Source organism: Luteibacter sp. NPDC104163 (assembly GCF_055584245.1).
The window spans coordinates 17,916-72,526 of record NZ_JBVJMK010000006.1 but is presented as its reverse complement, the minus strand read 5'-3'; the positions used below and the strand labels follow the sequence as shown (position 1 = coordinate 72,526).

54 protein-coding genes, 1 tRNA gene and 1 riboswitch (1 of these 56 only partly in view) are annotated in these 54,611 nt (G+C 66.1%); of the genes, 34 read left to right on the top strand and 21 right to left on the bottom strand.

Features of this window, described 5'->3' with window-relative positions; genetic code table 11:
• The 3 genes from zapE to ACZ6YI_RS09285 form a co-directional block, all read left to right on the top strand.
• Positions 1 to 277, top strand: partial view of a cell division protein ZapE gene (gene zapE / locus ACZ6YI_RS09295; protein ID WP_465778396.1) — the 3' end only. Its footprint begins 842 nt before the window's first position; only the last 277 of its 1,119 coding nucleotides appear in the window; its start codon lies off the left edge, out of view; its stop codon occupies positions 275 to 277.
• 92 nt (positions 278 to 369) lie between these two features.
• Positions 370 to 840, top strand: coding sequence for a hypothetical protein (locus tag ACZ6YI_RS09290; protein ID WP_465778395.1), 471 nt, complete (start codon positions 370 to 372; stop codon positions 838 to 840).
• Positions 840 to 1,610, top strand: coding sequence for an N-acetylmuramoyl-L-alanine amidase (locus ACZ6YI_RS09285; RefSeq protein WP_465778394.1), 771 nt, complete (start codon positions 840 to 842; stop codon positions 1,608 to 1,610). The genes ACZ6YI_RS09290 and ACZ6YI_RS09285 overlap by 1 nt, the downstream gene beginning before the upstream one ends.
• Here the strand turns inward: ACZ6YI_RS09285 and ltaE are convergent.
• Positions 1,604 to 2,617 (bottom strand): low-specificity L-threonine aldolase, encoded by a 1,014-nt coding sequence (ltaE, locus tag ACZ6YI_RS09280; protein WP_465778393.1) that lies wholly within the window; start codon positions 2,615 to 2,617, stop codon positions 1,604 to 1,606. The genes ACZ6YI_RS09285 and ltaE overlap by 7 nt on opposite strands.
• A gap of 75 nt (positions 2,618 to 2,692) precedes the next feature.
• On the opposite strand from ltaE, the gene ACZ6YI_RS09275 reads away from it, so the two are divergent.
• Positions 2,693 to 3,217: a gluconokinase gene (locus ACZ6YI_RS09275; protein ID WP_465778392.1), complete on the top strand. Its 525-nt coding sequence runs from the start codon at positions 2,693 to 2,695 to the stop codon at positions 3,215 to 3,217.
• Here the strand turns inward: ACZ6YI_RS09275 and ACZ6YI_RS09270 are convergent.
• Positions 3,202 to 3,969, bottom strand: coding sequence for an AraC family transcriptional regulator (locus ACZ6YI_RS09270; protein WP_465778391.1), 768 nt, complete (start codon positions 3,967 to 3,969; stop codon positions 3,202 to 3,204). The two genes, ACZ6YI_RS09275 and ACZ6YI_RS09270, sit on opposite strands and share 16 nt — an antisense overlap.
• 97 nt (positions 3,970 to 4,066) lie before the next feature.
• Between ACZ6YI_RS09270 and ACZ6YI_RS09265 the strand changes: the two genes are divergently transcribed.
• Positions 4,067 to 5,272: an MFS transporter gene (locus tag ACZ6YI_RS09265; protein ID WP_440328060.1), complete on the top strand. Its 1,206-nt coding sequence runs from the start codon at positions 4,067 to 4,069 to the stop codon at positions 5,270 to 5,272.
• 131 nt (positions 5,273 to 5,403) lie between these two features.
• Here ACZ6YI_RS09265 and ACZ6YI_RS09260 read toward each other — a convergent pair whose 3' ends face one another.
• The 3 genes from ACZ6YI_RS09260 to ACZ6YI_RS09250 all read right to left on the bottom strand — a co-directional run bounded on the left by ACZ6YI_RS09260 (position 5,404) and on the right by ACZ6YI_RS09250 (position 10,675).
• A complete protein-coding gene (locus tag ACZ6YI_RS09260) occupies positions 5,404 to 6,246 on the bottom strand; it encodes an NAD(P)H-binding protein (RefSeq protein WP_465778390.1) in 843 nt (280 codons plus the stop codon).
• A gap of 110 nt (positions 6,247 to 6,356) precedes the next feature.
• Positions 6,357 to 8,024 carry a methyl-accepting chemotaxis protein gene (locus tag ACZ6YI_RS09255; RefSeq protein WP_465778389.1) on the bottom strand — a complete coding sequence of 556 codons (1,668 nt, stop codon included), beginning with the start codon at positions 8,022 to 8,024 and terminating at the stop codon, positions 6,357 to 6,359.
• 98 nt (positions 8,025 to 8,122) lie between these two features.
• A complete protein-coding gene (locus tag ACZ6YI_RS09250; RefSeq protein ID WP_465778388.1) occupies positions 8,123 to 10,675 on the bottom strand; it encodes a family 78 glycoside hydrolase catalytic domain in 2,553 nt (850 codons plus the stop codon).
• 108 nt (positions 10,676 to 10,783) lie between these two features.
• Here ACZ6YI_RS09250 and ACZ6YI_RS09245 point away from each other — a divergent pair, with 108 nt between their 5' ends.
• Entirely contained in the window at positions 10,784 to 11,296 is a 513-nt protein-coding gene (locus ACZ6YI_RS09245; protein ID WP_465778387.1) for a DUF2501 domain-containing protein, read from the top strand.
• Between the two features lie 6 nt (positions 11,297 to 11,302).
• On the opposite strand, the gene ACZ6YI_RS09240 is transcribed toward ACZ6YI_RS09245, so the two are convergent.
• Positions 11,303 to 12,883, bottom strand: coding sequence for a response regulator (locus ACZ6YI_RS09240; RefSeq protein WP_465778386.1), 1,581 nt, complete (start codon positions 12,881 to 12,883; stop codon positions 11,303 to 11,305).
• Between the two features lie 210 nt (positions 12,884 to 13,093).
• Positions 13,094 to 13,309: riboswitch (cobalamin riboswitch) on the top strand.
• Between the two features lie 153 nt (positions 13,310 to 13,462).
• Here ACZ6YI_RS09240 and ACZ6YI_RS09235 point away from each other — a divergent pair.
• From ACZ6YI_RS09235 to ACZ6YI_RS09200, 8 genes are all read left to right on the top strand, one after another.
• Complete coding sequence (locus tag ACZ6YI_RS09235) at positions 13,463 to 15,982, top strand: ribonucleoside-diphosphate reductase subunit alpha (RefSeq protein WP_465778385.1); 2,520 nt, start codon at positions 13,463 to 13,465, stop codon at positions 15,980 to 15,982.
• 112 nt (positions 15,983 to 16,094) lie between these two features.
• Positions 16,095 to 17,123, top strand: coding sequence for a ribonucleotide-diphosphate reductase subunit beta (locus ACZ6YI_RS09230; protein WP_465778384.1), 1,029 nt, complete (start codon positions 16,095 to 16,097; stop codon positions 17,121 to 17,123).
• Between the two features lie 119 nt (positions 17,124 to 17,242).
• Positions 17,243 to 17,656, top strand: coding sequence for an acyl-CoA thioesterase (locus tag ACZ6YI_RS09225; RefSeq protein WP_440326700.1), 414 nt, complete (start codon positions 17,243 to 17,245; stop codon positions 17,654 to 17,656).
• Between the two features lie 42 nt (positions 17,657 to 17,698).
• Positions 17,699 to 18,433: a 4'-phosphopantetheinyl transferase family protein gene (locus ACZ6YI_RS09220; protein WP_465778383.1), complete on the top strand. Its 735-nt coding sequence runs from the start codon at positions 17,699 to 17,701 to the stop codon at positions 18,431 to 18,433.
• A 63-nt stretch (positions 18,434 to 18,496) separates the two neighbouring features.
• Positions 18,497 to 18,949, top strand: a complete 453-nt coding sequence (locus ACZ6YI_RS09215) for a MerR family transcriptional regulator (RefSeq protein ID WP_465778382.1) — start codon at positions 18,497 to 18,499, stop codon at positions 18,947 to 18,949.
• A complete protein-coding gene (locus tag ACZ6YI_RS09210; RefSeq protein ID WP_465778381.1) occupies positions 18,946 to 19,938 on the top strand; it encodes an aldo/keto reductase in 993 nt (330 codons plus the stop codon). The genes ACZ6YI_RS09215 and ACZ6YI_RS09210 overlap by 4 nt, the downstream gene beginning before the upstream one ends.
• Positions 19,939 to 19,982: 44 nt before the next feature.
• Entirely contained in the window at positions 19,983 to 20,810 is an 828-nt protein-coding gene (gene queF / locus ACZ6YI_RS09205) for an NADPH-dependent 7-cyano-7-deazaguanine reductase QueF (protein ID WP_465778380.1), read from the top strand.
• A gap of 126 nt (positions 20,811 to 20,936) precedes the next feature.
• The gene (locus tag ACZ6YI_RS09200) at positions 20,937 to 21,530 is read left to right on the top strand and encodes a hypothetical protein (protein WP_465778379.1); all 594 of its coding nucleotides are present in this window, start codon (positions 20,937 to 20,939) and stop codon (positions 21,528 to 21,530) included.
• A gap of 136 nt (positions 21,531 to 21,666) precedes the next feature.
• Here ACZ6YI_RS09200 and ACZ6YI_RS09195 read toward each other — a convergent pair whose 3' ends face one another.
• Positions 21,667 to 22,455 (bottom strand): isocitrate lyase/PEP mutase family protein, encoded by a 789-nt coding sequence (locus tag ACZ6YI_RS09195; protein WP_465778378.1) that lies wholly within the window; start codon positions 22,453 to 22,455, stop codon positions 21,667 to 21,669.
• Positions 22,456 to 22,586: 131 nt separating this feature from the next.
• On the opposite strand from ACZ6YI_RS09195, the gene ACZ6YI_RS09190 reads away from it, so the two are divergent.
• The 4 genes from ACZ6YI_RS09190 to ACZ6YI_RS09175 all read left to right on the top strand — a co-directional run bounded on the left by ACZ6YI_RS09190 (position 22,587) and on the right by ACZ6YI_RS09175 (position 25,508).
• The gene (locus tag ACZ6YI_RS09190; RefSeq protein ID WP_465778377.1) at positions 22,587 to 23,381 is read left to right on the top strand and encodes a helix-turn-helix domain-containing protein; all 795 of its coding nucleotides are present in this window, start codon (positions 22,587 to 22,589) and stop codon (positions 23,379 to 23,381) included.
• A 205-nt stretch (positions 23,382 to 23,586) separates the two neighbouring features.
• Positions 23,587 to 23,760 carry a DUF1328 family protein gene (locus ACZ6YI_RS09185; RefSeq protein WP_045831119.1) on the top strand — a complete coding sequence of 58 codons (174 nt, stop codon included), beginning with the start codon at positions 23,587 to 23,589 and terminating at the stop codon, positions 23,758 to 23,760.
• Positions 23,761 to 23,833: 73 nt separating this feature from the next.
• Positions 23,834 to 24,337 carry a DUF4142 domain-containing protein gene (locus tag ACZ6YI_RS09180; RefSeq protein WP_465778376.1) on the top strand — a complete coding sequence of 168 codons (504 nt, stop codon included), beginning with the start codon at positions 23,834 to 23,836 and terminating at the stop codon, positions 24,335 to 24,337.
• A 142-nt stretch (positions 24,338 to 24,479) separates the two neighbouring features.
• Complete coding sequence (locus tag ACZ6YI_RS09175) at positions 24,480 to 25,508, top strand: D-cysteine desulfhydrase family protein (RefSeq protein ID WP_465778375.1); 1,029 nt, start codon at positions 24,480 to 24,482, stop codon at positions 25,506 to 25,508.
• Positions 25,509 to 25,719: 211 nt separating this feature from the next.
• Here ACZ6YI_RS09175 and ACZ6YI_RS09170 read toward each other — a convergent pair whose 3' ends face one another.
• The 3 genes from ACZ6YI_RS09170 to ACZ6YI_RS09160 are packed head-to-tail and all read right to left on the bottom strand — an operon-like array spanning position 25,720 to position 28,352.
• Entirely contained in the window at positions 25,720 to 27,027 is a 1,308-nt protein-coding gene (locus ACZ6YI_RS09170; RefSeq protein ID WP_465778374.1) for an ATP-binding protein, read from the bottom strand.
• Positions 27,024 to 27,764: a response regulator gene (locus ACZ6YI_RS09165; RefSeq protein WP_440324039.1), complete on the bottom strand. Its 741-nt coding sequence runs from the start codon at positions 27,762 to 27,764 to the stop codon at positions 27,024 to 27,026. The genes ACZ6YI_RS09170 and ACZ6YI_RS09165 overlap by 4 nt, the downstream gene beginning before the upstream one ends.
• Before the next feature lie 42 nt (positions 27,765 to 27,806).
• Positions 27,807 to 28,352, bottom strand: coding sequence for a redoxin family protein (locus ACZ6YI_RS09160; RefSeq protein ID WP_465778373.1), 546 nt, complete (start codon positions 28,350 to 28,352; stop codon positions 27,807 to 27,809).
• A gap of 248 nt (positions 28,353 to 28,600) precedes the next feature.
• Here ACZ6YI_RS09160 and ACZ6YI_RS09155 point away from each other — a divergent pair, with 248 nt between their 5' ends.
• The 7 genes from ACZ6YI_RS09155 (at position 28,601) to ACZ6YI_RS09125 (ending at position 32,561) form a co-directional block, all read left to right on the top strand.
• Positions 28,601 to 29,017 (top strand): organic hydroperoxide resistance protein, encoded by a 417-nt coding sequence (locus ACZ6YI_RS09155; protein WP_465778372.1) that lies wholly within the window; start codon positions 28,601 to 28,603, stop codon positions 29,015 to 29,017.
• A gap of 16 nt (positions 29,018 to 29,033) precedes the next feature.
• Positions 29,034 to 29,309 carry a BufA1 family periplasmic bufferin-type metallophore gene (locus ACZ6YI_RS09150; protein ID WP_440324034.1) on the top strand — a complete coding sequence of 92 codons (276 nt, stop codon included), beginning with the start codon at positions 29,034 to 29,036 and terminating at the stop codon, positions 29,307 to 29,309.
• Positions 29,306 to 29,761, top strand: a complete 456-nt coding sequence (locus tag ACZ6YI_RS09145) for a DoxX family protein (RefSeq protein WP_465778371.1) — start codon at positions 29,306 to 29,308, stop codon at positions 29,759 to 29,761. The genes ACZ6YI_RS09150 and ACZ6YI_RS09145 overlap by 4 nt, the downstream gene beginning before the upstream one ends.
• Positions 29,762 to 29,791: 30 nt before the next feature.
• Positions 29,792 to 30,556: an alpha/beta fold hydrolase gene (locus ACZ6YI_RS09140; protein WP_465778370.1), complete on the top strand. Its 765-nt coding sequence runs from the start codon at positions 29,792 to 29,794 to the stop codon at positions 30,554 to 30,556.
• A gap of 27 nt (positions 30,557 to 30,583) precedes the next feature.
• Positions 30,584 to 30,874: a BufA2 family periplasmic bufferin-type metallophore gene (bufA2, locus tag ACZ6YI_RS09135; protein ID WP_440324028.1), complete on the top strand. Its 291-nt coding sequence runs from the start codon at positions 30,584 to 30,586 to the stop codon at positions 30,872 to 30,874.
• Positions 30,875 to 30,966: 92 nt separating this feature from the next.
• Entirely contained in the window at positions 30,967 to 31,812 is an 846-nt protein-coding gene (gene bufB / locus ACZ6YI_RS09130) for an MNIO family bufferin maturase (protein WP_465778369.1), read from the top strand.
• Complete coding sequence (locus ACZ6YI_RS09125) at positions 31,809 to 32,561, top strand: HvfC/BufC family peptide modification chaperone (protein WP_465778368.1); 753 nt, start codon at positions 31,809 to 31,811, stop codon at positions 32,559 to 32,561. The genes bufB and ACZ6YI_RS09125 overlap by 4 nt, the downstream gene beginning before the upstream one ends.
• 21 nt (positions 32,562 to 32,582) lie before the next feature.
• Here the strand turns inward: ACZ6YI_RS09125 and ACZ6YI_RS09120 are convergent, their stop codons facing one another.
• On the bottom strand, positions 32,583 to 32,888 hold the full coding sequence (locus ACZ6YI_RS09120) for a hypothetical protein (protein ID WP_465778367.1): 306 nt from the start codon (positions 32,886 to 32,888) through the stop codon (positions 32,583 to 32,585).
• 119 nt (positions 32,889 to 33,007) lie between these two features.
• On the opposite strand from ACZ6YI_RS09120, the gene ACZ6YI_RS09115 reads away from it, so the two are divergent.
• The gene (locus tag ACZ6YI_RS09115; protein WP_440324021.1) at positions 33,008 to 33,697 is read left to right on the top strand and encodes a response regulator transcription factor; all 690 of its coding nucleotides are present in this window, start codon (positions 33,008 to 33,010) and stop codon (positions 33,695 to 33,697) included.
• Positions 33,681 to 35,021 (top strand): sensor histidine kinase, encoded by a 1,341-nt coding sequence (locus ACZ6YI_RS09110; RefSeq protein ID WP_465778366.1) that lies wholly within the window; start codon positions 33,681 to 33,683, stop codon positions 35,019 to 35,021. The genes ACZ6YI_RS09115 and ACZ6YI_RS09110 overlap by 17 nt, the downstream gene beginning before the upstream one ends.
• Positions 35,022 to 35,026: 5 nt before the next feature.
• On the opposite strand, the gene ACZ6YI_RS09105 is transcribed toward ACZ6YI_RS09110, so the two are convergent.
• From ACZ6YI_RS09105 to ACZ6YI_RS09080, 6 genes are all read right to left on the bottom strand, one after another.
• The gene (locus ACZ6YI_RS09105; RefSeq protein ID WP_465778365.1) at positions 35,027 to 35,812 is read right to left on the bottom strand and encodes a hypothetical protein; all 786 of its coding nucleotides are present in this window, start codon (positions 35,810 to 35,812) and stop codon (positions 35,027 to 35,029) included.
• Between the two features lie 19 nt (positions 35,813 to 35,831).
• Complete coding sequence (locus ACZ6YI_RS09100) at positions 35,832 to 36,317, bottom strand: discoidin domain-containing protein (RefSeq protein WP_465778364.1); 486 nt, start codon at positions 36,315 to 36,317, stop codon at positions 35,832 to 35,834.
• Positions 36,314 to 37,342, bottom strand: coding sequence for a sterol desaturase family protein (locus tag ACZ6YI_RS09095; protein ID WP_465778363.1), 1,029 nt, complete (start codon positions 37,340 to 37,342; stop codon positions 36,314 to 36,316). Before ACZ6YI_RS09095 ends, ACZ6YI_RS09100 begins: the two co-directional genes overlap by 4 nt.
• Positions 37,343 to 37,500: 158 nt before the next feature.
• Positions 37,501 to 37,577 (bottom strand) — tRNA-Arg (locus ACZ6YI_RS09090).
• A 57-nt stretch (positions 37,578 to 37,634) separates the two neighbouring features.
• Entirely contained in the window at positions 37,635 to 38,543 is a 909-nt protein-coding gene (locus ACZ6YI_RS09085) for a LytTR family DNA-binding domain-containing protein (protein WP_465778362.1), read from the bottom strand.
• 142 nt (positions 38,544 to 38,685) lie between these two features.
• Positions 38,686 to 40,584: a M61 family metallopeptidase gene (locus tag ACZ6YI_RS09080; RefSeq protein WP_465778361.1), complete on the bottom strand. Its 1,899-nt coding sequence runs from the start codon at positions 40,582 to 40,584 to the stop codon at positions 38,686 to 38,688.
• A gap of 253 nt (positions 40,585 to 40,837) precedes the next feature.
• Between ACZ6YI_RS09080 and ACZ6YI_RS09075 the strand changes: the two genes are divergently transcribed.
• The 4 genes from ACZ6YI_RS09075 to ACZ6YI_RS09060 all read left to right on the top strand — a co-directional run bounded on the left by ACZ6YI_RS09075 (position 40,838) and on the right by ACZ6YI_RS09060 (position 43,705).
• A complete protein-coding gene (locus tag ACZ6YI_RS09075; protein WP_465778360.1) occupies positions 40,838 to 41,488 on the top strand; it encodes an outer membrane protein in 651 nt (216 codons plus the stop codon).
• Between the two features lie 149 nt (positions 41,489 to 41,637).
• On the top strand, positions 41,638 to 42,279 hold the full coding sequence (locus ACZ6YI_RS09070) for an outer membrane protein (RefSeq protein ID WP_465778359.1): 642 nt from the start codon (positions 41,638 to 41,640) through the stop codon (positions 42,277 to 42,279).
• An 89-nt stretch (positions 42,280 to 42,368) separates the two neighbouring features.
• The gene (locus ACZ6YI_RS09065) at positions 42,369 to 43,013 is read left to right on the top strand and encodes an outer membrane protein (protein ID WP_465778358.1); all 645 of its coding nucleotides are present in this window, start codon (positions 42,369 to 42,371) and stop codon (positions 43,011 to 43,013) included.
• A gap of 11 nt (positions 43,014 to 43,024) precedes the next feature.
• Positions 43,025 to 43,705 carry an outer membrane protein gene (locus ACZ6YI_RS09060; RefSeq protein ID WP_465778357.1) on the top strand — a complete coding sequence of 227 codons (681 nt, stop codon included), beginning with the start codon at positions 43,025 to 43,027 and terminating at the stop codon, positions 43,703 to 43,705.
• Positions 43,706 to 43,779: 74 nt separating this feature from the next.
• Here ACZ6YI_RS09060 and ACZ6YI_RS09055 read toward each other — a convergent pair whose 3' ends face one another.
• Complete coding sequence (locus tag ACZ6YI_RS09055; protein ID WP_465778356.1) at positions 43,780 to 44,484, bottom strand: glutathione binding-like protein; 705 nt, start codon at positions 44,482 to 44,484, stop codon at positions 43,780 to 43,782.
• Between the two features lie 129 nt (positions 44,485 to 44,613).
• On the opposite strand from ACZ6YI_RS09055, the gene ACZ6YI_RS09050 reads away from it, so the two are divergent.
• Positions 44,614 to 45,126 (top strand): DUF1697 domain-containing protein, encoded by a 513-nt coding sequence (locus tag ACZ6YI_RS09050; RefSeq protein WP_465778355.1) that lies wholly within the window; start codon positions 44,614 to 44,616, stop codon positions 45,124 to 45,126.
• 31 nt (positions 45,127 to 45,157) lie between these two features.
• Here the strand turns inward: ACZ6YI_RS09050 and ACZ6YI_RS09045 are convergent, their stop codons facing one another.
• The 3 genes from ACZ6YI_RS09045 to ACZ6YI_RS09035 form a co-directional block, all read right to left on the bottom strand.
• Positions 45,158 to 46,663: an amino acid permease gene (locus tag ACZ6YI_RS09045; RefSeq protein ID WP_465778354.1), complete on the bottom strand. Its 1,506-nt coding sequence runs from the start codon at positions 46,661 to 46,663 to the stop codon at positions 45,158 to 45,160.
• Between the two features lie 176 nt (positions 46,664 to 46,839).
• The gene (locus ACZ6YI_RS09040; RefSeq protein ID WP_465778353.1) at positions 46,840 to 47,880 is read right to left on the bottom strand and encodes a glycerophosphodiester phosphodiesterase; all 1,041 of its coding nucleotides are present in this window, start codon (positions 47,878 to 47,880) and stop codon (positions 46,840 to 46,842) included.
• Between the two features lie 56 nt (positions 47,881 to 47,936).
• Positions 47,937 to 50,228, bottom strand: coding sequence for a TonB-dependent receptor (locus ACZ6YI_RS09035; protein ID WP_465778352.1), 2,292 nt, complete (start codon positions 50,226 to 50,228; stop codon positions 47,937 to 47,939).
• Positions 50,229 to 50,393: 165 nt separating this feature from the next.
• On the opposite strand from ACZ6YI_RS09035, the gene ACZ6YI_RS09030 reads away from it, so the two are divergent.
• Positions 50,394 to 52,322, top strand: a complete 1,929-nt coding sequence (locus ACZ6YI_RS09030; RefSeq protein WP_465778351.1) for an alkaline phosphatase family protein — start codon at positions 50,394 to 50,396, stop codon at positions 52,320 to 52,322.
• Between the two features lie 161 nt (positions 52,323 to 52,483).
• Entirely contained in the window at positions 52,484 to 54,484 is a 2,001-nt protein-coding gene (locus ACZ6YI_RS09025; protein ID WP_465778350.1) for a bifunctional 2',3'-cyclic-nucleotide 2'-phosphodiesterase/3'-nucleotidase, read from the top strand.
• Positions 54,485 to 54,611 lie beyond the last annotated feature (127 nt).

Below are 54,611 nucleotides of genomic sequence, written 5' to 3'. Positions count from 1 at the left end.
CGCGGTCACGGACTACATCGAGCTGGCGAAGACGTATCCGACGGTGATCCTCTCCGGCGTGCCGCAGTTCACCGATTTCACCGAGAACGAGGCCAAGCGCTTTGTCCTGCTGGTGGACGAGTTCTACGATCGCCACGTAAAGTTGGCGTTGTCGGCGGCGGCGCCGATTACCGAGCTCTACGATGGCAAACGCGTGCGCGCCGAATTTGGCCGCACCGAGTCACGCCTGATCGAGATGCAGAGCGAAGACTACCTGGGACGCGACCACAAGCCATGAGTTGACGTGGGCAAGATCGCCTGTTTGCAACCATGCCGTGCGAACGATGCTATCAGGGCGGGAATGCCGCGAACTAATGACGAGAGACGCTCATGGAACATTGTGAACTGGTCCCCGGCCGCGGCATCCGCCACGGCAAAACCGAGATCTTCTTCAACGAGAAGCGCGCCACCCTTCGCGCCGCGCTGGGCGAGCCGATCCCGCCCTCGAACCCCATGTGGGATGACGAAGACGAGTTCGTCCGGGGCGGCGAGGAATGGCTGCGCCTGCGCTTCGTCGACAACAAGCTTGCCGACATCGAAGTGCTGGGCGGCACCCTCTCCTACAAGGACATCGAGCTCAAGGACACCGACGTCCGCACGCTCAAGGATGGGCTGAACAACCACGGCCTCGTCCTCACCGATGTCACCGAGTGGCTCAGCGAGGGCCGCGACTGCATCGACCTGCAGATCGTCGTGGCCACGGCAGGCGATGTCGAGGTCGTCGACGACCTGGAAGAAGGCAAGCAGGATCGCATCGCCTGGGTCATCACGAGCAGGGACTTCGAGATCGAGGACGCATGATGCCGCGCGCCACCACCTGGCTCCGCCTCGTGGTGGCGGCCAGCTTCCTTGCCGCATTGGCTGGCTGTGCAAGCGCTCCCCGCGTCGCGCCCCAGCGCAGCGCGCTCGCGCACTGGTCGCCGTCGCCGAACTTCAACGCGCGGAAGGCGCAGGTCATCGTGCTCCACCACACGTCGATCGGCGATGCGGAGGCTTCCCTTCGCGTCCTGAAGACGCGCAACAGCCAGGGCGAGGTCAGCGCGCACTACCTCATCGAGATGGACGGCCGCATCGACCAGCTCGTCGATGACGGTGAGCGCGCTTGGCACGCCGGCGCGTCGCGCTGGGGCGACATGACCGACCTGAATTCCTCGTCCATCGGCATCGAGATCGACAACGACGGGCACTCCCCGTTTACCCAGCCACAGATCGATGCGCTGGTCCGCCTTCTGGCCGACCTCACCACGCGCCTGGGCATTCCGCGCACGGCCGTCGTAGGCCACGGTGATATCGCACCGGGGCGCAAGGACGATCCCAGCGTGCTTTTCCCGTGGGGAACGCTGGCGCGGTATGGCTTCGGCCTGTGGTTCGATACACCGCTCACGCCCGCGCCGCCGGGGTTCGACAGCCTCGCGGCGATGCGCCTGGTCGGTTACGACGTCTCGAATCCACGCGCGGCCATCATCGCCTTCCATCGCCACTACCGGGCGATGGAGACGGATACGCTGGATGAGACGGATGCGGCGATTCTTTATTCGCTGCAGCGGAAGTTGATGGCGCCGCGTCAGTAAGCGAAGGTCTGGAACGCATCGATCGTGCGGTCTACGCCTTCGTCGTCGATGTCGAGGTGCGTGACCAGGCGGATTGACGGAAGGTAGCCGATGCTCAGGCGAATGCCTTTCGCGGCGGTGTGCTTCGCGAGGTCCTGCAGGCGCTGCGGTGGGACGTCCACGAACACCATGTTGGTGTGGCAACCCTGCACGGTGAGGCCCTCGATCTTGCCGAGCGCCTCGGCCAGGCGCTTCGCCCGCGCGTGGTCATCGGCGAGGCGCTCGACGTGGTGATCCAGCGCATGCATGGCCGCGGCGGCGAGCAAGCCGGCCTGGCGCCAGCCACCGCCGGTGACCTTGCGCCAGCGGCGGGCGCGGTCGATGAGCTTCACATCGCCCAGCAGCACCGAACCCACGGGCGCACCCAGCCCCTTCGACAGGCAGACGGAGACGCTGTCGAAGCCCGCCGCTACGTCGCGGGGCTTCCGGCCGTAGGCGATCGCCGCGTTATATAGCCGCGCGCCGTCGAGATGCAGCCCCAGACCGCGGCGCGTGGCCACCTCGCGCGCCGCTGCCATGTATTCGAAGGGCAGCGCGCGGCCATGCCATGTGTTTTCCAGCGCCAGCAGCTTCGACCGGGCGAAGTGCGGGTCGACCGGCTTGATCGCCGCCTCGACCTTGTCGAGCGGCAGCGTGCCGTCGGCGGCCTGCGGGATCGGCTGCGGCTGGATCGAGCCGAGCACGGCGGCACCGCCACCCTCGAAGCGATACGTGTGCGCATCGGCGCCCACGATGTATTCATCGCCACGCTCGCAATGGCTCATCAGCGCCAGCAGGTTGCTCTGCGTACCGGTGGGCACGAACAAGGCGGCGGCGAACCCGAGGTCGGCGGCGAGCCGGTCCTGCAGCGCGTCTATCGTGGGGTCTTCGCCGTACACGTCATCGCCGACCGGCGCGCGCAGCATCGCTTCGCGCATGGCATCGGTGGGCTGGGTGACGGTATCGCTGCGCAGGTCGATGGTTCGCATGGGTGCCGGGTCGTCGAGGGGCCAGCCGCTGATGGTACGCCAGCCCGTTCACGATTCCGTAGCCTGGATCACGCCATGCTCTGCCGCATGATCACGATCGTCATGGGTGTATCCGGCAGCGGCAAGAGCACCGTGGGTGGCGACCTCGCCAGCCACCTGGGCCTGCCGTTCGTCGACGGCGACAGCCTCCATCCCCAGGCCAACAAGGACAAGATGGCGCACGGCGTGCCACTCGACGATGCCGACCGCCAGCCGTGGCTCGCGGCCATCGTCGCGGTGATGGACGAGCATCGCGCACGCCGCCAGTCGCTGGTCATCGCTTGTTCCGCGCTGAAGCGGCGCTATCGCGATTTCCTGCGGGGCGAGCACCGCGATGTCCGCTTCGTCTACCTGCACGGTACGCGGGATGTGCTGGCCGAACGCCTGCGCGAGCGGGGCAGCCACTTCTTCGATCCCGCCCTGCTCGACAGCCAGCTCGCCACGCTCGAGGAGCCATCGCGGACAGAGGCGGCCTGGGTGGAGATCACCGACCCGCCCGCGCGCATCGTCGAGAAGGTGATTCGCGCCGGGTGCGCCGAGGCGCGTCAGGCCGCGCGGTAGTCCGACGGCGGCTTGCCCAGCGCGCGGCGGAACATCGTCGAAAAGCTGGTGGCGCTTTCATAACCCAGGTCGAGCGCGACATCGGTCACCGCATCGCCGGCGGCCAGCCGCGGCAAGGCGGCGAGCAGGCAGGCCTGCTGGCGCCAGCGTGCGAAGCTCATGCCGGTTTCGCGGCGGAACAGCCGGGTGAAAGTGCGCCGGTGCATGCCGAGGCCAGCCGCCCAGGCATCGATGCCCTCGGCGACGTTCGGGTGCTCGAGGAAGTGCGCCGATAGCGAGGCCAGTGCCGGATCGGTCGGCAACGGAAGATCCAGCGGCACGCGCGGCGCGCGATTGATCTCTTCCACGAGCAATGCCATCAGCAGGCCGTCGCGCCCGGCAGGATCGTATTCGCGGGGGACCTGGACCGCTTCGACCAGCAGGGCGCGCAGGAGGGGCGACACCGCGATGACGCGGCAAGCCTCCCCCGCCGGGCCAGTCACCTCGGGCTCGATGTAGACGCTGCGCGTCTTCACCGCCCCGATCATCCGGACCGCATGCGGCGTACCCGAGGGAATCCACACGGCGCGTTCCGGCGGCGCGATCCATGCGCCATACGGCGTCGTGATCGCGATCGTGCCCTCGGAGGCATACAGGAGCTGGCCGCGCCGGTGCTGGTGGGTCGGCAGCTCGAAGGCGGCGGGATACGTATTGCCACGGGAGACGATCGGTCGTGGCGTCGCCTCGAAGGCGTCGGCATCGCTGAGAGGCATGATCGCTGGCCCAAACTCAAAGGGTTTTGACCCGCATTCTAGCGCGGGACACGGCCGGGCGTGGTTTCATATGTCATCCCTACCCCAGGACCGCCCCATGCAAGCCCCAGCCGACGCGGCGGCGCAGGCCACCCGCGCTGCCGCCCCCACCGTTTACAGCGTCATCTTCGCGATCAGCTTCTGCCACCTGCTCAATGACATGATGCAGTCGCTGCTGCCGGCCATCTATCCCGGCCTGAAGAGCGATTTCCAGCTCGACTTCGGCCAGATCGGCCTGATCACGCTGACCTACCAGATCACTGCGTCGATCCTGCAACCGCTGATCGGCCTGTACGCGGACCGTCGTCCGACGCCGCTCGCGCTGCCTGGCGGCACGCTGTTCTCGCTGGCCGGCCTGCTGGTCCTGTCGCAGGCGCATGCGTATCCGGTCCTGCTGGCGGGCGCCGCCCTGCTCGGCATGGGCTCGTCGGTGTTCCACCCGGAATCGTCGCGCGTGGCGCGCATGGCCTCGGGTGGCAAGCACGGCCTGGCCCAGTCGCTGTTCCAGGTCGGTGGCAATGCGGGTCAGGCCCTTGGCCCGCTCGCCGCGGCGATCGTCGTGGTGCGCTGGGGCCAGTCGAGCCTTGGATTCTTCGCGCTGCTCGCGCTGCTCTCCTGCGCGATCCTGTGGAACGTCAGCCAGTGGTATCGGCACCATGGCCTGACCCGGCTGACCGCCTCGCACGCGGCACACAAGGAAAGCGCGCCGCCCGCACGCGAAGCCACGCGCGGCATCGCGGTGCTGCTGGCGCTGATCTTCTCGAAGTACGTGTACCTGTCGAGCCTGACGAGTTACTTCACGTTCTACCTGATCCACAAGTTCAACGCGTCGGTCGAAACGGCACAGCTGCACCTGTTCGTCTTCCTCGGCGCCGTGGCGGTCGGCACGATCGTCGGTGGCCCGCTGGGTGATCGCTTCGGCCGCAAGCACGTCATCTGGTTCTCGATCTTGGGCACGCTGCCGTTCACGCTGCTGCTGCCGCACGCCAGCCTGTTCTGGACGGCGCCGCTTACGATCGCCATCGGCCTGATCCTGGCCTCGGCCTTCCCGGCGATCGTCGTATTCGCGCAGGAGCTGGTCCCGGGCAAGGTCGGGATGATCTCCGGGCTGTTCTTCGGTTTCTCGTTCGGCATGGGCGGCATTGGTGCCGCAGTGCTGGGCGAACTGGCCGACCATTACGGCATCGAGGCCGTGTACCAGATCTGTGCGTTCCTGCCGTTGATCGGGTTGCTGGCGGCGTTCTTGCCTAATCCGAAGCGCTGAGGGGATCGCGCGCAAGCGCGCTTCCACGAGAAGCACCGGGAATCCATCGCGCGCAAGCGCGCTCCCACAAACGCCATCGCGCGCTCCCACAGCTGCCTTCTTGTGGGAGCGCGCTTGCGCGCGATGGGCCTTTAGCCTCGTGCCACAAGCCCGCGCATGACCTCATCCAGCGTCGTCACGCCCTTGCGCGCGCTGGAACCGAAATCGATCCAGCCTTCGTTGAAGCCATCGATCATGCGCATCCTGGGCCCAGGGTTTCGCATACCCTGCGAGCGGAACCTCTCCTCCCACGTATTGCGAGGAACCACGCGCGCCACCACGTCACGACCCAGCGCGTTCGCAAGCGATGCCGCGATATCGTCCGGGCTCACCCGCACCGGCCCTTCGAGCTCGACGACACGCACGCCTTCCCACGTTTCCCCCAGCAGCTTCGCGGCGAGCTCGCCGATATCCTTCGTCGCGACCATCGCGATGCGCCGGTCGAGTGGCATGAGGTAGCTATCAAAGCTGCCGTGGTCACGCGCCGGGGCGATGTCCCGCTGCGTGTTCTCCATGAACCAGGCGGCGCGCAGGAACGTAACTGGCATGGGCAGCGCACCGAGCACCTGCTCCATCCGGCCGAGCTGGGAGAGCAGGTTCTCGTGCGGTGCGTCGGCGCCGATGGTCGACAGGGCGACGACGCGCCCGGGCCGCGCCGCGAGCAGTGCATCCCTGATCGAATCAATCGTACGCTTCGACTCGGGGAACCCCGGCGACGGATCGAACAGCGGCGGTAGCAGGATGAAGACCGCCTCCGCGCCTTCGAAGGCACTGGCCAGCGCAGGCGTGTCATCGAGCCCGGCGATCGCGACCTGTTCGAAGCGCGTGGCCTTGGCCGCATCGCGCACGACGGCGCGGAAAGGTTGGCGGGCGGCGCGCAGGGCCTCGGCTAGCGAGGCCCCGACCTGGCCGGTGATACCGGTGATGGCGTACATGGTTGGCTCCGTCTGTCTGGAAAGGACGGAGCACAGGCTAGATGCCGGCAAGCCATGACTGAAGCGACATTATCGCAGCACATTGATGACCAAAGGTCACCGGTCCCGCGTCAGGCGAACTCCGCCCACGCGTCCGCATCCTGCGCGACCTTCCGCTCACCGAAACGCAGGTCCTGCGCCGCGGGTGCGGGCGCCTCGGCAGGCGCGCCACCGTCCACGGTGAAGAACGCCACCTGCTCGCGCAACGACTGCGCCTGGTCCTGCATGGATTTCGCCGCCGCGGCCGCCTCTTCCACCAGTGCCGCGTTCTCCTGGGTCACCTGGTCGATCTGGGCGATGGCAATGTTGACCTGATCGACACCAGCCGACTGCTCGGCGCTCGCGGCCGCGATCTCGGCGACGATATCGGTCACCTTGTTCACGCTGCCGACGATGTCGCGCAGCGCGTCCGCGGAACGCTCGACCAACCCCGCGCCGGTTTCGACGCGTTCGCCACTTTCGACGATCAGCGCCTTGATCTCCTTCGACGCCGCCGCGCTGGACTGGGCAAGGCGGCGCACTTCGCCAGCGACCACCGCGAAGCCACGGCCCTGCTCACCCGCACGCGCGGCTTCGACCGCCGCGTTCAGCGCGAGCAGGTTGGTCTGGAAAGCGATCTCGTCGATCATGCCGACGATATCGGCGATGCGCCGGCTGGAGTCGCCGATGTCACGCATCGCGTCCATCGCCTGCGCTACTACTTCGCCGCCGCGCTCGGCTTCGCTGCGCGCGTGACGCGAGAGACGGTCGGCGGCGGTCGCGTTTTCAGCGTTCTGCTTCACGGTCGCGGTCATCTCTTCCATCGACGCCGCGGTCTCTTCGAGGCTGGAAGCCTGTTCCTGCGTGCGATGCGAAAGATCATCGTTACCGCGCGAAATCTCGGCTGACGTCGTGGAGACGACGTGCGCGCCCTGCTGCACTTCCGCCACGATCGAGGCCAGCGTGCCGCGCATGCGCTCGAGCGCGCCCAGCAGGCTTTCCGGAGCGACGCCGGCCATGTCTTCGTTGCGCAGGTCACCGCCGGCGATGCGGCTGGCGATGCGCTGCGCTTCATTCGGCTCGCCACCGATCGTGGCGCGGATGCTGCGCATGGAGAACCACACGACGAACAGCGCGAGCACGGCGATCAGGCCGGACTTCAGCAGGTCACCCTGCAGCTGCTGGCGGAACGCCGCATCGATGTCGGTGAAGTACGCACCCGAGATGAAATGCAGGTCCCACGGCTGGTACAGCGCCGAGTAGCTGATCTTGTCGCGCAGCTCCTTCGTCTTCGGCATCACCTGGGTGTAGCGGGTGAAGCCGTGGCCTTCCTTCGTGTCCGCATCGAGCATCGCGACATAGTGGTGGAAGCCATTACCATCGACGTCATCGCGGATGTTCTTCCCGAGCTCGTCGTGGCGCAGCGGATGCATGCGCAGCGCCAGCCCGGAATCGAACGCGAACACGTAGCCGTTCTTGCCATCCCAGCGCATCGTCTCGATCACGCGCAGCGCGTCCGTTCGGGCCTGCGCATCGCTCATTTCGCCCTTGGTGGCACGCGCGTGGTACGCGTCGGCCACGGCCGTGGCGGCCATCACATGTTGTGCAAGCGCCTGCTCCAGCGAACGCATCTGCGCGTCGCGGCTTTCCATGGCGGACATCACCACCTGGCCGACCAGGCCCAGGACCACGATCGACATCACCATCCACACCCGCGTATTCAGCGTGGTGCGACCAAACCACTTCATTACAGCCGACATGCCACTTCACCCTCAGGACGATCCCCCGTGAGCGCTTTATCGGCAAAACCTTGCGACCCTTTATGTCGCTTGTGTGACGTGGGTCACGGCCGGATGACTCACGGCAGCGTGAGACGATGCGTGCCGCTGCCCAGCGTGACGGTCTTTGCGCCGGGCAATCCAACCTCCGCCTCCGCCCCGACCGGGACGTGGATGTCCAGTTCGACACGCCCACCCGCCTTGTGCCACGCCACCGACGCCTCGCCATAGGGGGTCATGACCGCGGCGGAGGCATGATCCAGCCCTGCGGTGAGCGCCGGGCGGATGCCGATCCGCCGCCAGCCGGGGGCGAGCGGGCGCAGGCCCGCGACATCCTCGAACAACCAGTCGTCGACCGTGCCCAGGAAGTAGTGGCCGCGCGAGCGCGAGGCGAGCTTCCAGTGCTCCCATAGGCTCGTGGCGCCGTTCGCGCGCCAGAAGCCCCAGCTGGGGAAGGTCACCTGGGTGGCGATGGCCCAGGCTTCGTCGGCGTGCCCCGTCGCGGTCAGCACCGGGAGGATGAGCTTGGTCGCGAGTGCGCCCGTGTCGAGGTGATCGCCGCGCGCATGGGCATCGGCCGCGACACTGGCGGCCACGCGCTCACGTAGCGCCTCGGGCACCAGGCCAAACCCCAGCGCGAGCAGGTTGTGCGCCTGCCGGTAGCCCTGGTCGCCTTCGCCACGGTAAACGCCCTTCCCGCGGTCGAGGAAACGGGCGTTGAAGGCATCGCGAACCCGGTCCGCCATGCCATCGAAACGCCTGGCTCCGGCCTCGTCATCGGCAAGCCGCTGCATGTCGGCGACCACGCGCTCCATGCGATACAGATAAGCCGTGCCCGCGACCCGCTTGTCCTCCGGTGCATTTTCGCCGGACGGATCCGTTTCCGGACTCACCCAGTCGCCGAGTTCCGTGTTCGCGATGCCACCCGGCGAGCGTGCGTCTTCCATCGCGACGTAACGCGCCATGCCCGCGAGGTGCTCATCGATCGGCGCGCGATCGCCCGTCGCCATATAGACCGACCAGGGCACCAGCACATAGGCCGAGTGCCAGGTGGGCGCATGCACGTCCAGGGCCCAGCCCGCGTTCGGTGCGGTCACCAGCGGCGCGCCATCCGCGCCGCGCGTATCGGCGATATCGCGCACCCACTTCGTGAGCAGCGCGCCGGCATCGACGTTGCGCAGGAACATGTCCGCACCGAGCATGCCATCGCCGGTCCAGCCATTCTTCTCGTACATGGGTGTATCGGTCGGGATCCCATGCAGGTTGTTGAGCAGGGTGTCCACGGTGGCGCGATGGATCCAGTTGAGCAGGTCGTTGGCGCTATCGAAACGCCCCGTCACCTCGACATCGGTGTGCACCAGCTGCGCCTTCACCGCATCCAGCGACGGGCGCCCGGGCCCCGGCCAGCCATCGACCTGCACGTAGCGAAAGCCCTTATAGGAAAAGCGCGGATGCCAGTGCGTGCGCCCATCGCCCAGGGTCAGGTGATCGGTCTGGAAACCGTGCTTGAAGTAGTGGTGTTCGTCGCGCGCATCCACCGTGCCATCGGGCAGCAGCTTCTCGCCATAGCGTGCGGTTACCACCGTCCCCGCCGGGCCCTCCACGGTGAAGTCGGCCCAGCCGGCGATCACGCGGGGGAAGGCGAAGACATACGTGCCCGGCTTCAGTTCGGTGATTTCCGTGGCGCCAAGCGTTCCCGTGATGCGTATGGGCTGCTCGATCTGCGCGACCAGGCGCCCGGTAGGCGCCGGCAGCACGGTGGCCGGCGCCCATTGCGCAGGTATCGCCGCGCGGGCGTCGTAGTCTTCCCCGCCATACAGGTCATCCAGCCGCGTCGGGCCATCCGCCAGCTCCCAGCGGGTATCGGTGGGGATGCGCTCGACCCGGCCATCCGCGTAACGGATGACCAGCACCGCACGCAGGCGCGGCTGGCCGTGCCAGGGCGCGCGCTCCCAGTGCCAGACGTTCGGATTGGTCATGCCGTAGAAACCACGGCCAAGCTCTGCGCCCAGCGTGTGCTCGCCGGGCGTCAGCGCGACATCCGTGGCAACGACTTCCACCCGCTTCGCGTAATCGGTGAAGCCCGGTGAAAGCACCGCATCACTGACCGGACGGCCATCCAGGCTCATGTCGGCATAGCCGCCTGCGGCGACGTAGAGCGTGGCACCCGTGACATTCGTGCCCACGCGGAAGCGGCGACGCAGCAGGGGTGCCGGCAGGCTTGCGGCATCGGCCTTGCCGATCCATTGCGCGCCCGCCCATCCGGCTTCGTCCACGATCGTGCCGAAGTGGCCTTGCGCGCTCGCCGGGCCTTCGGTCGTGCGTACATCGACCTGCCATTCGTAGCGCTCGCCCGGCGCCAGCGCGGGGCCATCGTAGGGCACGTCGAACGACTGGCCTCCGCGGACATCGCCGCTATCCCACAGGCGCTTGCCGGCGTGGCTCACCTGGACTCGATAGCCCTGCTGCACCGTGGCGTTCTTTTCGGCATGGATCACCCATGAGAACCGCGGCTTTGCCACATCGACATTGAGCGGCGCTTCGGTCCGCTCGACGCGGAGCCGCTCCAGGGTGGCGGCAATACCGCAGGCGGGCACGAGGCCAAGGAGGAGGAACAGGGTGCGAAGGGGCACGGCGTGGCATCCGGGAACAAGGCACGAACCCTCGAGCATACCCGCACACATCCGTCTAACGCGTGCGGGTCTACACAGTACGCACCCATGCCAACCGGAGCCACCGTCATGAAGACCCGCCTCGTCGGCCTCGCCCTGGGCCTCGCCATCGCAAGCACCGCCGCATCCGCCATGCAGCTCGACAAGCTGGGCGGACTCATGGGCGGCGGCTCGGGGGGCAGCCTGACCTCCGGCAGCGCCAGCAATGCCGCGGGCATCATCCAGTACTGCATCAACAACAACTACCTCGGCGGCGGGTCCGGTGCCGCAGGGGTCAAGGACAAGCTGCTCGGCAGCCTCTCCGGCGACCAGAATGCGGCGAATACCGATGCTGGCGGTTCGTCGGGCAGCAACCTGCTGGGCTCGATGACGGGCAAGTCGAAGAAGGGCACCAGCGCCGCCGAGCCGACGCAGGACAAGGGCTACCTCGATGGCGCTAAGGGCCTGCTGACGACCGGCGATGGCAAGAAAGTCGACCTCACCGGCGGCAACAGCAACGATTCCACCGACATCAAGGGAAAGATCGTGCACAAGGCGTGCGATGCGGTGTTGAAGCAGGGGAAGAAGATGGCGGGGATGTAGAGGGGGCTATCGCGTAATACGCCCGATCGCTTCGGTCAGGTCGGCCACGCCATAGGGCTTCACGATCACCGCCGTGCGCGCATCACGCACCACGCCGTTGGCGGTCTGGTCGCCCGTGGCGAACAACACCGGAAGGTCGGGACGCGTCTCGCGCATGCGCTCCGCCACTTCCACGCCATTCATCCCAGGCAGGCCCACGTCGGCCAGCAGGACGTCGATGGTCTCGTTCGTATGCACGCGGATGGCCTCGTTGCCATCGCCTGCCTCGAACACGGTATGCCCACGCGTTTCCAGCATCTCCGCGATGCTCATGCGGATCAGCGCATCGTCTTCCACCACCAGCACGCGCAGCGGCTGCCACGGTCGCGGAGCGGGAGCCGAGGGTGCCGGCGAAGGCATCGTCGATGGTTCCACCGGTGAGCGCTGGGCGAGCACATGGCGCACGCGGCGCGCCAGGGCCTCGCGGGTGTACGGCTTGCTCAGCAGTTCGACGCCTTCGTCGAGGCGCCCGCCATGCACGATGGCGTTCTCGGTGTAGCCCGAGGTAAACAGCACGGCCATGCCCGGCTGGCGTTCCACCGCCTTGCGGGCGAGCTCCGTGCTGCGCAGCGGGCCTGGCATGACTACGTCGGTGAACAGCAGGTCGATCGCCATGCCACTCTCGATGATCGAAAGCGCGCTCTCCGCATCGCGCGCCTTCAGCACGCGATATCCCAGGTCGGCCAGCATGCCCACCACGATCTCGCGGACCTCGTCGTCATCCTCGGCCACCAGGATGGTTTCGTCGCCGCGGTGCAGGCCGCCTTCTTCGAGCGCGACGAGGCGATCCTCGCTCTGCGTGGAGCGCGGCAGGTAGATCTTGACCGTCGTGCCGTGGTCCAGCTCGCTGTAGATCTTCACGTGGCCGCCGGACTGCTTCACGAACCCGTACACCATGGACAGGCCGAGGCCCGTGCCCTTGCCCTCCGGCTTGGTGGTGAAGAACGGCTCGAACACCTGGGGCAGGACCTCCGGGGCGATGCCGCAACCGGTGTCGCTCACCGCCAGCATCACGTACTGGCCGGCCTTCAGGTCGCCGTGGGCGTTGGCGTACGACTCATCGAGCAATGCATTGCCCGCCTCGATCGTGAGCTTGCCCTGCCCGCCCATCGCGTCGCGGGCGTTGATCGCCAGGTTCAGCAGGGCGTTCTCGACGTTGCCGATATCGACCAGGGTGTTCCACAGGCCGCCGGCGATCACGGTTTCCACCTCGATCGCCTCGCCCAGCGAGCGCCGCAGCAGGTCGTCCATGCCACGGATGAACCGGCCGACGTTCACGACCTTGGGCGCCAGCGGCTGCCGGCGGCCAAAGGCGAGCAACTGGGCCGCGAGGCGTGAGCCCCGCTCGACGCCGGCCATGGCGTTGGCCACGCGGCGTTCGGCCCTCGGATTCCCCGCTACATCAGCGGCCAGCAGCTGCAGGTTGCCGCTGATGACCTGGAGCAGGTTGTTGAAATCATGTGCCACGCCGCCGGTGAGCTTCCCGATGGCATCCATCTTCTGGGCCTGCCGCAGCTGGTCCTCGGTCATGTCGAACGTTGATGGCATCTATCCGGACGGTCCCTTGGCATGGGTGAAGCGGGTCGGAATCTTAGCGTCGGGTCTCACGGCGGATGTGTAGGCGGTCTTCACATACGTGTAACGCCGCTGATCACTCCGTTACCAGTGTGGCGGAGAGGTAGATCGGCCAACCCATTGAGTCATCAGCGCATTGGAAAAAATCCCCTATATCTTGTGTTGACCTGCCCTGGACTCGCCTATATCGTGTGTCCCGTTGGTGTCCGAGGCGGCGCGAGTGCCCGTCGGACTTAATAGGGAATCCGGTGTGAATCCGGAACTGCCCCGCAGCGGTAAGTGGAAACGACCCCGTTCAATGCACTGGCTCCACGGGGAGCTGGGAAGCGACGGGTAGGCCGGTGGCGAAAGCCGCCATGTCCACGAAGTCCGAAGACCTGCCAACAGCCGTGGCCGAACAGGCCCGGTTCGTGGTGACGGCTTCCGCGGGGGAGCACGTCGCGGATCGAAGCCCCTCCGTGCGGCTTCATCCCCGGCTTTCCCGTTGGCCCACCCACGCCTAGCCCCGTCCGAGGGAACGGGAGTTTGGACCAGGCCCTGGGGCACGCCAGCATGACGACGATGGATTCCGCAGCGCGCGAGCGCACCGAGACGGCCGACGCGGCCGCCGCTACCACCCACGAAAACAACAACGAGAAGGCCCCCGCAGCGGGCTACCGACAGGACGCCCCGCCGGCGTTCGCCCTGACCCCTCCGCACAACCCCGGCCAGATGCGCGTCAAGAAGCGCAACGGCGGCCAGGAAACCGTGGACGTGAACAAGATCGTGCGCGCGGTGACGCGCAGCGCCGATGGCCTGTTCGCCGTGGATCCGATGCGCGTCGCGCTGAAGACCATCGGCGGCCTGTATGACGGCGCCAGCACGCAGGAGCTCGACCAGCTCTCGATCCGCACCGCCGCGGCGCTGACCGCCGAAGAGCCGGAGTACGGCCAGCTTGCCGCGCGCCTGCTCTCTGCGTTCATCGACAAGGAAGTGAGCGGCCAGGAGATCCAGTCGTTCTCCCAGTCGATCACCATCGGTGGCGAGCTCGGCATCCTCAACGAGCGCCTGCGCGCGTTCGTGCAGGCCAACGCCCGCAAGCTCAACGACGCCATCGACCTCAACGCCTCGCGCCGTTTCGAGTACTTCGGCCTGCGCACGGTGTACGACCGTTACCTGCTGCGCCACCCGACCAAGCGCCACGTCATCGAGACGCCGCAGTACTTCTTCATGCGCATCGCCTGCGCGCTTGGCGGCAACGACGTCGCCGAGACGCTCGAGCTGTACCGCATGCTGTCGTCGCTGGAGTACCTGGCCAGCTCGCCGACCCTGTTCAACGCCGGCACGGCGCACGAGCAGCTCTCGTCGTGCTTCCTGCTCGATTCGCCGGAAGATGACCTCGCGTCGATCTACGCGAAGTACGGCGACGTGGCGCAGCTGTCGAAGTTCGCCGGCGGCATCGGCCTCGCTTACTCGCGCATCCGTTCGCGCGGCTCGCTCATCCGTGGCACCAACGGCCACTCGAACGGCCTGGTGCCGTGGCTGAAGACGCTCGATGCGTCGGTCGCCGCGGTGAACCAGGGCGGCAAGCGCAAGGGCGCGGCCTGCGTGTACCTGGAAACCTGGCACGCCGATATCGAGGAGTTCCTCGAGCTGCGTGAGAACACCGGCGACGACGCGCGCCGCACGCACAACCTGAACCTCGCGAACTGGGTGCCCGACCTGTTCATGCGCCGCGTGGAAACCGACGGCGACTGGTCGCTGTTCGATCCGAAGATCGTCCCGCACTTCGTCGACACCTGGGGCGAGACGTTCGACGCCGCCTACGCGAAGGCCGAGGCCGATGGCCTGGCCGTGAAGTCGGTGAAGGCGCGCGAGCTGTACGCCCGCATGCTGCGCTCGCTGGCGCAGACGGGTAACGGCTGGATGACCTTCAAGGATCGCTCCAACGCGACCAGCAACCAGACCGCCCGTCCGGAAAACGTCATCCACCTCTCGAACCTGTGCACCGAGATCCTCGAGGTGACCAACGCCGGCGAGACCGCCGTGTGCAACCTCGGTTCGGTGAACCTGGCCCGCCACGTCGTCGATGGCGCGTTCGATTTCGAGAAGCTCGCGACCACGGTCCGCACCGCGGTGCGCCAGCTCAACCGCGTGATCGACCTGAACTTCTACCCGATCGATACCGCGCGCACGGCGAACATGAAGTGGCGTCCGGTTGGCCTGGGCGTCATGGGCCTGCAGGATGTGTTCTTCAAGCTGCGCCTGCGCTTCGATTCGGATGAGGCACGCGAGCTCTCCACGCGCATCTCCGAGGAGATCTACTTCCACGCGCTGTCGCAGTCCAACGAGATCGCTGAGCGTGACGGCGCCCACCCGGGCTTCGACGAAAGCCGCGCCGCCAATGGCGAGCTCCAGTTCGACTACTGGCAGGCCGCTACGCCGCACGGCAAGGATGGCCGCTGGGCCGAGCTGCGCGAGAAGGTGAAGACGCACGGCCTGCGCAACTCGCTGCTCATCGCGATCGCGCCGACCGCGACCATCGCCTCGATCGCCGGTTGCTACGAGTGCATCGAGCCGCAGGTCTCCAACCTGTTCAAGCGCGAGACGCTCTCGGGCGACTTCCTGGTGGTCAACCGCCACCTCGTGGAAGAGCTGAAGACGCTCGGCCTGTGGACCGCCGACATCCGCGACCAGATCAAGCTGGCCGAGGGTTCGGTGCAGGGCATCAACGCGATCCCGGCGGAGCTGCGCGCCATCTACCGCACCGTGTGGGAACTGCCGCAGAAGGCGTTGATCGACCTGGCCGCCGCCCGCGGCGCGTACATCGACCAGAGCCAGTCGCTGAACCTGTTCATGGAAAACCCGAACATCGGCCAGCTCTCGTCCATGTACATGTACGCGTGGAAGGCCGGCGTCAAAACCACTTACTACCTGCGTTCGCGCCCGGCGACCCGCATTGCGAAAACGACGGTCAGCGCCGCCGCTGCCGCGCCGGTCGCCCCGGCGGCACCGGCAAGCACGCAGGAACAGGCCGAAGCCGCGGTGTTCTGCTCGCTCGAGAACCCCGAGTACTGCGAAGCCTGCCAGTAACAAAAAAACATTGTGGGAGCGGGGGGGGGGGGGGGGGGGGGGCCCCCCCCCCCCCCCCCCCGCGCCCCCCCCCGCTCCCACAGGTTCCAACGAAATCCAGAGGCACCCGCTTATGTCCGCCCACCCGATCACCCGCGACTCGCACCTGCTCGACCCGGGCTTCGAGCTGACGCTGCGCCCCATGCGCTACCCGAAGTTCTACGAGATGTACCGCGCCGCCATCCGCAATACGTGGACGGTGGAAGAAGTGGACTTCTCGCTCGATGTCACCGACCTCAAGTCGAAGATGTCGGATGCGGATCGCCACCTGATCCATCGCCTGGTCGCGTTCTTCGCTACCGGCGACACGATCGTGTCGAACAACCTGGTGCTCAACCTGTACCAGCACGTGAACTCGCCCGAGGCGCGCATGTTCCTGTCGCGCCAGCTTTATGAAGAAGCGCTGCACGTGCAGTTCTACCTCACGCTGCTCGACACCTACATTCCGGATCCGTCGGAGCGCAACAAGGCCTTCGCGGCGATCGAGAACATCCCGTCGATCCGCCACAAGGGCGAGTTCTGCTTCAAGTGGATCGACTCGATCCAGGACATCAACCGCCTGGAAACGCGCGAACACCGCCGCCAGTTCCTGCTGAACCTGATCTGCTTCGCCGCGTGCATCGAAGGCCTGTTCTTCTTCGCCGCGTTCGCCTACGTGTACTACCTGCGCTCGCGCGGCCTGCTGCACGGCCTGGCCTCCGGTACCAACTGGGTGTTCCGCGACGAGTCGGGCCACATGGCCTTCGCCTTCGACGTGGTTCGCACGGTCCGTGAGGAAGAACCGGATCTCTTCGATGATGAGATGCGCCTGCAGGTCGAGGAGATGCTGGAAGACGCGATCACCTGCGAGACCCAGTTCGCGGCCGACGTGCTCTCCGGCGGCGTGGCCGGCCTCTCGGTGAACGACATGCGCCAGTACCTCGAGTACTGCGCCGACCAGCGCCTGGTCCAGCTCGATATGCCGAAGAAGTACGGCGCGAAGAACCCGTTCGACTTCATGGACTTGCAGGACGTCCAGGAGCTCACCAACTTCTTCGAACGCCGCGTATCGTCCTACCAGGTAGGCGTCCAGGGCGAAGTCTCGTTCGACGAGTCGTTCTGACAAAGCCTCTGTGGGAGCGCGCTTGCGCGCGATGTGCTTGCCGCAAGCCCCATCGCGCGCAAGCGCGCTCCCACAACGGCCTGACGGAAAATGCTGCAATGCAGTAAAATGGGGACATCATGACCAAGTCCACCACCATGCTCCCCATCGCCCGCCCCACCGAGGCCCGTGTCCTCGAGATCGTCTTCCCGGACCACACCAACCACCTCGGCACGCTGTTCGGCGGCCAGGCGCTGGCCTGGATGGACAAGGCGGCCTTCCTGGCGGCGTCGCGCTACTCGCGCAAGATCGTGGTCACCGCCCGCTCCGAGCAGGTCGATTTCCACGTGCCGGTGCGCAAGGGGCAGATGGTCGAGCTGATCGCCATCGTGGTGTCCGTGGGCCGCACCTCCATGAACGTGGACGTGGCCATGTACACCGAAGACCTGATCACCGGTGAGCGCGAGCTCTGCACCCGCGGCACCTTCGTCATGATCGCGCTGGACGAGAACCACAAGCCGACCGCGGTGGAATCCCTCCCGGCGCAGGGCTGAGCCCGCCCGCAAGCCGCGCGCGAACTCGTCTATCCTTGGTCGATGACGTCGTTCATCGACCTGCCCCAGACAGCGAACGATCCCTTCGCGCGGCTGACGCTCAGCTCGCGCCATCCCGGCGTGCCAGATGCGTTCGCGCTGCCTTTCGATGCGCAGGGTTTCAGTGAGGATGATTTCGCCCGGTACGGTATCTCCCGGCCGCCATCCGTCCTGCGTAGCGTCCCGAAGCGCCAGGCGGAATACCTCGCGGGCCGGCGTGTCGCACTCGCAGCCCTCGATGCTGCGGGCCACACCGCCCAGGACCTGGCGATCACCGAAAGCCGGGCGCCTGCGTGGCCACAGGGGTATATCGGCAGCCTCTCCCACGCCGTCGGCCTGGCGGTCGCCGTGGCCATGCGGCCCACCGCGGACGTGCGGGGCATCGGCATCGACATCGAACAGGTCATCCCGCCGGGGCAATTGCCGGCCGTCGAATCCAGCGTGATCGACGACAACGAGCGCTCGGCGCTCGCACCGCTCGCCTCCGCCATGGGCTGGCCCTTCGCCCTGACCGTGGCCTTCTCCGCGAAGGAGAGCTTCTACAAGGCCACCGCAGCGACCGTGGGGCGCTTCTTCGACTTCAGCGCACTACGGATCGCCGCATGTGACGTCGAAGCCGGCTGCCTGGATGCGCGGGTCGTCGAAGACCTCGCACCCTCCCTGGCCGCCGGGCACCGGCAGCGCCTGTACTGGCAGTCCCTGCCCGGCGGCATGATCCTCACCCACTGCATCTGGTGAAGCGCCGCCGTCCCTCGACCGGGTGTTGACTTAGAGCGCACTCGAAGCCGTACGCTTCTCCCCATGCCCACATCCCTGACTATTGCCGAGGCGGCTCTCGCCACCGGCCTCACCACCTACACCCTGCGTTATTACGAGCAGATCGGCCTGATCGACCCGGTACCCCGCCGCGGCGGCCAGCGGATCTACGGCGAGCCTGAGATGCGCCTGATCCAGTTCGTGCTGCGGCTGCGCGGCACGGGCATGCCCATGCGCGATATCCAGGAATACGTCCGCCTGCGCCGCCTTGGTGAAACCGCCGAGAGCATCGTGGGCCGCGGCGACCTGCTCGAGCGGCACGCCGCCCACCTGCGCGAGGAGCTGGTCTCGCTGACCGAGACCATCGCGCGCCTCGACGAGAAGATCGCCCTCTATCGCTCCATCTACGGTGCGGATGGCGCCCCTGCGCCTGTCGCCGCCGCGCCGGTGGATAGCAACGATGACACCGCCCCCACTCCCCGGAGGAAGCAAGCATGATCACCCGCACACTCGGCACGAACGGCCCGGACGTCTCGGCGCAGGGCCTCGGCTGCATGGGCATGAGCGAGTTCTACGGCCCCGGCGATGAAACGCAGAACATCGCCACGCTCGAACGCGCGCTCGAACTCGGCATCACGTTCTGGGATACCTCGGACGCCTACGGCCCGCACACCAACGAAGAGCTGCTCGGCCGCGTACTGCAGGGCCGCCGCGACAAGGTCTTCCTGGCCACGAAGTTCGGCATCGTGCGCGACCCTGCCAACCCGATGGCGCGCGGTATCAGCGGCCGCCCGGAGTACGTGCGCAAATCCGTCGAAGGCAGCCTGCGCCGCTTGAAGACCGACTACATCGACCTCTACTACCAGCACCGCGTCGATCGCGCAGTGCCGATCGAGGAGACCGTCGGCGCGATGGCGGAGCTGGTGAAGGAAGGCAAGGTGCGCCACCTCGGCCTCTCCGAAGCCTCGGCGGAAAGCATCCGCCGCGCAGCACAGGTGCACCCGATCGCCGCGCTGCAGAGCGAGTACTCGCTGTGGACGCGCGACCCGGAAACCACCGGCACGCTGGCGGCCTGCCGCGAGCACGGCATCGCCTTCGTCGCCTACAGCCCGCTGGGCCGTGGCTTCCTCACCGGCGCGATCACGAAGCCGGATGATTTCGCCGAGGACGACTACCGCCGCTACAACCCGCGTTTCACCGGCGAGAACTTCACGAAGAACCTCGCGCTGGTCGACAAGGTGAAGAAGTTCGCGGCCGACAAGGGCTGCACGCCCGGCCAGCTGGCCCTCGCATGGGTGCTGGCACAGGGGCCGGACATCGTGCCGATCCCCGGCACCAAGCGCGTGAAGTACCTCGAGGAAAACGCCGGCGCGATGGACGTGAAGCTCGGCGCCAGCGAGCTCGCGGAGATCGACGAGGTCTTCCCGCCGGATGCGGCCGTGGGCGACCGTTACCAGGCCAACATGATGGGTTCCATCAACGCCTGATTCGCGGCCGTATAATGGCGGTTTGTCCTGTCCGGCACGCCGCCATGTCGTCCCCCGATCATTCGCCCCTGGGCAAGGCCACCGAGTACGCCGACCGCTACGACGTGAGCCTGCTCTTCCCCATTCCCCGCCAGGCCAAGCGCGATGAGATCGGCGTGGATGGCGGCTCCCTGCCGTTCCACGGCGTGGATATCTGGAACGGCTATGAGCTGAGCTGGCTGGATCCCCGCGGCAAGCCCATGGTGGCCGTCGCGGCGTTCCGTTTCCCCGCCACGACGCCGAACATCATCGAATCCAAGTCGTTCAAGCTGTACCTGAATGGCTTCGCGCAGGAGACGATCGCCAGCCGCGACGCCCTGCGCGACATCCTGGTGCGCGACCTCTCCGCGGCGTCGGGCGGTCCGGTCGTCGTGGAACTGCATGCGCCCGAGGAACTGAACGGCCAGCCGCTGCATGAACCCGAGGGTGTGCTGCTGGACGACCAGGAGCTCGATTTCGACAGCTACGGCCCGCCGCGTCCGGATTTCCTCGGTACGCATGAGGGCGAAGCCCGCGAAGTGCTGGTCTCCCACCTGCTGCGCTCCAACTGCCCGGTTACCGGCCAGCCAGACTGGGGCAGCGTGCAGATCAGCTATACCGGCGCCCCGATCGATCGCGCAGGCCTGCTGCGCTACCTCGTCTCGTTCCGTCGCCATACCGAATTCCACGAGCAGTGCGTCGAGCGGATCTTCATGGACCTGCGCGAACGCTGCGCGCCGCGCGAGCTGGCCGTCTATGCCCGTTACACCCGCCGCGGCGGCCTGGATATCAATCCATTCCGCAGCACCGATCCGGCCGCCGTGCCGGATAACCCGCGCGGTGCCCGCCAGTAGATGAACCGTGCATTCATGCGCTCTTCATTGGTATTGCCTTTAGTTGTGTAGCCTGTAACCTGCCGCGGCCGAGGGATGACCTCGTCTCGACCACGCATTGACCTGTTCTATTTCCGGAATCCAGACATGAAGCTTTCCTTCCGCACGCCTGTCCTCGCCACGGCCACCCTGGCCGGCCTCCTGGTCCTTACCGCCTGCGGCAAGAAGGAAGAGCAGACCAACGCCCCGGCCGCCGCCTCGACGGCGCCGGCTCCGGCCGCTGCTCCGGCTCCGGCCAGCACCGCTCCGGTCGCCGCTCCGGCTCCGGCCACCACGGCTGCCGCCGCTCCGGCCGCACCCGCCGCTGCCGCTCCGGCCCCGGTCGCCGCCAGCGACACGCTGAAGGTCGGCTCGGTCACCCTGGGCAGCGCCGTGGGCGCCGACAAGAAGGTCGCCAAGGCGAAGACCACGTTCGCGCCGAACGAGAAGACCATCTACGCCTCGGTCGCCACCGAAGGCACCAGCGCCGGCGCCACGCTGAACGCCAAGTGGACCTACCAGGACGGCGACACGGCCACCACCGTGAGCGACCTCAGCCAGTCGATCAGCACCGATGGCCCGGCCGTCACCACGTTCAAGATCCAGAACCCGAACGAGTGGCCGGAAGGCAAGTACAAGGTCGCCATCTCGCTCAACGGCAAGTCGGTCGGCGACACGGCGTTCGACGTCAAGAAGAAGTAAGGCAGCGCCGGTTGGCGATGGAAAAAAGGCGCGGCGAAAGCCGCGCCTTTTTTGTTGTGATTTCGCGGGGGGCATCGCGCGCAAGCGCGCTCCCACAAGAGCGTTCGTGCACTTGTGGGAGCGCGCTTGCGCGCGATCAATCGCCCGAACGCTTCAACAACGCGTTCAACAACGGATAACTCAGCGCCTCCGGCTCTGCCTTCGCCATGAACGCCGCCGCTCCCTTCGCCGCGCCCGCATAGGCATCCAGCGCAAGCGCGATACCCGCGCTCAGGCGCCGCGCACCTGCTTCATACAACGCCGCATGCGCAGGCAGCCCCGGCACCAGCATCACGTTCAGCGGCATGCCGCCGATGGAACCTGCGACACGGCGGATCTCGTCCACGTTCGCGATGCCCGGTGCGAACAGGCCATCCGCGCCCGCTTCCCGGAACAGCCCCGCGCGGCGGACCACTTCGCCGACCGCTTCGTCGCCGGCGGCGATGCCGCGCAGGTAGATGTCCGTGCGGGCGTTGATGTAGAGATCGCGCCCCTGGAGCGCCGCTCGGATCGCGCGGATCTTCGCAGCGAGTTCGGCGGGGTCGCGCCCGGCGTCCTCGATATTGATGCCGGCGACACCAGCGTCGACCAGCGCGGAAACGAACCGGCCGACTTCGCCCGGATCGCTCGAGCAGCCTTCTTCGATATCGGCACTCAGCGGCACGCGCAACACGGCGGCCATGCGCTTCACCGAGGCCAGCAGTTCATCCGCCGGCAGCTGATCGCCGTCCGGCCAGCCGCAGGCCCAGGCGACGCCGGCGCTGGTCGTGGCCACGGCGGGCGCGCCGGCGTGCTGGATCGCCGCCGCGCTGCCGGCATCCCATGCGTTGGGAAGGACCAGCAGGTTGCCGGCATGGTGGAGGTCGCGGAATCGGGAAGCGCTCACGGCATGCATCCATCAGGGGAGGTGGGGCCACGATCCTCGCATGCCGCGGGGCCCGCAACGCCGCGCCAGGTCATGCCGCGATGACCTGGCAGGTTATGGCCGCCGGCCCTGTTACCCGCTAACGTCGGCCCATGCAGACCCCCGCCTTCGGTCCCCTGTTGAAATCCTGGCGTACGGCGCGCCGCGTGAGCCAGCTTGGGCTGGCCCTCGATGCGGGGGTTTCCGCGCGCCATCTCAGCTATGTCGAAACCGGCAAGGCGCGGCCCAGCCGCGACATGGTCGCCAGGCTGGCGGATAGCCTGGAGCTGCCGCTGCGCGAGAAGAATTCGTTGCTCGTCGCGGCGGGCTTCGCGCCGCGCTACAGCGAGACCGCCCTGGCCATGCCGGCACTCTCGGCGGTGAACCGCGCGATCGAACTCATCCTTCGCCAGCAGGAACCCTACCCGGCCTTCGTGCTGAACCGGCACTGGGACATCCTCCAGGCCAACGACGCCGCGCGCCGGGTCACGGGTGTCGTCATGGGCGGCCGGGGTGTGAAGCATCGCAACATGGTCCGGCAGATCTTCGACCCCGACGACCTCAGGCCGGCCGTCGCGAACTGGGAGGAGGTTGCCGGTGACCTGATCCGCCATCTGCACGAGGCGGTCGCGGCCAACCCTTCGGACGACGTGCTCGCGGCGTTGCTCGAGGAGGCGCTGGGCTATCCGGGCGTACCTTCGCGGTGGCGCCTGCGCGACCTCGACGACGCACCGGCGCCCTTGCTGACCACCGTGCTGCGCCGGGGCAGCGACGAGTTCCGCTTCTTCTCGACGATCACCAGTTTCGCCACGCCGCGTGACGTCACGCTGGAAGAGATCCGCATCGAGTGCTGCTTTCCCGACAACGAAGCCACCGTGCGAGCGTGTGCCGCGCTGCGGCCGGTGTAGAGGCGCTCTTAAAAGGTCTGCCGCACTAAGTAGTCCTACCTAGCGGTTCAGCCACGGCAAGGTTACGTGAGCAACTTGCCAAAAACCGGTGATCCACTACCTCACCGCGCAAAGACGACTCCTTGAACAGCCCGATGCTCGAATGGCACCCAACCTGACGCGGCCACCGCCGTTCGGGCTTTGTGACCACCCGAGGAGAACCCACATGCTTTATTGGGCCGTTGTCTTTTTCATCGTCGCGATCGTGGCCGCGATCTTCGGCTTCGGCGGTATCGCTGCCGGTGCCGCCAGCATTGCGAAGATCCTGTTCGTCGTGTTCCTGATCCTGTTCATCCTGTCGCTTCTGTTTGGCGGGCTGCGCCGCGGGCCGAGGTTGTAACGACCCGTACGCGTAGCACCCCGACGACGCCCCGGCCCAGGCCGGGGCGTCTCCTTTTACGAGGAGCCGAACCATGCACGCCCGCCTTGCCTTCGTCGCGCTTGCCCCACTCGTATTCGCTTCCGCCTATGCGGCGGAGTTCGCGAAGACCACGACCGCCGACGCGGATTTCGTGCGCCGTGCCAGCAGTGCAGGCCTCACCGAAGTCGCCCTCGGCAAGCTCGCTGCCGGCCAGGCCTCCAGCGATGCGGTGAAGACCTTTGCCGCACGCATGGTCGAGGACCACTCGAAGTCGAACGAAGCGCTGGGCAAGCTCGCCGGCACCAAGGGCCTGCAGATCGCCGTGGCACCTGAGCCGGCGCAGCAGCAGGAGATTGACCGCTTGAAGGACCTGGACGGCGCTAAATTCGATCGGGCGTACTCCGACGCCATGGTGAAGGACCACAAGCTGGCGACAGGTCTGTACCAGTTGGAAGCGGATAAGGGCGAAGACCCCGAGATCCGCGACTGGGCGCGCAGCCAGCTGCCGGTGCTGAAGGAGCACGAGAAGCTGGCGGATGGGTTGCCGCCGTTCTAGGTGCGGGACTGGGGCGGGCCATCGCGCGCAAGCGCGCTCCCACAGGGGCGGGCCACGATATCTTTTGTGGGAGCGCGCTTGCGCGCAATAGGTCCGCGACAGCGCCGGGCGTAAACTCGCCCCTCTGCTCCTGGACCCCGCCATGGACATCAAAGCCCTCGCCGCACTGGACACCCTGCCCCGCACCGAACTGGTCGAAGGCCCGACGCCGATCCACCGCCTGCAACGCATCGAAGCCGCGCTCGGTCTCGCGGAACGCAACATCCAGCTCTACGCCAAACGCGACGATGTCATGCCGCTCGGTGGCGGCGGCAACAAGCTGCGCAAGCTGGAGTATCACCTCGGCGCGGCGCTGGCCGACGGCGTCGATACGATCATCAGCGTCGGTGGCGTGCAATCGAACCATGCGCGGCTCACGGCCGCCGCCTCGGCAAGGCTTGGTCTTGCCTGCGAACTGATCCTCGCCCGCATGGTGCCGCGCGATGGTGACGACTACGAGAAGAATGGCAACGTCCTGCTCGACGATCTTTTCGGGGCGCGACCGCTGCTTCTCCCCCATGGAGAGAACGCCCTCGACCACGCCCTCGCACGCGCGGACGAACTGCGTGCGCGTGGCCGCAAGGTGATGGTGATTCCCGTCGGTGGCTCCACGCCGCGAGGCGTACTCGGGTACGCGCGATGCGCGCGGGAGATCGCTGGGCAGGAAGAGTCGATGGGCGTGCAGTTCGATCGGATCGCCGTGGCGAATGGCAGCTCGGGTACGCATGCGGGACTCATCGCTGGCCTGGCTGCCATGCGCCGCGATCCGCGCACGGCGAAGGCGTATGCGGTGCTGGCGCCGGCGGAGAAGGCCCGCGAGACCACGCGTGACCTCGCGAATGCCGCGCTGGACCTTCTGGGTGCGGATGCCACGGTAGACCTCGCCCACGTCGAGGTCGATGGCTCACAGCTCGGCGAGGGCTACGGCGTGACGACCGACGCGATGCTGGAGGCCGTGCGGCTCATGGCATCGCAGGAGGGGGTGCTGCTGGATCCGGTGTATACGGGCAAGGCATTCGCGGGGTTGTTGCAGGACCTGCGCAGCGGGGCTGTTACGGAGGGTGAGCGTGTGTTGTTCGTGGTGACGGGCGGGACGCCTGGGCTTTACGCATACAGACAGGCTTTTTCCTAGGCTGGACGCATCGCGCGCAAGCGCGCTCCCACAACAGCATGCTCGCCCGCCCTTGTGGGAGCGTGCTTGCACGCGATCGCATCAAGGCAGCATCAGCAAAAGCAGCAAACCGCGCCCTTGTGGGAGCGCGCTTGCGCGCGATGGCATCAAGGCAGCATCAGCAAAAGCAGGAACCCGCGCCCTTGTGGGAGCGTGCTTGCACGCGATGGCATCAGGGCAACGTAACCCGCGCGACCAGCCCACCACCTTCACGATTGGCCAGCCGCAAGTCGCCCCCGATCGAACGCATCAGCTGCAGCGCAATGGCCAGGCCCAGCCCCGCACCGCCCGTGTCACGGCTGCGCGAGCCCTCCAGCCGATGGAACGGTTGCAGCACGTTCTCAAGCTCGGCATCGGGAATCCCCGGCCCGCGATCGGCAATGGTGATCGACAGCACGCCCTCTCCGGAACGGCAGCTCGCCACCTCGGCGCTGCCGCCGTACTTGATGGCGTTATCGATGAGGTTGGTCAACACGCGGCGCAAGGCACGCGGCCGGACCATCGCGGCACCATGCGCCATCTCGCTCAGCGAGACCGGCCGGCCGACATCCTGGTAATCGAAGACCAGGCTCTCGATGAATGCCGCCGGATCCATCTTCACCGGCGCCTCGTCGCCACCGTGGGCACTGCGTGCGTAGGCGACGCCTTCGCGCACGAGATGCTCCATCTCGGCCAGGTCGGCGAGCAGGCGTTCGCTCTCCGGGCCTTCATCGAGCGACTCCACGCGCAGGCGCATGCGGGTGATCGGGGTCTGCAGGTCGTGCGAGATCGAAGCGAGGATGTGCAGGCGCTCCTTCAGGTATACGCCGATGCGCTCCTGCATCGCATTGAACGCCGCCGCGGCCTGCGCCACTTCGGTCGGCCCCTCCTCGCTGATCGGGTGCGGGTCCGCATTCGGCTTCATGGCCTCCGCCGCCTCCGCGAGACGCGCCAGCGGGCGTGTCGCGAGGCGCACCGCGATCCACGCGCAGGTGAGCAGCACGATCATCTGCAGGATGAAGACGAAGGGCAGCCAGTCCGCCATGGCCGGTGGATGCGGGTTCACCTCGAGCGTCAACGGCGAGCCGTCGGCCAGGGTCAGGTGCACCTGGTAGCGCTCGGGCTTCGTCGAAACCGTTTGCGCCGCCACCGCGTAGCGCGCACCGACTTCGCGCGTGATGCGCGCGGTAACGTCGCGCGAGCGCTCGGTGACCAGCGGTTGCCCCGGCTCGCCGGGGCCGAGGATGAAGCGATAGTTGTCCCGCGCCAGGCGGGGAAGCCAGCGCGCGCGCTCATCGGCCGGAAGGCGGTCGAGGATGGCGACAGAGGTACCCACTTCATGCTCGAGCGTGTTGAGCATGACCGTGGTCGCGCTCTGGTAGCGCTCGTAGGCCAGCAGGCCAAACGACAGGCCGTGCGCCAGCAGCAAGCCGGAGAACAGGATGAGCGAGAGCCGCGAGGCCATGCTCCGCGGCAGCCACGCAAGCCGCGCGTGGGTCATGCGCCGCTCCCGGCGACGACCACCGGCATGCTGAAGACGTAGCCTTCGCTGCGCACGGTCTTGATGTACGACTGGTCCTTCGCATCATCCTGCAGGCGCTGGCGAAGGCGGCTCACCTGCAGGTCGATGCTGCGATCGAACAGCTCCGCATCGCGGCCCTGGGTCAGGTTGAGCAACTGGTCGCGGGTAAGCACACGCTGGGGATGGTCGAGGAACACGCGCAGCAGGCGATATTCCGCGCCGCTCAGGGAGATGACCGTGCCCTCCTCGTCGAGCAGGTGGCGCGCCGTGGTATCGAGCCGCCACTTGCCGAACGCGAGCATCTCGGTCGCTTCGGTGATGCGCAGGTTGGGCGGCAGCATGCGTGTGCGGCGGATCACCGCCTTGATCCGCGCCAGCAGTTCGCGCGGTGAAAAGGGCTTGGTGAGGTAATCGTCGGCGCCCATTTCCAGGCCGACGATGCGATCGGTTTCATCGTCCCGGGCGGTGAGCAAAAGCACCGGGATGGCCTTGTGCTTGCCCGCGCGCAGCGTGCGGCACAAGGCCAGCCCATCGTCGCCCGGCATCATGATGTCGAGCACCACCAGGTCGAACGCCGATGCATCGAGCTGGGCGAACATCTCGCGGCCATCCGCGGCGGCCGTGGCGCGCAGGCCGTTCTTGCGCAGGTAGTCGACGACACCCGTGCGGATGCCGTGGTCATCGTCGACGACGAGGATGTGGTCGATGTGTTCCATGCCGTTGCCGTTCTCGTTCAAACAAGGTGGTTTTCTACAAGCTCAGCCCTTGCCCAGCAGCTGGCGAACCTTCGCTTCCGTCGCGTCGTAGTTTCCCTCGCCGAAGTGCTGGTACACAACGTGGCCCTGCTGGTCGACGAGGTAAAGGGCGGGCCAGAACTGGTTGTTCCAGGCGTTCCACGTAGCGTTCTGGTTATCCACCGCGACCGGCCAGTCGATGCCGAAGCGCTTGATCGCGGCCTTGACCGTGGCCGGGTCGCGTTCCTCGTCGTACTCCGGCGTGTGCACGCCCACGACGACCAGTCCGTCCTTCGCATACTTGTCGTAAAGCTCCTTCGTGTGCGGCAGCACGTGCAGGCAGTTGATGCATTCGTTCGTCCAGAACTCCACCAGCACGACCTTGCCGCGCAGTTCCTGCATGCGCAGGGGCGGCGAGTTGAACCAGTGGTCGATGCCGGTGAACTCCGGTGCGGTGGCGCCCGCCGCCGGGGGATCGCTTGCGCGAGCAATACCGGCGATGCCCGGCCACGCGGTAGCCAGGCCGACGCCCAGCGCGAAAACGGTAAGAACGCGGAAGAAAGTGTTCATGGTGACCTCGGGGGAGTGGGTACGCCTTGCATTAGAGGCGCGCCGTTTGTCCCGGGGATGTCCGGCGAGGCCGGCTTTTGTATCGAAACGTACCAGCCTCCCCCGCTTTGTATCGAAACGTATCCGCGGGGGCGCCAGACACATTCCGATGCGTTTTGGCCCGGAACGCGACACAAGCGGGATACGCCCGGACGTTTTCATGTGTCCCACCAGCCGACACCGGCCACCCACCCCAAGAGGACACGAGCATGAGCAAGATCGATACCGTTCTGTATACCGGCAAGACCCACACCACCGGCGGCCGCGATGGCCGCGCCACCAGCGCCGACGGCGCCCTGGACATCAAGCTGACCCCGCCGGGCGGCCACGGTGGCGGCACGAACCCGGAACAGCTGTTCGCGGCCGGCTGGTCGGCCTGCTTCATCGGTGCCATGGGCCTCGCCGCCGCCGAGCGCAAGCTGCGCCTGCCGCAGGACACGGCGGTCAACGCCGAAGTCGATCTCGGCACCGGTACGGACGGCTACTTCCTCCAGGCCCGCCTCAACGTGAGCCTGCCGGGCCTCGACCGCGAAACCGCCGAAGCTCTCGTGGAAGCCGCGCACCGCACCTGCCCGTACTCGAAGGCAACGCGCGGCAACGTCGATGTCGAACTCAACCTCGTCTGATCCCAGGGAACCGACCATGAACCGTAAGTACAGCACGCTCGCCGCCACCCTCGCCCTCGGCCTCGCCGCCATCGCCGGCGCGGCGCATGCCGATGAAGCGAAGAAGCCCATGGAAAAGTGCTATGGCGTGGCGAAGGCCGGCCAGAACGATTGCGCCGCCGGCGCCGGCACCAGCTGCGCCGGCACCTCGAAGACCGACTACCAGGGCAATGCCTGGAAGCTCGTCGACAAGGGCACCTGCGTCACGATCAAGACGCCTAAGGGCCATGGCACGCTCGAGGCCAAGGCGTGAGCACCTTCGTCCCCGCCGTGCGCAAGGCACCCGCGATGACAGGTCTGCTGTCGCGGGTGATCCCTGAAAACGCGCTGCTCCTCGTGGCGCGCCTCGGGATCGCGGCGGTGTTCTTCCAGTCCGGGCGGACGAAGGTCGAAGGCTTCCTCACCATCAAGGACTCCACCTACGACCTGTTCGCCTCGGAATACGCGCTGCCGCTGATTCCCTCCAACGTTGCCGCACACCTGGCGACCTACGCGGAACACCTGTTCCCCGTGTTGCTGGTGCTTGGCCTCTTCACCCGCTTCTCCGCGTTCGCGCTGCTCGCCATGACCACGGTCATCGAGATCTTCGTCTACCCGGATGCATGGCCCACCCACCTCACCTGGGCGGGGCTGCTGCTCCCCCTCATCGCCCGCGGCGGTGGCGGCTGGTCGCTCGACCGGCTCCTGTTCCCACCGCGCCGCTAACCACCCCTCCACCACCGCAGGCTTACCCACATGCGTAAGAGCATTCTTTTCGCGCTGACCGCGCTCGCCCTCGGCACAGGCTCCGCCACCTTCGCCGCCGACGCTCCCGCGCCGTCCGGCGTGAAAAACATCGTGATCGTCCCTGGCGCCTTCGTCGATGGATCCGGGTGGCGTGTCGTCCACGACATCCTCATCCACAAGGGCTACCACGTCAGCGTGGTGCAGCCGCGCATCGAGACGCTGGCCGACGATGTCGACCAGACCCGCGAGCAGATCCGCAAGCAGGATGGCCCGGTGGTCCTCGTCGGCCATAGCTACGGCGGCGCGGTGATCACCCAGGCCGGTGCCCGCGACAAGGTCGCCGCGCTGGTTTATGTCTCGGCGCTGGTGCCGGAAGTAGGCGAGAGCGTGTCACAGCTGGTCGGCTCGATGCCCGCACCGAGCAACGACATCGAAGCCACCCGCGACGACCACCTGTTCTTCAGCGAAGCGAAGTTCGGCACCGATTTCGCCGGTGACCTGACGAAGAACCGCACCGACTTCATGGCGGTCTCGCAGGTACCCGCCGCCAAGGCGGCGTTCAACGCCACGCTGCCGGTGGCCGCGTGGCACGACAAGCCCGTCTGGGCCGTGGTCAGCACCCAGGACCACGCGCTCAGCCCCGATCTCCAGCGCTGGATGTACAAGCGCGCCCATGCCCACGTCACCGAGGTCCAGGGCAGCCACGTCTCGTACATCTCGCAGCCGGAAAAAGTCGCCGCGGTCATCGAAGAAGCCGCCCGCGAAGCGAAGTAACCCACCCTCCACCAAGGAAGCACCCCAATGCATAGCACTGTCACCAAGTCCCGCTCGACCTTCGCCGGCGCCGCCGCGCTCGTCGCCATCGCCATCGCACAGTTCGCCGCACCGGCCGCCCACGCCGCCGACAAGGCCGGCGCGGCGAAGGAAGAGCTTTCCCGCTGCTACGGCGTGAACACCTGCAAGGGCACGAGCCTCTGCGCCACCGCCAAGAACGACTGCAAGGGCCTCAACAGCTGCAAGGGCCAGGGCGTCGTCGTGAAGCTGCCCAGCGAATGCAAGGCCGCCGGCGGCACGCTGACCGAGCCGCAGTAACACCGGTGCTTTTGTGGGAGCGCGCTTGCGCGCGATTCCAGGTTGCCGTAACCCCTATCGCGCGCAAGCGCGCTCCCACAGGAGCCTTCCTTATGTCCACGACCATTCCTACCTTTTCCGGCTACGGCCTCGGCCTGCGCAAGGAGCATTACCGCGACTTCCTCGAAGGCGACGTGCCGGTCGATTTCGTCGAAGTGATTTCCGAGAACTTCATGGTCGATGGCGGCCAGCCGCGGGATATCCTGCGCCGGATCCGCGAGAAGCATCCCGTCGTGCTGCACGGCGTGTCCATGTCGATCGGATCCTCCGACGGCCTCGACCGCGCTTACCTCCGCCGCCTGCGCGCGCTCGCCGACGAGATCCAGCCGCTGTTCGTCTCGGACCACCTGAGCTGGTCGCGGGTCGCGGGCTTCTCTTCGCATGACCTGCTCCCGGTGCCGTACACCGGCGAGGCACTGGACATGGTCTGCCGCAACATCGAGATGGCCCAGGAAGCGCTGGGCCGGCCCATGCTGTTCGAGAATCCTTCCAGCTACGTCGCGTTCGACGGCGCGGAGATGGCGGAGTGGGAGTTCATCGGCGCGATGGCAAAGCGCACCGGCTGCGGCCTGCTGCTCGATGTGAACAACGTCTACGTCAGCGCGCACAACCACGGCTTCGATGCGCACGCGTTCCTGCACGGCATCCCCGCGGCACACGTGCGCCAGATCCACCTTGCAGGGCATACCGAAGGCCCTGGGCTCCTGATCGATACGCACGACCAGCCCGTCTGCGACGACGTGTGGTCGCTCTATGCCACCGCCCGTTCGTTGCTCGGCGATGTCGCCACGATGATCGAGCGCGACGATGCGATTCCCCCGCTCGCGGAGCTGCTCGACGAGCTCGCGATCGCCCGCGCCATCGGGCAGCGCGACGAACTGCACCGGGTAGCCGCATGAATCTCGCGGCGCTCCAGGATCAGTTCCGGCAATGGCTGGTGACAGGTGATGAGGCGGGCACCGAGGCATTCGGTGCGAGCGCACGGCCTGGCCTGCAGGTCTACCAGAACAACTACCGGGTGCAGCTCATGGGCTGCCTCGAGGTGAGCTACCCGCTGCTGCGCCGGTTCATCGGCGAGGACGCGTTCCGGGAGGCCGCCATCACGCATATCGATGCGCATCCGCCACGCGGCTGGACCCTCGACCATTACGGCGCCGATTTCGGCGATACGCTGCGCGCGCTCCATCCGCGCAACCCGGACCTCGAAGAGCTGGCGTGGATCGAGTGGATGCTCGGCGAGGCGTTTGTCGCCGCCGACACCCTTCCGGCCACGCCGGAGGCGCTAGCCAGTGTCGACTGGGACCACGCGAGCCTGGTGCTCTCGCCCAGCGTGCGGGTTCGCCACGCCGTGACGAACGCCGACGATGTCTGGATGGCCCTGCGCGATGGCGAGGACGCCGTGGAGAGCGAATGGCTCGCTGCACCCGAAGGCCTGCTCGTCTGGCGCCGCGACAACATGGCGCGCCTGCGCCGCACCGACGCCGTGGAGATCGCCGCCCTCGTGGCATTGGGCAACGATCCCGGCTTCGGTTCGTTATGCGAAACGCTCGTCGGGTTGCTCGGCGAGGAGGCCGGGGTGCAACGCGCGGGTCAGCTGCTGGCCGACTGGCTGGGCGCCGGCGTGGTCGTGGGCGTCACCGACGCCTGACGCCGGGCCGCCCGGTATCGCCTACCGGCCCGGAACGCTCACGACCGGGGCATCGCCGTCCGCGAACAGCTCGTCGTTGGGCTGAAGCCCGACGTGACGCCGCGGGCGGCGGGGGAAGGGCTTCACGTTGCGCGCCCCTTTGGTCAGGGCCAGCAGGTCGTGGAGAAAATCGACCACCTCCTGGCCCCGGCCGTGGAAGGCCAGCTCGACGGGGCGGCCACCCAGCGATTCGATCCGGGTCTCGAAAAACCACGTCCACACTTGCGCGCGGTCGGGCTCGATGAGCTCGGCGAGGGTGACGATCCGTCGGACAATTCCGTAATGCATGGCGGGGGTAACGCCCTTTGGGGGAGCCTGCATGGTCAGGGGGCCCACATTGCCAGAACATTGCCGCGCCCGGGAGCCCCCCGGGGTACGATTTATCTGGCGTTTGGCGTGGATGGGCAATGCGGATACTCCTGGTCGAAGACGAAACCGAGCTTGCGGATGCCTTGCGTACCGCCCTCCAGCGGCATGGCCTCGTGATCGACGTGGCGCCCAACCTCCTCCAGGCCAGCGAGGCCCTGCGCCAGTGCGTGCATGACCTGGTCGTACTGGACCGCCAGCTACCCGACGGGGATGGCGTCAGCCTGATCAGCAAGGCGCGCGAGTGCCTGCCGGGGGTCCCGGTCATCGTGTTGACCGCCCGGGGATCGCTCGCCGACCGCATCGCGGGGCTGGATCTCGGCGCCGACGACTACCTGGTCAAGCCATTCGCGGTCGAGGAACTGCTGGCGCGCATCCGCGCGGTCTCGCGCCGGCAATCGCCGCGCGATATCCCCCGTGCCACCGTGGGCAACCTGTCGTTCGACTTCGGCGCGCACGAAGCCTTTATCGGTCCTACCCCGCTGCGCCTGCCGCGGCGCCAGCTGCTCGTCCTCGAGGCGCTCTGCCTGCGCCACGGCCGCACCGTGTCGCGCAACGACCTGCTCGAAGCCGTGTACGACTTCGATGACGAGATCCAGTCGAACGCGCTGGACGCGCATATCTCCAAGCTACGCCGCTCCCTGGATGATGCCGGTGCGGATGTAGATATCCATGTGATTCGTGGCGTCGGCTACCTGTTGCGGAGCAAGGTGCATGGCAAGGCACGGTAGGTCGCTGGCATGGCAGCTCACGCTGCGCATCGTCCTTCCCCAGGGCCTGATCATGATGGCCGCGTTCCTGATCCTGGGTTACCAGATCCACCGGGACAGCGTGTCCTACGTGGATCCGAAGCTGGTCGAAGAGGTGCAGGATTCGCTGGTTCCCGCGGATGACGGGGGCATCGCCCTCAAGCCGACGAAAGCGCTGCGCCAGGCAATGCACGACTACCCCGATCTCTGGATCGTGGCTCGCGATGAAGCAAACCATGCGTACCGTCAGGGCACGCCGCCTGCCAGCCTCGCGCCGCTGATCGACCGCCTGGATCGCCTCGCCGCCTCCGACATCCACGGCTCGCGCGCACCGTATACCGATACCGCCGCGATTCGCCTGGTCGAATGGAAGTTCCGCAAGGTGCACTTCATGATGGGCGGCGCCTCGACGACCTCAGCCGGTGGGCTCACCACGATGGTCGCGGATTACCTGACCTGGCGACTGCTACTCCCCACGGTGCTGGCGACCCTGATCATCGTGCCGATCATCGTGCGCCGCTCCATGAAGAGCGTGCGCGAAGTGGCGCGGCACGCCGACGCGATCGACGTCGAGAAGCGCGGTGCGAAACTCGCCGACCAGACCGTACCCTATGAGATCCAGCCGCTGGTGCGCGGCTTCAACGCCGCGTTGACCCGCGTCAGCGAAGGCTACGACGTACGCGATCGCTTCCTTGCCAGCGCCGCGCACGAGCTGCGCGCACCCATCGCGATCCTGCGCACGCGCATCGAGGCGATGGATCCGGGCCCCGAGCGCACGCGTCTCATCGGCGACGTCGCGCGGCTGTGGAACCTGGCCGAGCAGCTGCTGGACCTGCAGCGCTTCAACGGCGATGCAGCGGCCTGCCAGCGTCTCGATCTCGCGAAGCTCGCTGCCGATACGGTCGGCGATATCGCGCCGGTCGCACTGGAGTCGGGCAACGACATCGCCTTCGACGGGCCGGGCGCGCCCGTGTGGGTGCACGGAGACGCACTCGCGCTGTCGCGAGTGCTGATGAACCTGATCCAGAACGCGATGATGCACGCAGGCGACGAAGGAACCATCAGCGTCGCGGTGAATACGCTCGGCGAGCTCTCGGTGACGGATGAAGGACGCGGCGTTCCGCTCGGCGAGCGCGACCGCATCTTCGAGCCGTTCTACCGGACGCGCCCCAGCAGCACGGGCACGGGGCTCGGCCTGCATCTTGCGCGACAGGTGGTGGAACGCCATGGCGGAAGCATCGACGTGATCGATGCCGAGCACGGCGGGGCATGCTTCCGCGTGCGGCTACCGCTGGCGGCGGCCTGATCCGTTCAGGGCCACCAGGCGGCGACGTGGCGTAGCGCCGCCTCACGCGCGGCGTCGATAGGCTCCGGGCGCGTCACGGCCGACAGGGCCTCGCGCGGCTTTTGCCCGAGGAAGTACGCAACCCGCTCGGCGTTGGCGCCAGAAGGGTGTGGAAGGCCCGCCACGATCCGGCCTGCATCAAGCCGGCCGCTGGCGACCATGCGATCACAGGCGAACTGCGCCGTGGCGCCCAGCGGGATGAACAGCGCGTGCGGGAGCGCCGCGCATTCCGCGGCGAAATAGGTATCGATCTGGTCGAGAAGCAGGGCGCTCCTCGCGACGCCGCCGCCGTTGTAGTTCTTGCCGCCAGCGAACACCGGGTAGCGGAGCGCTGCTGAAAACTGCACCAGGTCGGTCCGCGTGGTCCACAGCTCCGCCGTTGACGCAATGCCCAGCCGCTCGGCGACGCCGAGGAAATCCAGCATGCGCACGAGGTGGCCCCGGATCGGACCGGACCAGCTGGCGGCGCTTTTCGCAGCCGCGGCTGCCACATCTGCATCGTGGCCGGCCGACAGTTCGATTCGAGCGGTCTCCAGTGCGACCAGCGCCTGGAAGCGACCCGGCGAAAGCCCAACGAGCACGAGCGGCGCGGCGGCGTTCAGATAATCGAAGGGCGCGTAATACACCGCATAACGCGCGTCGGCCGCCATCCGCAACGCATCCGGCAACGGCTGATGCGCGGAAAAATCAAGCGCGGCGTCTCGCAAGACACCTTCGTAGCGGTGGAACAACGCCAGGGAACCGGAGGACATGTGCCGCGCCGTCGTACGACTACCAGACTTCCACTTCGTAGATCCGCGTGGCGGGATCATCCGTCTGCGTAGGCCTGGTCACGTCGAGCTCCACGTAGCGTGCCTGCACCGGCGCAATGCGGTGCTCGGTGACGCTGGCGGTATTCGCCGTCACGTCCACCACCGGCTTCCAGTCCTTGCCGTCCGCAGACACGCGCACGGTAAAGGCCCGTGTGTTCATCTCTGCGGGCTCGTCCCCCGCACCTGCATGTTTGATCGTGAAGCCCGACACCTGCTCCACCTTTCCGAGGTCGATCCGAAGCCAGCTGGGGACCTCCTTCGTGCAGAACTTATCCTGGGTCTTGCTGGCCAGCTTGCCGTTCACCGCCTTCACCGCTTCCTCGCCAGGTTTGCAGATGGGCGACCCGGTGACCGACTTGCCCAGCGCGAGATCGACGTGCGCCGCATGGGATGCCATGGGCAAGCCGAGCAGGCCGGCAACGACGAGGCATGCAAATGCCTTCATGAACGAACTCCTTGAACCGTTTGCGACGAAGGCGGGTGCTTCGGATCCATCCCGGCCAGCTCCTGTTTGGCGACCCTGGCCGTCTTGTGATGGCCGTCGTGGCTCCAGCCAGGCGGCATTACGAGATACATGAATTTGTTGCGCAGGCCGGGCGCGTGCCAGACATCCTTGCCGAGCAGATAGAACTCGCCAAGGTACGCGTCGGTCACGCTGTATGGCTTCATCGGGCGGGTGATGCCGTACTCGATCGTCACGTCGTCGCGCTCTTCGATGTACGTGCCGAACACCCGATCCCAGATCGGCAGCAGGTTGCAGAAGTTGGTATCCATGTAGACCACGTTACGCGCGTGGTGCACGCGGTGGTGCGAGGGGGTCAGGATGATGCGGTTCAACACGCCGAGCCTGCCGTTCTTCAGCACGCCTTCGCCAACGTGGATAAAGCTGCCCCAGAAGCCATCGATGATCATGATCAGCACGAGCAGCGGCGGGCTCACGCCAAGCACCATGCAGATGCTGGTGCGCACGAAGTCGGCGTAGGCGGCTTCCAGGAAGATGTGCGAGTAGTTCACGCTCATGTTCATCGCCACCGGCGCGTGGTGCGTGGAATGCAGGCACCACAGGATCCGCACCTTGTGCGCGAAGAAGTGATAGACGAAATGGGAAAGCTCCCAGGCGACATAGCCATAGAGCACGCCGTACCACGTCAGGCCAGCCTGGAAGAGCGCGAAGCGCTGGAACAGGCCGATGCACAGCGTGACCATGGCGATGGTGATGAAGCTGCCGATGAACCGGTTGAGCACCATCACCAGCAAGGGCACCTGGTAGTGCTCGCGCCGGAAGGTCTTCTGGGCGACGCTGCGCACCAGCTCGAAAACAAGCAGCAGGGGAAGGATCGGGCCGAGCGCGGCACCGAAGCCATCCACCGTGAGCAGCGCGCGGTAGTCGCCTTTGGCGATCAGCTCAAGCAGCGGGCCGAGCCCGAAGAAATCGAGCACCTGGCCATATAGCCATCCGATCACATCCATCGCTAGGACCGCACCCCCGATCTGGCTGGGCATTCGGTTTAACACGATCTAATAGGTGCAGCAAGGCGCCACCGGGAAGGGTGTGACGAGCATCGTGCTTCGAAGCCGCGCGTGGGAACGTAAATCGTTCCTCGCCTTGGGAACCGCATGGGGAGGAATGGCGCGCCCGGAGGGATTCGAACCCCCGACCAATGGCTTCGGAAGCCACTACTCTATCCGGCTGAGCTACGGGCGCGTACCTGAGCGGTCGGGCATTGTAGCGGGAATGCCCCCCGCAGGCCTAGCCTCGGCTTCAGGCCCGGGCGGCAGTGGGCTCCGCGCCAGCCGCCACGGCGCGCAGGGCCTCGCGGTAGCGGCGGCTGCACGGCAGCACCGTGCCGTCGGCCATGTGCAGGCGGGCTTCGCCGGCGTCGAGGGGTTCGATCGAGGTGACCTGCGCCAGCTGCACCAGGTAGCTGCGGTGGGCGCGTACGAAGACGGCCGGGTCGAGCCGCGCCTCGAGGGCCGCCAGCGTGCTGCGCAACGGGTAGTCGCGGCCACGCACGCGCAGGTTCACGTAGTTGCCGGCGGCCTGCGCCCACTCGATATCGGCGGTGGCCACGAGGAAATCGCGACCCAGCTTGCGGACGAGGAAGCGCTCGGGGCGGTCGACGGGTTCGACGGGCGCGGCCTCGTCATCGGGCTCCGCCAGCAGGCTGGCTTCGCCCGTGCTTCGCCTTCCGAACCACTCCACGGCGTGGATGAACACCACGATGTAGAAGAACGTGCGGACATCCTTCAGGTACTCGTAGATGAACTGCAGGCCGAGGTTGCCAGGATCGTAGCTGTCGCCGCCCAGTCGGTAGCCGAGCAGCCTGAGAAGATCCATGCCGGTGATGTGGAGCACGCACCACAGCACGCTGCCCACGATGTAGTACGGCAGGTAGCGCCGCCAGGTATCCGCATGCAAGGGCCAGCGGTCGCAGGCAATGAGCAGGAACGGGAGGATCAGCAGGGACACGAAAGGGCTGCTGACTTCGTTGATGACGATGTGCCAGGTGGCGTACGGCACGTGGTAACGATCGGCATCGATGCGCGACGTAAGCACGTTGCTGATTGCCGCGGTGCCGAAGATCACCGCCCACAACAGGAACATCAGCCAGCGCCGCCGGCGGCGGGCGGTGTCGATATCGTGGCCAGGAGGCGTGAGCGCAGGTTCCATGGGCGCAGTGTATGACGTTGCGTGGCGTATCGCGCGCAAGCGCGCTCCCACACAAGGTCTGCGGCCCCCACTGTGGGAGCGCGCTTGCGCGCGATGGCCCGGGCAAGCCCAAAAAAAAAAGGGCCCTTGCGGGCCCTTTTTTTTACTTCGCCTTGTACAGCTGGCTCAGCCAGTCCGGCTTGCTGCTGTCGCGCTCGAGGTGCGGGTACTTCAGGCCATCGTGGTATTCGATCTTGATGGTCTTGTACTGGTCGAAGTTCTTCACCAGCAGCTCGATCGGGGCGGAGGTACCCTTCGCGGCGGTCACGGCATCCTTCAGCGCATCGCCCTCGAATTCCTTGCCGTTCACAGCGACGATGTGCATGCCCGGCGACAGGCCGGCGTTGAAGGCCGGGCTATCCCAGCGCACGTCGGAGATGTCGCCCTTCGACGACACGCCGAAGCCGGCCGAGTAGGTCAGGTCGGTGTAGTGGCGGCGGGCTTCGAAGGCCTTCACGGCTTCCGACGGCTTGTCGTTGTAGACCAGCTTCCAGCCACCGCGCTCGATGCCTTCGAGGTCGCCCTTGTGGCCGTCGACGCGGTCACGCAGGTACTTCGCCCAGTCGTACGGGGTGATCGAGTTCAGCGTCGAGGCGACTTCGTCGAAGGTGTACGGGTTGACCTTCCAGTCACCGTCCTTCATGCCGAAGAAGGCCTTGGCGAAATCATCCAGCGAACGCTTGTTCTTGGTGAGTTCGCGCAGCTTGGTGTCGACGTCCAGCCAGATCATCTGGCCGCCCGAATAGTAGTCCTCGCTCATCTGATAGTTGCGGTACGAGAGCGGGCGACGCTGGGCGATGGTCGGGTCGTTGGTCGTATCCTGGATGTTGCGCCAGGACAGGCCCGGGCGGCCCTTGTCGTAGGTGGCGGCGACGAGCGCGAGCAGGTCACGCGCCTGGTCCTGCGAGACGAGGCCCGAACGTGCGGCGACCACATTGCCCCAGAACTGGGTCTGGCCTTCGTACACCCACAGCAGGCTGTCGCCCATCGGAACGTTGAAGCTCGGCGTGGCGAGGTCGGCGCCGCGGCGGTACTTGCCGTCCCACGAGTGGTTGTATTCGTGCGCCAGCAGGTCACGGCCGAGCCAGCTCTTGTCCCACTCGGTGAAGTAGTTCGGCTGCGCGCTGTTTTCCGACGAGCGGTGGTGCTCGAGGCCGATGCCGCCGAGCTTTTCGGTCAGCGCCAGCAGGAAGTCGTAATGGTTGTAGTGGCGCGCGCCGTACAGCTTGTCCATCTGCTTGACGAGGTTGCGGTGGATCTCGAGCGCTTCCGGCTTGATCTCCAGCGACTTCGCGCTGTCGGCCACGATGTTCAGGTGCACCGGCGAGCGGCCGTTCGGATCCAGGTCGACGCGCTTGAAGTAGCGGCCGGCGAAGATCGGCGAATCGACCAGGTCATCGAAGTTGATGTTCTTGAAGGTGACGGTATCGCCATCCTTGCTGGCCTGCTCCAGCGCGGTGCCGAACTGGAAGCCCGCCGGCAGCTTCACCGAGGGCTCGAACTGGACCTGGTCGGCGCGATAGCCGGCCGGGTACAGGGCCACCTGGTTCCACTGGACGTTGACGATGTCCGGGGTCATCACGATGCGGCCCTGGCGCGTGTCCTGCGGGGTCAGGGTCTGGAATTCCAGGTCGACCGACGAGGCGCCGGCCGGGACGTCCACGTGGAAGGCGTAGACGTTGTATTCGTCACGGGTCCACTCGAGGCGCTGGCCATTGGCCTTCACGATAAGGCCGGCGAACTGGTCGATCGGGCCGGTCGGCGAGTGGTGGCCGGGGATCCATTCCGGGAACAGGAGGGTCAGCTTGCCCGGCTGGGCGGGGACCGTTTCCTTGACGCGGAAGATGCGGTGGTCGGTATCGGTGGCATCGACGACGACCTTCACGGTGCCGTTGAACGGGCCGTCCTTGATGGCGGGAACGTCGTCCGCGGCGAAGGCGGCCGTGGCGCCGATACCGGCCAGGGCGGCCAGCAGCGCGGAAGCAAGAAGGGTGGATTTCAAAAGATTCTCCCGTGGAGCATGTGGATCGCCGGGCCGTCCTGCCTGCGAGTGGGTCGGCGCGGTCCCCTGCGGTCCGCGCAAGCCACCGATGCTAAAGGGCGGGGGGTGGGTGCTCCCTATGCCAGAGGTCACGGGGGCGGCCCGGAATACCTGTCATGGCATCGCAAGTTAAAACAACGTAAAATCCGCCCGCCCACAGGGGGCCCACCGGCGAAGGGGCTGGTGCAAACTTTCAAGGATTCAGGGACTAAACATGCAAAAGGTTCTGCTCTCGGTGGCCGCGGCCGCCGCTCTTTCGTTTGCTTCGTTCGCGGCTAGCGCCGCCACGCACGATGGTGCATTCATCAGCGTCACCGGCGGCAGCTCGCGGTATGACGTGAGCCACGCCAACTTCGACGACAAGAAAGACAGTTCGGTCGGTGCCCTGGTCGGTTACCGCTGGGTTGTGGATCGCCCGTTCTCGATCGGCGTGGAAGCGGGGTACGTCGATCTCGGAAAGATGAGTTCGACCGAAGATTACTGGGTCGTCCCGGCATACGGGATCCACGATACGTTGAGCTACAAGTTCAAGGGCAAGTCCGTGTTGATCGGTGCGAACGGCAAGTGGGATCTGCCGAACGGCTTCACCATCACCGCCCACGCCGGTCTCGCGCATTCGCAGATGGATTATTCGATCCGTGAACGCGATACGAGCCCAGGTTTCGACAAGACCTACAACCTGCTTGACGAAACCTCGCACGACAACGCCATCTACGCCGGCCTCGGCTTTGGCTATGACTTCAACGAGCATTTCGGCATCACGGTCGTATACGACCACTACGCCCTGAAGGCTGAAGACATCACCGGCGACAAGCGCACCGTGAACGTCGGCGTATTCGGCGGCAACCTGGAATACCGCTTCTGATAGCGGCCTGGCGGCCATGGCAGCGGTCTGTGACGCAGGTCACGATCAGCTGTCATGGCAGCCAATCGGAAAGCCTCGTAAGATAACGCCGCCCCAAGGGGCTCGCCGGCAACGGGGCCGGCAGACTTACAAGGACTCAGGGACTCAACATGCAAAAGGTTCTGCTCTCGGTGGCCACCGCCGCCGCACTCGCCCTCGCTTCGTTCTCCGCCGCCGCTGTCACCCAGCAGGGTGCGTTCATCAGCGTCAACGGCGGCAGTTCGCACTACAGCGTCAGCCACGCGAACTTCGACGATAACAATGACAGTGCCTACGGTGCCCTCGTAGGGTATCGCTGGGTGGTCGATCGTCCGTTCTCGATTGGCGTCGAGGCAGGCTATGTATATCTCGGTGCCCAGAAGGCCAGCGGCCGTGTCGTGGGCGATGACTACTACGTGGACTACCACGACAAGTTCAAGGGCGAGGCAGTACTCGTCGGTGCGAACGGCAAATGGGACCTGCCGCACGGCTGGACCATTACTGCGCGCGCCGGCCTGGCTCACTCACGTGCCAAATACGACACCAACGAGACCTACGTCGGCTGCTGCGGAAGCCAGGATTTCTGGTTCCACAACCAGTCGACCGATAACGGCGTCTACGGCGGACTCGGCTTTGGCTACGATTTCAATGAGAACTTCGGCATCACGGCTACCTACGATCACTATGCGCTGAAGGCCGAGGACGTCATCGGCGATAAGCGCACGGTGAATATCGGGGTGACCGGCCTGTCAGCGGAATATCGGTTCTGGTAATTCCTTGTTCGTAGCGGTGCACGTTTCAATCCAGCCCACGACAAACGTCGTGGGTTTGAACGACTATCATGGACAGAAGGGGAACCATCGTGCAGAAGACGTTTCTCGCCGCCGCCGCGGCCGCGACTTTTTTCCTGGCCGCGCTTCCTGCCGCGGCAGCAACGCAGCAGGGTGCCTTCATCAGCGTCAATGGCGGTCGCTCGCACTACGACGTTAACCACCTGACCACGAACTTCAACGACATGGACGACAGGGCATTCGGTGCCCTGGCTGGCTACCGCTGGGTCGTTGATCGCCCATTCGCCATCGGCGTCGAGGCCGGTTACGTCAACCTGGGCCGATTCACGGCGGGACAGGGACACAATTCGTTCCGCTTCGAAGACAGGGTCAAGAGCGAGGCCGTGCTCGTGGGTGCTAACGGCAAGTGGGATCTTCCACACGGCTTCACGATTACCGCGCATGCCGGCCTGGCCCATTCGCGCGCAAAGCTTGACGAGGAGTACGTCTCGTATACGTACGCCATCAGCGGCTATTACGAGACGACCAGTCACTACCATCAGACATCGAACGATAACGGCATCTACGCAGGCATCGGTTTCGGCTACGACTTCAACGAGAACTTCGGCATTACAGCGACGTACGACAACTATTCGCTGAAAGCCGAGGACATCACTGGTGACAAGCGCACGGTGAATGTCGGGGTGACTGGGCTATCGGCAGAGTTCCGGTTCTGAAAAGGATATTTATGAAGCACATCACGCGCACCGGTCTCGCGGTACTCTCATTACTCGCATTGCCGACTATCGCGTACGCTGGGTCCGCATCGGTCACCCAATCGGGTGCATTCGTCGCGATCCAGGGAGGAAAGTCACACTTCGATATCGACCGTGACGAGTCCGACGCCAGCCATAGCGTGACGGAAGACGATACCGCCACTGGCTTCGGCGTTCTGGGCGGATACCGGTGGGTCGTCGCACGCCCGTTCTCGTTCGGCGTGGAACTGGGCTATGTCAACCTTGGCAAGACCGACTGGCGGCAAAGCTCCGGCGGCCTGAGCGCGCGCTCCCTTACGCGCGAAAAATCCAAATCCGATGCGGTTCTGCTCGGTGTCAACGGCAAGTGGGACTTGCCCTACAGCCTGACCGTAACCGCCCGCGCTGGCGTGGCGCATGTTCGTACGCGCTACGATGCCGGCAGTGTGGGCTACTTCGTCTTCCAGCCAGATCCTACCGTTCCCCTTAGCCGTAGTTCGTCGTCTGATAACACCATCTACGCTGGTGTCGGCTTCGGCTACGACTTCAACGAGAATATCGGCGTGACCCTTACCTACGACCGATACAGCTTCAAGGCCGACGGCCTCGCGGATCTCGGTCACACTGCCCACGCAGGCGTTGCAGGCGTCAATCTGGAATACCGTTTCTGGTAACCCAAAAACGCCCGGCAATCGCCGGGCGTTTTCATGCAGGCTGTTGCAGGAGCGCGTCTGCGCGCGATCCGGAATTACGATCGAGCCGGGATCTTGAGCCCCCTTTCAACACCCGCACGGGACGTACCACGCTCCAGCCAGGCAATGACATGTTCAAACTGGTCAAACTCGACCAGCTCACGTGCGCCATAGAACGTCACAAGATTATTCACCCAGCCGAGCGTCGCGATATCGGCGATGGTGTACTCGTCACCCACGATCCACTTCTGGCCGGCCAGCTGCTTATCGAGCACGCCAAGCAAACGCTTCGCCTCGTCCACGTAACGCTGCAACGGCCGCTTGTCTTCCCATTCACGCCCGGCGAACTTGTGGAAGAAACCGACCTGGCCAAACATCGGGCCGATGCTCGCCATCTGGAAGAACACCCACTGGATGGTCTCCCATTTCTTCTGCGGATCCTTCGGCAGGAACTTCCCGGTCTTCTCGGCGAGGTAGAGCAGGATGGCGCCGGATTCGAACAGGCCGATCGGCTTACCGTCCGGGCCGTTCGGGTCGATCATGGCCGGGATTTTGCCGTTCGGGTTCAGTGATTCAAACTCCGGCAGCTTGCTCTCGTTCTTCATGATGTCGACGAGGTGCACCTCGTACGGCAGGCCGACCTCCTCCAGCATGATGGAAGCCTTCACCCCGTTCGGCGTGGGCAGCGAATAGAGCTGGATGCGGTCGGGATGCTGCGCCGGCCAGCGGGAGGTGATGGGGAAATCGGAAAGGTCGGCCATGGGAGCGCATCCTGTGGTGGGCGAGGGTCAGGTCTTCGAAGGTAGGGGGCGGGAGGGGCCGATTCAACCGCCCTGCCCCGCCACCCGGCCTTCGGCTTACACTCGGCCGAGCCTGCCACGGAGCCCGCCATGACCGCGTATATCGCCCTCCTCCGCGCCGTGAACGTAGGCGGCACTGGCAAGCTGCCGATGACCGAGCTGAAGGCCATGTGCGAGGCGGAGGGGTTCGAGGGCGTAAAGACCTACATCGCCAGCGGCAATGTGGTGTTCACCTCGCGGCTCAAGGAGAAAGCGGTGAAAGACGCTCTCGAAGCGCGCCTCGCCGATTACGCGGGGAAGCCCGTCGGGGTCATGGTCCGGACCGCGGCCGAAATGGCGGCCGTCCTTGCCGCCAATCCCTTTCCCGGTGCCCCGGGCAACCGCGTCGTCGCCATCTTCCTCGACAGCGCCCCGCCGAAGGACACCCTCGCCGCAGTCCGCCACCAGGCCAGCGAGGAGATCCGCCTCGGCAAACGCGAGGTCTACGTCCGCTACGACGACGGCATGGCCTCATCGAAGTTGGTGATCCCCGCCGCGAAAGCCGGCACCGCCCGTAACATCAACACGGTAGCGAAACTGACGGAAATGGCTGCAGCCCTGTAGGAGCGCGCTCGCGCGCGATCCAACCGCACAATCACTCGCGATTGAGCTTGCTGTGCCGCGCGCCGTAGGCAAAGTAAACCACCAAGCCGATCGCCATCCAGATCGCGAAACGCTCGAACGTGATCCACGGCAGGCCATAGATCAGGGCCAGCGAGAACAGGATGCCGAGCGGCGCGGTGAACCACACGGCCGGCGTGCGGAAGTTGCGCTGCAGATCGGGCTTGCGCACGCGCAGCACGAGCACGGACGCGCAGATCAGGATGAACGCGCTCAGCGTACCGATGTTCACCAACTCTGCCACTTCACCGATCGGCAGCAGGCCGGCGACGACGGCGGTGAAGATGCCGAGGATCATGGTCGGACGTGCCGGCGTACCGAAGCGCGGGTGCACCTTCGAGAACCACGAAGGCAGCAGGCCGTCGCGGGAGAGCGCGAACCAGATGCGCGCGGCACCGAGCATGAAGGCGAACAGCACGCTGATCACGCCGATGACGGCGGCGATGGCGATGATGTTGCTGATCCACGGCAGGCCGATGGCATTGAACGCATCGGACACCGACGCTTCGCCGCTCAGGGAGCTGTACGGGACGATGCCGGTGAGCACCAGCGATACGGCGATATACAGGACCATGGCGACGGCGAGCGAGAGCAGCACGGCGCGCGGCAGATCGCGCTGCGGATTCTTTGCTTCTTCCGCGGCCGTGGTCAGGGTGTCGTAACCGAACACGGCGAAGAACACGACCGATGCGCCGGTGAGTACGCCGTGCCAGCCGAAGTGGCTCACGCCCTTGGCGTCGAACATGCGCTCGGGGATGAAGGGATGCCAGTTCGCCGTGTTGATATAGAACGCGCCGACGCCAATCACAAGCGCGACGCCGATAACCTTGATCGTGACGATCAGCGTGTTGAGGCGTGCGCCCCACTCGGTGCGCACGGAAAGCATGATCGCGACAAGCAGCGAGATGCCGGCGGCGATGATGTTGAAACGGTGGCCGTCCGTCGGTGCGGCGACCGGCTCGGCGAAGGTGACGCCCAGCGAACCGACGGCATGCTGCCAGTAGAACTTCATGGTGTCGGCGCTCATGCTCTTCTGCGCCCATTCCGGCAAGTGCACGCCGGCGGTGGCGAGCAGCACCTGCACGTAACCCGACCAGCCGATGGCGACCACCGCCACCACCAGGGCGTATTCGAGCAGGAGATCCCAGCCGATGATCCAGGCCGCGCCCTCGCCGAGCACCGCGTAGCCGTAGGTGTACGCACTGCCGGTGACGGGGATGAGCCCGGCGAACTCGGCATAGCACAGGGCGGCACAGGCGCTGCCCAGGCCCGCGATGATGAAGCTGAGCGCCACCGCCGGGCCGGCGTTCAGGGCGGCCTGCTGGCCGGCCAGCACGAAGATGCCGACGCCGATGATGCCGCCGATGCCGATGGCGGTGAGCTGCCACAGGCCGAGGACGCGGCGGAAATCCGAGCGCTTGCCGACCTCCGCCTGCAACTGCTCGACGGACTTATGGCGAAGGAACCTGGCTAGCGACATGGGGCGACCCGCGGTGTGGCAAATGACCGGGGATCATAGCGGGCCGGGAGGGCGCGTGTCGCCGAGCGGGTGCAGCAAGCCCGGCCGTTGTGGGGGGGGGGGGGGGGGGGGGGGGGGGGGGGGGGGGGCCCCCCCCCCCCCCCCCCCCCCCCCCCCCCCCCCCCCCCACAACGGCCTTAGCGGTGGTCTACGGCTTTGCGGCCCAGGGCCGGGTCGTCGGTGAAGAAGGCATCGATGCCGGTGGCCAGGTAGGCGCGGATTTCCGCTACGGAGCCTTCCTCGTTGCGGGCTGCATCGCCGGCGCCGTTACGGAAATTCGCCGCCAGGAAGTGATTCTCCGGCCGGAAGGTGTACGGATGGACCTCGAGGCCCGCGGCGTGGGCGTCGTGGACCAGGGGGGTCACGGGCGCCAGCTTCCCGTCGGCCGCCAGCGGGATGATGCTGCGGACCGAGGGGCCGATGGCGTCGGCATAGCCACGCACGGCCTTCAATCCGGCCGGCGTCATCATGGCCGCGTAAGTCAGCGAGGGCTGGTCGGCCGGGTGCTCGTCGCCCGCCTCCATCAGCTGGAGCAGGCGGATGTTCGGGTGATCCTTGCCCAGCTTGCCGCGCAGGTACTTCAGGTTATCCACCTCGAACGACTGGATCTCTACCGGTGCCGTACGGGTATAAGCATGGGCGGCAAGGGTCGCCAGCACCTTGTCTTCCATCGGCAGGCCGATGCCGCGGAAGTAAGTGGAATGCTTGATCTCCGGGATGATCCCCAGGACCTTGTCGCGCGCCGAGGCCTCGGCGGCGACGAACTCGATCATCTCGTCGAAGGTGGGCACCGTGAACTCGCCATCGTAGGCCGTGTTGGCCTTGCGGATATCGGCCAGCCGCTCGCGGGCACGCAGCGTCTTCAGCTCGGCGAGGGTGAAGTCTTCGGTGAACCAGCCGGTGATCTGCACCCCATCCACCGTCTTGGTGGTCTTGCGGCTGGCGAATTCCGGATGGGCGGCCACATCAGTCGTACCGCCGATCTCGTTCTCATGCCGCACCACCAGCACGCCATCCTTCGTCGAGACCAGGTCGGGCTCGACGAAGTCGGCGCCATCGCGGATGGCGACGGCGTACGAGGCCAGGGTGTGCTCGGGCCGCAGCGCACTGGCCCCGCGGTGGCCGATCACCAGCACTTTCGCGGCGATGGGACGGGCATCCATGGCTTCCACGGTCATCGGCAAGGCTCCGCACATGAGGGCAAGGAGGCCAAAGGATAGCGCCGTCTTCATCATCAGAAATCCGCCGAAAGGGTCACGAAGCTCTGCCGCGGTGCGCTGGCATGGAACGCGAGGGCGCGGCCCTGCGGATCCGTCGCGGCGAACGCCGTGAGGTTGGTGGCGTAGCGGTGGTCGGTGAGGTTGGTGATGTTCAGGGCCAGGGTCAGTGCCTTCAGCTGGCCGATCGCGCCGAAGTCGTAGCTCGCGCCGAAATCGAACGAGGTGGCGCCTGCGACGCTCTGGTCGTTGGTGTACGTGTAGTAGCGCTTGCCGGTGTACTTGCCACGCAGGCTCGCCGTCCACGGACCCGTGGTGTAGCTCACCTCGCTCGCGAACATGCGCTTGGGCGTATCCACCGTGGTCTTGCCCTTCACCGGGACCGGCACGCCATTGGCGACGTAATTGTCATCGCACTTCGAACGGTTGAACGATGCCGAGTTGTACCACTGGAAGCCCTGGATCGGCTTCCAGATGAAGGTGAACTCCGCACCGCGGCTGCTGACCGAACCGACGTTGACGAAGGCCGTGTTGCACTCCGGGCGCGTGCCCACTTCGATGCTCGGGCACGGGTTGAGCGAGAGCAGGCGGTTGTCGAACTTCACGTCATACAGCGCCACGGATGCCTCGTAGGCGGTACCGATGCTGCGGAAACCGCCGTCGATGCTGCGCGACTCCTCCGGCTTCAGGTTGCTCCGCGTGCCGTTGAATGCGGCCTGCGATACCGACTGCGGGCCGCCCGCGCCGCCACCCTGGAACGAAGCAATGTTCTTCGCATAGGAAAGGAAGACTTCCTGGCCCTCCGCGAGCTTCCACGCCAGGCCCGCCTGCGGCAGCAGGGCCTTCTGCGCCTTCAGCGTGCCGGTGGCATACGGGCTTTCCACGCCCGGCAGTTCCACGGCCTTCATCGTGGTGTGCGGGCTCTTCACGCCGACATCGACCGAGAGGCGATCGTCGAATGCCTTGAAGCTGTCCTGGATATACGCCTGCTTCGTCGTGATCGTGTAATCCTGCGCGAACAGGCGGCGATCCGGGTTCTTCAGGTAATAGTTGTCGCTGACCGGGCCATCGATCCAGTAGAAGTTGCGCTCGACGTGGTGGTCGTTCTGTTCATACCACACGCCGCCTTCGACATGATGCGCGCCGAAGTCCCACGACAGCGATGCGATCGCACCATTGCGGTTGATGGTGTAGTTGGTGCTGCGGATGCTGATCGGCAGTTCTTCCGGCGTACCGGGGAACGACTTCTGGCCGGGCGACCACCAGTGGCCCTGGCCGGCATTCTCATGGTGGTAGACCTGCGTGTGCAGCGTGCCACCGTCGGCCACGTTGAAATCGCCGGCGATGTAGTAGAGGTCGTCGCGGCGCAGCGCGCGGCTCTGGTAGTAGGCATCGTCGATGTTGTCGACACCGCCGCTAAAGCCGCAGCGGGCGTCCTTCACGCCGCCGATCGTGTACGCCGGCGCGCAATGGGCCGCGGCAAGCGCACGGTTCCAGTCCGGCGCGTAAAGGTTCCAGTCCCAGCCCAGGCCGCGGCGCATGCCGCTCTTTGAGAGGTAGGCGTAGTCGGCCTGGCTGGTGCGCGAGGTATCGGCGAAGCCGGTGATGCGGTTGCCATCGCCGAACTCGTACACGGCCTTGCCGTTGAACTGCTTCGTGGTGGTCTTCGAATCCGGCTGCGCCCACATGTCCGCATCGGCCTTCACGCCCGACAGGTACATGGAGAAGCCCTTGTAATCGCCGGTGTCGATGCGGGCGTAGGTGCGCCGGTTGTGGTCACTGCCGAAGGTCTGCGCGGCCTTGCCACCGAACTTCGCCGACGGGTCGGCCGAGAAATACTGGATGGTGCCGCCGAGGTTGCTGGTCGAGGCCGTGCCGAGCGCGCCGATACCTTCGGAGAGCTCGACCGTGGACATGTTCTCGGCGATGAGCGCGCGGGAGATGTTCAGGCCGTTGTAGTTGCCGTAGGCGTTATCGCCGAGCGGCAGGCCGTCCAGGGTGTAACCGAGGCGGGTGGTGTTGAAGCCACGCAGGGTGATCGACTGCGACTCCTCATTGGCGCCGAAGGCATCGTTCGACTGCACGCTCACGCCCGGCAGCCGGTTGAGGATCTTCTGAGGGCTGGTCCCCGGCGGCAGGACCTTCTGGTCCTCCGGCACGATGCGCTGCACCTGGCGGGTTTCACCCTGGCCGATGACCGATACCGCCTCGAGGTCCTGGGTTTTCGGCGGCGGGGCGTCCTCGGCATGGGCGTGGACAGCGACGGCGGCGGCGAGCGCCAGGAACAGGGCGGAGCGGGAGAACTTCATCGACAGGGGACTCGACGGTGGGAAAGCCGACGAGAGTGGCTTTGCTGTGTGGACGTTTTCTTACGATGTGCCTCGGATAAGCCGTTTGGTGAACCGGGTCTCAAATACCGCGAAAACCTGCAACACTTCGCCCCAACAATGGCGAACCCTTGCACGGACCTCTCCATGTCACTGCGCACCCGCCTCACCGCCCTGCTGTTCCTGGCCCTCGCTTCGAGCGAAGCCAGCGCTGCCCACCGCGTCATCGTGTTCGTGTGGGATGGCATGCGCCCCGACGCGATCAGCGAGGAAGACACCCCGAACCTGGCGGCGCTGGTGAAGCAGGGCACGTTCTTCGCGGATAACCACGCGACCTACCCCACCTTCACCATGGTGAACGCCTCGAGCTTCGCCACCGGCTCGTTCCCGGGCACGATCGGCTTCTTCGGCAACCGCTTCTGGGCCCCGGGCGCCAGCGGTTTCGACGCCAAGGGCGCGCCCAGCGACTTCGCCGCGCCGGTGTACACCGAGGATTACGCGGTACTACGCGCCCTCGACGACCACTACCACCACGACCTGCTGCAGGCGCCGACCCTGCTGGAACGGGCGCGGAAGAAAGGACTGAAGACCGCCGTGGTCGGCAAATCGGGGCCGGCGTTCCTGCAGGACATCCATGAGGGTGGCACGATCCTCGACGAGAACGTGGCGCTGCCCCTGTCGTTCGCGCGCAAGCTCGCGACGGCTGGCTTCAAGCTGCCGGCCAACATCGTGCACGCCTATGACGATGAGCATTTCCACCTGGAGCCGGATAACGGCGCGCCCACCGCGCAGCTGCCCCTGGTGACGCTGAAGGATGGCAGCACCTCGGATGCCTCCGATGGTGCGGGCGCGCCACCGACCGCGTCGAACGCGTACCTGATGAAGGCGTTCCTCGAGTACATCCTCCCGGTGGAGAAGCCGGACGTCAGCTTCGTATGGCTGCGCAACCCGGATTCGACCGAGCACCAGTACGGCGTGGGCTCGCCCAACTTCCACCTGGCCCTGCGCGCGCAGGATGAGCTGCTCGGCCAGCTGCAGGCGAAACTGAAAGCGCTGGGGATGGAGAGCGATACGGATCTGGTGATCGTCTCGGACCACGCACACAGCAACGTCGCCGGGCCGCGCGACCTGTTCCCGTTGCGCCAGATCGCGGATGGCCGCGTGGGTCGCATGGATAACGAGTGGGGCTTCTCGACCTCAGGCGCGATCCGCCTGGCCGATGAGATGACCCAGGCTGGCTTCACGGCCTTCGATGGCTTTGGCTGCATCTATGCGCCGGTGATGTCGGGCATCCTTGCGAACGGCAAGGCGCTTCATGCCACGCGCTTCGACGACGATGGCCGTATCTGTGGCAAGCCGGGACCGTACACGACGCCTGCTTACAAGGTACCGGCCGAGCTGCCGAAGGAAGCCTTTGTCATCGCGCCGAATGGCGGCAGCGAGTACCTCTACCTGCCATCGCACGATCGCGCGGCGATCGAAAAGGCCGTGCGCTTCCTGCAGTCGCGCGAAATGTTCGGCGCCATCTTCGTGGATGCGCGTTACGGAAAGATCCCGGGCACCCTGCCGCTCGCCACCGTGCATCTCGCCAACAAGCGCGCACCGGACATCATCGCGAGCTACGACTTCGATCCGGACGCGACGATCCAGGGCTTCCGCGGCACCGTGTACACCAGCATGAGCAACGAGCGCGGCATGCACGGCAGCTTCAGCCCCGTGGATGTGCACAACACGCTGCTGCTGACCGGGCCGGACTTCCGCAAAAACCTGCGTAGCGAGCTGCCCAGCGGCAACGTCGATCTCGCGCCGACCCTGGCCGCGGTGCTTGGCGTAGACCTGGGCAAGGCCGACGGACGTGTGCTGCGCGAGGCCGTCGAGGGCCGCAATGGCGAAGGCCTGGCCGTGAAGCCGGCTGACATCACCACCGATACGGCCACCGGCCTCGATGTCCGCCGCGTCGATGGCAGCCCCATGGGGCGCAGCACGTACCGCTTCACCCTGAAGACGAAGCAATTGACCGATAACGGCAAAACCTACACGTATTTCGACGAGGCCCGGGCCGAACGCAGCCCCTGACACCCCCTTTGTGGGAGCGCGCTTGCGCGCGATGGGTGCCCGCGGCAAGGCCCATCGCGCGCAAGCGCGCTCCCACGACAGCCGCGGCGCGCGGCGCGCGGGCGGGTGTCACGCGTTTCTGCTAGCTTCGCTCCCCCTGATCCACCGATGAACGGACCTCCATGATGTTCAAGCCCCTCGCCCTGGCCACGCTTTCGGCCGCCCTGCTCGCCGCGTGCGCCAGCACGCCCGCCGACAAGACCGCCGCCGGGAAGCCGGCCGCCGTGGCCGATGGCGCGACGCTCGACCTCGCGATCCTCGAAACCACCGACGTCCACTCGAACATCCTTTCGTACGACTACTACAAGCAGAAGGACGACCCGTCCTTCGGTTACGAGCGCGTGGCCACGCTGATCCGCCAGGCCCGCAAGGAATTCCCGAACACCGTGCTGTTCGACAGCGGTGACACCATCCAGGGCAGCGTCCTCGCCGACTACCAGGCGCTGGTGAAGCCGATCGGCTGCGATACCGAGCTCGGCATCTACAAGGCCATGGACAGCATGGGCTACGACGGCGGCACCGCCGGCAACCATGAGTTCAACTACGGCCTGCCGTTCCTCGCGCAGGTCACGAACACGGCCATGAACGTCGATGGCGTGACGGCGAAGCAGTGTGCTGGCCCGAAGTTCCCGCTCGTGCTTTCCAACGTGGACAGCGCGCGCGACGGCAAGCCCATCTTCAAGCCGTGGACCATCGTCACCAAGACGGTCATGGCGAAGAACGCTGCAGGCAAGGACGTACCGACCGAGCTGCGCATCGCCATCGTCGGCTTCACCCCGCCGCCGATCCTCGACTGGGATAAGCGCAACCTGCAGGGCAAGGTCACCGTCACCGGCGTGGTCGAGGCCGCGCAGAAGTACATGCCGGAGATCCAGGCCCAGCATCCCGATCTCGTCGTCGCGATCCTGCACGGTGGCCTGAACACCGCGCCGTATACGCCGCAGATGGAGAACGGCGGCTGGTACCTGGCCGGCGTGCCGGGCATCGACGCGCTGCTGCTCGGCCACTCGCATACCGAGTTCCCGGGGCCGCGCTACGAGGGCATGAAGGATGTCGACGCTAAGCGCGGCATCGTTCGCGGCGTGCCCGCGGTGATGGGCGGCTTCTTCGGCAAGGATCTCGGCGTCATCAACCTCAGCATGAAGCGCGAGGGTGGCCGCTGGGTCGTGGAGAAGGACAAGAGCCACAGCCAGGTGCGCCCGATCTGCGTCAAGAAGGGCCAGTGCGTCGAGGCGGATCCGGCCATCGCACCGCTGGTGAAGGATGCGCACGAGGCCGCCATCGCTTACGTGAACACGCCGATCGGCGCGACCGACCACGCGCTTACCAGCTACTTCGCGGACGAAGGCAACATGACGGCGCTGGCCGTGGTGAATGCCGCGCAGATCGATTACGCGCGGGACGAACTCGCGCGCTCGCGCCCTGACCTGAAGGATGTACCGGTGATCTCCGCGGCGTCCGCGTTCCGCACCGGCTTCGGTGGCCCGGATGATTACACCGATGTGCCAAAGGGCCCAATGACGATCCGCAACGCGTCGGATCTCTACTTCTACCCGAACACGCTGGCCGCGGTGAAGATCGATGGCGCGGGCGTGAAGGCGTGGCTGGAGAAATCGGCGAACCGCTTCAACCAGATCGACCCGGCGAAGGACGGCGAGCAGCCGTTGATCGGCAAGATGCCGGGTTACAACTTCGACCAGATCCAGGGCGGCATCACCTACACCATCGACGTGACGAAGCCGGAAGGCGAGCGCATCGGGAACCTGCGCTTCAAGGGCAAGCCGGTGAAGGACAGCCAGCCGTTCATCGTCGTGACCAACAGCTATCGCGCGAACGGCGGCGGCGAGTTCCCGGGCATGAACGGCGACTCGGTCGTGCTCAACGCACCGGACGGCAACCGCGAAGTCGTGATCAAGTGGGTCGAGGCGAACAAGACCATCACGAACAAGCTGGTCGACAAGCGCTCGTGGAGCTTCGTCCCGGTGAAGGTGAAGGGTCCCGTGACCTTCCGCGATGCCTCGGGCAAGGCCGACCTGGCGAAGTCGCTGGGCCTGCACGTCACCGAGGTGAAGGACAACGGCGATGGCACGGCCGTCTACGCGCTGGATCTTTCGAAGAAGTAAGCATCTTTAGCTGTGGGAGCGCGCTTGCGCGCGATGGGTGCTCGCCGCACCCCCCCAAACGCGCGCAAGCGCGCGCCCACAACCCACCCGGCCCCCCCCGCCCAAGACGTTGTTGGGCTTGACCCAC

What these genes read in the sequence shown, in the direction of transcription:
- ACZ6YI_RS09290 (WP_465778395.1), top strand. Translation starts at nt 370, where the DNA reads ATGGAACATTGTGAACTGGTCCCCGGCCGCGGCATCCGCCACGGCAAA.
- ACZ6YI_RS09285 (WP_465778394.1), top strand. Translation starts at nt 840, where the DNA reads ATGCCGCGCGCCACCACCTGGCTCCGCCTCGTGGTGGCGGCCAGCTTC.
- ltaE (WP_465778393.1), bottom strand. Translation starts at nt 2,617, where the DNA reads ATGCGAACCATCGACCTGCGCAGCGATACCGTCACCCAGCCCACCGAT.
- ACZ6YI_RS09275 (WP_465778392.1), top strand. Translation starts at nt 2,693, where the DNA reads ATGCTCTGCCGCATGATCACGATCGTCATGGGTGTATCCGGCAGCGGC.
- ACZ6YI_RS09270 (WP_465778391.1), bottom strand. Translation starts at nt 3,969, where the DNA reads ATGCCTCTCAGCGATGCCGACGCCTTCGAGGCGACGCCACGACCGATC.
- ACZ6YI_RS09265 (WP_440328060.1), top strand. Translation starts at nt 4,067, where the DNA reads ATGCAAGCCCCAGCCGACGCGGCGGCGCAGGCCACCCGCGCTGCCGCC.
- ACZ6YI_RS09260 (WP_465778390.1), bottom strand. Translation starts at nt 6,246, where the DNA reads ATGTACGCCATCACCGGTATCACCGGCCAGGTCGGGGCCTCGCTAGCC.
- ACZ6YI_RS09255 (WP_465778389.1), bottom strand. Translation starts at nt 8,024, where the DNA reads ATGTCGGCTGTAATGAAGTGGTTTGGTCGCACCACGCTGAATACGCGG.
- ACZ6YI_RS09245 (WP_465778387.1), top strand. Translation starts at nt 10,784, where the DNA reads ATGAAGACCCGCCTCGTCGGCCTCGCCCTGGGCCTCGCCATCGCAAGC.
- ACZ6YI_RS09240 (WP_465778386.1), bottom strand. Translation starts at nt 12,883, where the DNA reads ATGCCATCAACGTTCGACATGACCGAGGACCAGCTGCGGCAGGCCCAG.
- ACZ6YI_RS09235 (WP_465778385.1), top strand. Translation starts at nt 13,463, where the DNA reads ATGACGACGATGGATTCCGCAGCGCGCGAGCGCACCGAGACGGCCGAC.
- ACZ6YI_RS09230 (WP_465778384.1), top strand. Translation starts at nt 16,095, where the DNA reads ATGTCCGCCCACCCGATCACCCGCGACTCGCACCTGCTCGACCCGGGC.
- ACZ6YI_RS09225 (WP_440326700.1), top strand. Translation starts at nt 17,243, where the DNA reads ATGACCAAGTCCACCACCATGCTCCCCATCGCCCGCCCCACCGAGGCC.
- ACZ6YI_RS09220 (WP_465778383.1), top strand. Translation starts at nt 17,699, where the DNA reads ATGACGTCGTTCATCGACCTGCCCCAGACAGCGAACGATCCCTTCGCG.
- ACZ6YI_RS09215 (WP_465778382.1), top strand. Translation starts at nt 18,497, where the DNA reads ATGCCCACATCCCTGACTATTGCCGAGGCGGCTCTCGCCACCGGCCTC.
- ACZ6YI_RS09210 (WP_465778381.1), top strand. Translation starts at nt 18,946, where the DNA reads ATGATCACCCGCACACTCGGCACGAACGGCCCGGACGTCTCGGCGCAG.
- queF (WP_465778380.1), top strand. Translation starts at nt 19,983, where the DNA reads ATGTCGTCCCCCGATCATTCGCCCCTGGGCAAGGCCACCGAGTACGCC.
- ACZ6YI_RS09200 (WP_465778379.1), top strand. Translation starts at nt 20,937, where the DNA reads ATGAAGCTTTCCTTCCGCACGCCTGTCCTCGCCACGGCCACCCTGGCC.
- ACZ6YI_RS09190 (WP_465778377.1), top strand. Translation starts at nt 22,587, where the DNA reads ATGCAGACCCCCGCCTTCGGTCCCCTGTTGAAATCCTGGCGTACGGCG.
- ACZ6YI_RS09185 (WP_045831119.1), top strand. Translation starts at nt 23,587, where the DNA reads ATGCTTTATTGGGCCGTTGTCTTTTTCATCGTCGCGATCGTGGCCGCG.
- ACZ6YI_RS09180 (WP_465778376.1), top strand. Translation starts at nt 23,834, where the DNA reads ATGCACGCCCGCCTTGCCTTCGTCGCGCTTGCCCCACTCGTATTCGCT.
- ACZ6YI_RS09175 (WP_465778375.1), top strand. Translation starts at nt 24,480, where the DNA reads ATGGACATCAAAGCCCTCGCCGCACTGGACACCCTGCCCCGCACCGAA.
- ACZ6YI_RS09170 (WP_465778374.1), bottom strand. Translation starts at nt 27,027, where the DNA reads ATGACCCACGCGCGGCTTGCGTGGCTGCCGCGGAGCATGGCCTCGCGG.
- ACZ6YI_RS09165 (WP_440324039.1), bottom strand. Translation starts at nt 27,764, where the DNA reads ATGGAACACATCGACCACATCCTCGTCGTCGACGATGACCACGGCATC.
- ACZ6YI_RS09160 (WP_465778373.1), bottom strand. Translation starts at nt 28,352, where the DNA reads ATGAACACTTTCTTCCGCGTTCTTACCGTTTTCGCGCTGGGCGTCGGC.
- ACZ6YI_RS09155 (WP_465778372.1), top strand. Translation starts at nt 28,601, where the DNA reads ATGAGCAAGATCGATACCGTTCTGTATACCGGCAAGACCCACACCACC.
- ACZ6YI_RS09150 (WP_440324034.1), top strand. Translation starts at nt 29,034, where the DNA reads ATGAACCGTAAGTACAGCACGCTCGCCGCCACCCTCGCCCTCGGCCTC.
- ACZ6YI_RS09140 (WP_465778370.1), top strand. Translation starts at nt 29,792, where the DNA reads ATGCGTAAGAGCATTCTTTTCGCGCTGACCGCGCTCGCCCTCGGCACA.
- bufA2 (WP_440324028.1), top strand. Translation starts at nt 30,584, where the DNA reads ATGCATAGCACTGTCACCAAGTCCCGCTCGACCTTCGCCGGCGCCGCC.
- bufB (WP_465778369.1), top strand. Translation starts at nt 30,967, where the DNA reads ATGTCCACGACCATTCCTACCTTTTCCGGCTACGGCCTCGGCCTGCGC.
- ACZ6YI_RS09125 (WP_465778368.1), top strand. Translation starts at nt 31,809, where the DNA reads ATGAATCTCGCGGCGCTCCAGGATCAGTTCCGGCAATGGCTGGTGACA.
- ACZ6YI_RS09120 (WP_465778367.1), bottom strand. Translation starts at nt 32,888, where the DNA reads ATGCATTACGGAATTGTCCGACGGATCGTCACCCTCGCCGAGCTCATC.
- ACZ6YI_RS09115 (WP_440324021.1), top strand. Translation starts at nt 33,008, where the DNA reads ATGCGGATACTCCTGGTCGAAGACGAAACCGAGCTTGCGGATGCCTTG.
- ACZ6YI_RS09110 (WP_465778366.1), top strand. Translation starts at nt 33,681, where the DNA reads ATGGCAAGGCACGGTAGGTCGCTGGCATGGCAGCTCACGCTGCGCATC.
- ACZ6YI_RS09105 (WP_465778365.1), bottom strand. Translation starts at nt 35,812, where the DNA reads ATGTCCTCCGGTTCCCTGGCGTTGTTCCACCGCTACGAAGGTGTCTTG.
- ACZ6YI_RS09100 (WP_465778364.1), bottom strand. Translation starts at nt 36,317, where the DNA reads ATGAAGGCATTTGCATGCCTCGTCGTTGCCGGCCTGCTCGGCTTGCCC.
- ACZ6YI_RS09095 (WP_465778363.1), bottom strand. Translation starts at nt 37,342, where the DNA reads ATGGATGTGATCGGATGGCTATATGGCCAGGTGCTCGATTTCTTCGGG.
- ACZ6YI_RS09085 (WP_465778362.1), bottom strand. Translation starts at nt 38,543, where the DNA reads ATGGAACCTGCGCTCACGCCTCCTGGCCACGATATCGACACCGCCCGC.
- ACZ6YI_RS09075 (WP_465778360.1), top strand. Translation starts at nt 40,838, where the DNA reads ATGCAAAAGGTTCTGCTCTCGGTGGCCGCGGCCGCCGCTCTTTCGTTT.
- ACZ6YI_RS09070 (WP_465778359.1), top strand. Translation starts at nt 41,638, where the DNA reads ATGCAAAAGGTTCTGCTCTCGGTGGCCACCGCCGCCGCACTCGCCCTC.
- ACZ6YI_RS09060 (WP_465778357.1), top strand. Translation starts at nt 43,025, where the DNA reads ATGAAGCACATCACGCGCACCGGTCTCGCGGTACTCTCATTACTCGCA.
- ACZ6YI_RS09055 (WP_465778356.1), bottom strand. Translation starts at nt 44,484, where the DNA reads ATGGCCGACCTTTCCGATTTCCCCATCACCTCCCGCTGGCCGGCGCAG.
- ACZ6YI_RS09050 (WP_465778355.1), top strand. Translation starts at nt 44,614, where the DNA reads ATGACCGCGTATATCGCCCTCCTCCGCGCCGTGAACGTAGGCGGCACT.
- ACZ6YI_RS09045 (WP_465778354.1), bottom strand. Translation starts at nt 46,663, where the DNA reads ATGTCGCTAGCCAGGTTCCTTCGCCATAAGTCCGTCGAGCAGTTGCAG.
- ACZ6YI_RS09040 (WP_465778353.1), bottom strand. Translation starts at nt 47,880, where the DNA reads ATGACCGTGGAAGCCATGGATGCCCGTCCCATCGCCGCGAAAGTGCTG.
- ACZ6YI_RS09035 (WP_465778352.1), bottom strand. Translation starts at nt 50,228, where the DNA reads ATGAAGTTCTCCCGCTCCGCCCTGTTCCTGGCGCTCGCCGCCGCCGTC.
- ACZ6YI_RS09030 (WP_465778351.1), top strand. Translation starts at nt 50,394, where the DNA reads ATGTCACTGCGCACCCGCCTCACCGCCCTGCTGTTCCTGGCCCTCGCT.
- ACZ6YI_RS09025 (WP_465778350.1), top strand. Translation starts at nt 52,484, where the DNA reads ATGATGTTCAAGCCCCTCGCCCTGGCCACGCTTTCGGCCGCCCTGCTC.